Origin of the sequence: Planomicrobium sp. CPCC 101079, from assembly GCF_007859275.1 — a bacterium.
GTDB lineage: Bacteria > Bacillota > Bacilli > Bacillales_A > Planococcaceae > Planococcus.
In genome coordinates, this window is sequence record NZ_VOHC01000033.1 from 115,343 (window position 1) to 173,013 (window position 57,671).

Here is a 57,671-nt window from a genome sequence, read left to right on the forward strand (position 1 = left end):
AGTGGCAGTATAAGGGAACGATTCAATTGTGTGGCCTTCAGATTTACAGCACTCTGCCGATCAAGGCAGAGGGCTTTTTTTATTTGTCTTCTGCAAGCTAATGTTGATTACCCCCTCAAGGGCATCACCGGTCAAACTGTTGCTTCATCCCGACCCCTCATTGTTGAAGTTGCCTGAAGACCAGCCTTTCCGGCGCTTCTCCTTTCTATTTGTCTTTCCTTCCTCTATACTGACCATACAACTAAAAATCCCCAAAAGGAGTCTGAGAGATGACAAACGGCAAAACGGTCCAAACGGAGATTGAAGACTTCATCTCTTCTTTCCTGTCCCAGCAATTTGGCGAGCGTCCCCAATCTGTGCGTGTAGCCATTCGAAACCCTTTTATTGCCATCCAGCTTAGCGGCTTTTTACTTGCCAGTGAAAAAATGCTGTTGAAAAGACAGAAAGCGAAACAGGTGGGCGAAACAAGGGATCTCTTGCTGAACGCCGCCAAGCCTGAATTGTTCCGTGGGTTGACGAAAATCATAAAAAATGACGTCAAGGAAGTTTATGCCGATTGGAATTTTGAGCAAGAAAGCGGAATGCTGATTGGCGTGCTGGATGCGGAAGCAGATCCCGCGTCTTTCAACTTTCCAGAAGGTATAGATAAAGAATCTTTGCACGAAAAGGTCATTAGCATCAGTCAAAAAACGCAAAAAGTCCCCGATACCATCGAGAGCTATTGGCTTAATGACACGACGGTACTCATTGAACGGACCGGCATCATGGTGGATATCGAAAAAGAATTGATCAAAAACGGAGCGATTGAAGAACTGCGGTTGGCCAAGCGGCCGCTCGAACACCGCGTCATGGAATTTTTGAAGCTGGAACCTGTGCTGAAACAGGAAATCAGCGAATTGTTTGTCGACTGGAACTTCGAGGAGGACAAGTCGTATATGGTGTTCATTCTGGAAGCAAAACCGGACTAGGCAGTGCAAGAACTTCTCTTCCGATAGGACGAAAAAATTATGGAAGGACGTTAGGGATGTCAACAGAAAAAACGATTCAGACAGAGATCGGCAGCTATATTTCCACCGTGCTGCGGCAGCATTTTGGCAAAGGGCCAACCTCTGTGTACGTTACCCTCAACCGGCCGTTCATCACGGTCCATTTCCGGGGATTTTTATTGCCGATGGAAGCGAATCTACTAAAGCAAAACGAAACAAAACGGGTATTGGAAACAAGGGACCTCATGATGGAGGATTTGAAACCGGCAATTATTCAAGGACTTAAGAGAGTGGCGGCACTTGAGGTGAAGGAACTGTATGCCGACTGGAACCTCGAAAAGAAAACGGGAATGATCATCGCCGTGCTGGATGAGGAACTGGATGAAAACGTCTTAAAATGGCCAGACGGTCTGGATGAAAAGGCTTTTCGGGAACAGCTCGAGCAGGCAAGCAACAAAGCAGAAAAAATACCTGGCCGCACCGAAACGTACTGGCTAAGCGACCGGACGGTATTGGTCCGGCGTTCTGAGATTCTGATCCGGATTGAAAAAGCATTGATCCGCAATGGCTTTACGGAAGAACTGAAAATCGCCAAACGGCCATTGGAGCATGAAGTTCTGCAGGAGGTTCAGCTTGAGGCTGCCTTAAACCGCAGGATCAGCGAGACGTTCCTGGATTGGAACTTCGATACGGATGTGAGTTATATCGTATTTCTTTTGGAACCCAATCACCCCTAAAGGAAATCACCTGGACCGAACGTGAACAATCAGTTAAACTGTCCACTCAACACGCCGGCTTTTTTATAGAGGTCATTATATAATCGCTAAAAATAGCTTTGTCTTCTGGGAGTTGTCGAGATTGAAGGTCAACTTTATTGCAGATACACGATTGATAAAAAAGAATGAAAAAAAAGTCCCTCATACAGATTGCCGGTTTAGATAGATAGCGAGTATAGCCATTTCCTTTTGATGTAGATGCATTTAATCTACTGAAAGCCTATTTTTCATTTATCAAAATGCGAGTAGAAGTGATATGATACATTGAAATAAATTCATGGCAAGTTCATAACGAGAAGAGGTATGATACATGAAGTTCAAAATGCTTCTCCTTTTATTGATTTCTGCAATTGCCATCTCAGGCTGCGGAACCGATAAAGCGAGTGGATCTACTACTTTATTGAATCAAGATCAACAAGAAGTAACCTTCCCGCAGGAAAAACCGACTCTTTTTTTCTTTATCACGACATACACCTGAAGCCATTGCCAACAGCAACTGGTCCAGTTGCATGAAAATATAGAAGTCTTAAAAGGGTTGGATGTTAATACCTATATCGTTAGCGGCGATACGCCGGAGCAACAGCTTCAATTGTATACAGCATTGAAGGAAAAGTACGGAGAAAGCCTTCCTTTCGTCTCGGATCCGGATCTGAAAATTATTGACTTGCTCAATATGAAAAACGGAGATGTGGCGTACAGGGGATATGGAATGTTAGATACCGATGGCACCGTCGTATTCAATGAAGCCAACGACCTGTGGGGAGAGGAATTGCCTCAAACGATGGAAAAAATTAATGAGGAATACAATAAACTTTCTGGAAAATAACAGGAAAAACCAAAACTGCAGTTTCCTGCAGTTTTTTATTTTCTTTCATATGTTTTGATAATAATAATTTTTTATTTATAAAGTTCTAACATACAGGGCAAGGGATTAATAGTTTAACCAATATAAAAAAGCTGAACTTGTCTCATAGGTGAGTGACAGGCAAGTAGGAGCTCAGCTTTTTGGAGAAATTGCTTATGCAGTTTTCTTATTGTTTCGGCCGATGAGCAAGATTCCGCCCGTCAGCGCTATAAGCGTGCCAAGCATTGTGTAAAGAGGGCCATTTGTTGCTGTGGTTGGCATTTCGTCGCCTTCGCCCATTACTTGTCCACGAATTTCCCCGTCAGGATATTGTTCCGTATGGAGGTTTACGTAAATATCTCCTGCCACCATCGCTTCGGTAAATTCATCCCAGCTCATTTCTCCAGTTAAATCTTCTTCCGAAAATGTGCCTGATGCGACTTCGCCGTTATAATCCATCGGCTCATCGTTTTGAAAGATTGGTATTTCTACAGGGCCGTTCACTCCAGGAGGGCCGCTGTGGAAATGTCCAGCTAAAGTGTTCTCCAGGTTCTCGGCATTCACAGTGAATTCAAAAGATGTCCCGTCTTCATTAAACTGAACATGTGCATCTCCTGAAGCATTGCTTTCGACTTCCATTGGTTCTTGATCTGGGGTCAATTCGGCCATGAAAGTTTGTCCTTCATGCTCAGCAAAAACCGATCCAGCAAACCCTGCGACTGCCAACACTGAAGCTACCGGTAAAGCCATGTACTTTTTCATATATCAATCTCCCTCTTGCAAATTTCGCCGGTTGGCGATACCATATTATACAACAAATAATTCTCATAAATGTGAATTTTCTGATAAAATGATTAAAAAATACTGCGCTTAGACCTATTTCTTCCATTAAAAAATTATAAGGTAATGAACTTAGATAGAACCTTAGAAAAGATTTTCGACCGCAGCGTATCGAAAGCTTCAATAGGTGCATGAATTTAATCGGGCTAAGAGAAAAGAAACTTAATTTATTTAGTGATGGGAAGTGAATGGCATTGAGGAGAAAAATCGGGGTGATGCTCATCTTAGTGGGGGTGTTGTTCACAGGTTGGAACGGATACGTCTGGTTTTCTGAAATGTCTTCGGGCAGGGAACCTATCGGCGAAAATGATATTGCAGAAGCTGATGAGGTTGAACGCCTAGAAAGCGTCAGTATTGATGTCTCTGAGCCTGTTGAGGAAGCCTCACCCGCGAAAAACCTGGAAGATCCTCTGGATGAAGAAACCAAACTTTCCTCAAAAAAAGCTAAAAAACCGAAAGAACCCGAACAACCCAAACGGCGGGACTATAAAGAGTACAAAGCGGGAGAAAAAATAGGCTGGCTGCTGATTCCTTCCCTTGATATGAAATACCCTTTGTATTGGGGAACCGACGATGAAACGTTAACCCAAGGAGTCGGTTATCATGCCGGAAACTTCACCACACCTCCGGATGGGCAGCGGCACACAGTGCTATCCGGCCACCGGGACACGGTTTTCCGCGAGCTTGGCGACTTAAAAGAGGGCGATAAAATGTTCGTGCAGTTCGAGGGAGTGCAGTACGAGTATAAAATAAAAAAGACTTGGGTTACAGATGCTGAAGACCGCACTGTCATCGTCGCAAAGGATGAACCGACACTGACACTCACCACCTGTTACCCGTTTACGTTTATTGGCGCGGCACCTGATCGGTATATCATAGAAGCCCCGCTTGTGAACATCACAAAAATGGAATCCTAACATCTTATCTTGTGCATTAAAGCCTGCTTGATCGAGGAGGCTTTTCAGTTTGTTGAGAAGCTTAAGGTTAATTCAGGAGACGAAGAATTCTATTTAATTTGCTAGAGAAACCGGAAATGTTTAATTCAGCTGATAGGGCGTGGCATTATGGCGGATTTGATTCTGGTATATTTCCTTATCATTTTAGTATCACTTAATGTTCTTTTCTTAACGGATGGTTTTAGTCCCTGTCTTGACGGCACTTGCTCCGGTGGTTAATTTAAAATGGGGACATTGCTTGTTCACTTTTATGGCCGGAGTTCGGGCGACACAGGAGAAGGTGCTGGATACGGCGGAGCAGTGTTAGCACTACTAATGGCTGTTAATGGCGTCCTTCTTTTAGTGAGCGGATTTAACAGATGGCTTTTTGCATTTATTAAAAAAAGTAGACAGGAAAGAATTTTTCCGTTTAATATTCAGGCTCGTTAATAGAAGGGAAACTATTATATAGTAGAACGCCATTTACTAAAAATCCGCATGATGCATTGCTAAAGTAAGCTAAAACTTTTATAGGATTATACTTAACTACCGCCGTCTCCACAGTGAAATATCATAAAGTTTTATTGAACGTCGAAACTCTTAACATACTAAGGGAGTTGGCGTTTTTTTTTTTTGATTCCTGTTTTCAACTGTCACTTTGAAAAAATTGACTTTTTACATTCTGGTAAATGATAGTGAACGATGAGCAAACCCGTTCTTTCCGAAACTTTTTAGGGGGAAGAAAATAGAAAATCTATAGGAATAAATAGAGGGATATAAACGAATTGACTTCACTTTTGTATGATTATTTCTCCAAGAAATTATTCAAAGATTTAAGGGCGATAAAATTAAAAATGAAAACACTATACAGAAATGATCCAGTAGTAAGACCTGTGTAGTAATCTCCGTATGCGGCAATTTTGAATTTATGGAAGGCAAAACCAAAAAGAAATATTTATTTGTTTTTTTCTGGTTGTATTTTAAGAGAAATTTCATTTAAAGCAAATTATTATTTAAAAATTCAGAATATTTAGTAGTTATGAAGATTATTATGTAGTATTATACTAAAGAACTGGATGTGATTTGGAAGAAAGGAGATATGTTTATGAACATATTAGTTACAGGGGGATATGGATTTATCGGCTCACATATTGCTGAACGCTTTTTTAAAGAAAACCATCGTGTGTTTATCATCGATAATTTGTTTTCCGGAAAGAAAGAAAATGTTGATTTTAAACATAGATCATTTATTGGGGATGTTGCGGATGAAAAATGTGAAAGTTTCTTTAAAGCCCATTCGTTTGAAGTAGTTATTCATTGTGCAGCACAAACAAGTGAAGAACGGTCTATAGATAAACCGTTTGAAGATTCTTCGACAAACATACTGGGTCTGATCAACATGCTGAATTTATCTAAAAAATATGGGGTTAAAACATTTGCATTCTGCTCATCGGCTGCAGTATATAGTGAGAGCGTGTCGCTGCCGCTGAAAGAAGATGATAAATTAGATCCAGTTTCGCCATATGGCATCAATAAAATGAACGGGGAATTGTATTGCCGGAAGTGGGAAGAGATGTATGGCTTATCATCGCTTATATTCCGCTTTTCTCATGTATATGGACCGCGTCAGCATGTCAGTGCTGAAAGTGGTGTAGTTTCGGTATATACAAATAAGCTTTTAGAACAAGAGTCATTTTCTGTTTTGGGGACAGGCAAACAGACGCATGATTTCATATATATTGCAGATGTGGCAGAGGCTGTATACCGTGGTGTGATAAGCAGGCTTAATGGTACATACAATGTATCCACTAATACACAGACCAGTATTGAGGAGTTAATCGCAACGTTAACAAATTGGAAGCCGGATAGTTCAATTGAATTCCTTGAGCCTAAAGTGGGGGATATCGCATTTTCACAATTGGATAATACGAAATTAAAAAAAGACTTGGACTGGCTGCCAAAGAATTCACTGGAAGAAGGATTAAAAGCCACGTTAACTTATTATGAGAATATACCAGCTGCAGAACCAGCGGAGGAAAGAAAATCTAACGCTTCCTTTTGGAGCAGTCAATGGATTCATTTTGCGGAAAATATTGTACTCTTTCTTATATTTTATTCACTTTCTATTATTGCAGTGCCGGCTGTTGAAATATTAGTTTTTTGGATGATTTATGTGCTATTAGCAGCTTTATTGTTTGGCAAACCTCAGGCTGTCGTCTCTTCTGTTCTGTCAATCGCCGTCCATGCAAATCAGGAATCTGGTTCTGGAAGGGAACTTGTTTCTTTACTTATGGATAATGAACTGCTTACTACGCTTATCATTTATTTGCTAATGGGACTTATTGTCAGTTATGTGGTGGACCGACAGAAAATCGAACTGTTGTTTACAAAAGATGAGTTAGCCGCTTCAAGTGCTCAATATTCTTTTTTATCATCTATTTATGAAGAAACACTTGAAATTAAAAATGAGCTTCAAGAGCAGATTTTACGTTCTGAAAACAGCATTGGACAAATTTATCAAATAACTCGCTTGTTGGACAGCCTAGAGCCAGAAGCGCTGTTTTCAGGCTCGATTCATGTGCTTGAGCAAACATTAAAATCAAAACATTTTGCACTGTATTCTATTTCGACAAACGGATTTGCCCATCTTGCTTCTAAATCCGGTGATCCACTGTTTTTACCGGCTGCTTCTTTAGATATAAAAAATGACTTATTTCTTAACAAAGCAGTCAACGAGAAGCAAATCAGTTTTAACCATTCGCTTTCTAAGGATGAACCTTTCTTTGTAGCACCGATTGTCCAGCAGCATAATACGGTTGCTGTAATTATATGCTACGATGTGAATTTTCAAGAACTGACATTATCCTATCGAAATTTAGTCGATGTGGTAACTCGTCTTATAAATGAAGCATTTGAACGTTCATCTAGATATATTCAGGAAATTAGCCATGTACGATATGAAGAAGAAACAATTGCAATGAAATCGGCATACTTTAAGCAGATTTTGGAGCAAAAAAAGCAGGCAGCCGAAACATTTCATATTCCATATACACTTCTTCATGTTTATGGAGAGACGTATGATAAAGAAAAACTTCAGTCGATTGAAGCAACAATTAGGCCAATAGATTATTTGGGGTTTACTGAAGATGGAAAACTCTGCATTATTCTATCAAATGCAGAACCGAGCGATGTAGCATTAGTTCTAGAGCGCCTTAACAAGAAGGGCATTGAAGCGGCTAAGATAGAGGAGGAATTAACTTATGTTAGTTAAGGGACTGATTGTATATTATATCCTTGCACTTCTATATGGCATTGGTCTATATCTTCTCCGTCGAAAGGGAGCTGCGTTTCAAACGATGATTTTAATAAGTTGTCCATTTTTAGGCATCTTGATTATCTTGTTTATGTTTAAAAAACCAAAACAGAGTGGAGAATTGCCAGAGTGGCAGCTGCGTCATGAAGAGTACGAAGATATTTCCTTGCAAGCGCCAAACCCTGAAGTTGAGATGAATGTTATTCCATTTCTAGATGCACTGACGCTGAATGATAATACGATCAAACGTAAAACATTGATCAGCTTACTGAAGAAAGAGTTTTTACAACAATCGGAAGCCTTGGCACTGGCGTTAAAAAGTGAAGATACTGAAACTGCTCACTACGCAGCCACTGCTCTGCAACAAGCAAAAAGCCAGTTAATAAAAGAACTCAAGTTCTTAGAAAAAAAGCTGCTAGAAGATAACATAGGCCATGAAACGCTCAAGCAATATATAAATATATTGAAACAATCAGTTCAAATGGAATTTCTGGACCAAAGAACGCGAAAAAAATATATGTATCTATATTCTGAGGCCTTGAGCCAGCTGCTTGCGCTTAAGCCTTCAAATAGCTCGTACTATTATAATGAAAAAATTGCCATAGCACTGGAATTGATGGAATTTGAAGAGGCACAAAAGACAGCCGAAACTTTTTTAGAACAATTTCCGCACGCTGAAGATGCGTATTTTGCTGCAATGGATGTTCACTTTCACATGCAGAATAGAGAGGCTTTTTTTCAGCTAGTAAATACAATTCGTTCGTCAAGTATCCGCTTGTCGCCTGAACGATTAAATCAATTGCGCTATTGGCTGCAAGGTGGTTTGTATGAACAAAAAATTTAAAATTGAGTACAGTATTTATATAATGGGAGCCTTTATTGCTGTTGTCGGTATGTTGTTTTTAATCATCCGTTCAGACGCCGTATTAAAATTACAATATTTCAATCAATCAACCGAGCAGGCTGTGCTGCAGCAAGAGGTGAAAGCAAACCAAAAAGTACCATCGTATTTGCTTTTAACAGGACCGGACCAGCCGGCTCTTCAAGAGTCGTTAAAAAAGCGGCTGGAGCTGATGGGCAAAGAAGTTGTCAACCGCTCGATTTCCTCTATTAAATCCGAAGCTGACTTTAAGGAGTACACTAGTGTAATAATAGCAACCGAAAAATTAGATCTGTTTAAGGAAACCGATCTAATGCTGCAATATGTAGAAAATGGAGGTTCCTTATTTTTTGCAGTCCGCCCAGCACCAGGGTCGGCGCTGTCCACTCTTTATCAGTCGCTTGGTATGGTGGAAACCGGTCATTTTATAGAAACATCGGGAATTCAACTTGAGCAGCCGTTTTTTGGAGAAAATGGATATACTGCTTTTCCATCAAAAACCATCATCAACTCCTCACTATCTGTTCGGCTTTCAAGCGATGCGCAGCTCTTTGCTTCTTCCTCATCGGGCACTCCGTTGATGTGGAAAGCTTTATATGGAGAAGGCGCATTTATTGTTTTCAACGGTACGATGTTTACGGCAATGGCAGATCAAGCATTATTTGTGAAAGGAATCCAACAATCATCGGAGCATCTCATCATGCCTATTGTCAATGCACGTGTGACAGAGCTAAGTGGTTTCCCGTTTTTTGTACCCGATGGCAAGGATTTATCTCCATCATATACAAATCGTGATTACTACCGCACAGTTGTTTGGCCGGAATTACAGCGAATCGAATCAAAGTACGATTTGAATTATACAGCCTCCTACATAGCGCCGGAAGATGTTGTGATTTCAGCTGGAGAGGCGTCTCCGGTACTTGATGAATTACGTTTGTATAGCCGTGAATTGCTTCGGATGGGCGGAGAAATCGCAGTGCAGGAACCTGTCTTGACGACGGCTGAAAAGGCATCGGATTTTCAAAAAAACTCTGTTTTGCATATACGAGAAGCACTGCCAGGTTATCCAATCCGTTCTACAATAAATTCATCTTCAAAAGTGGATATGGCTTTGCCGGAAGATGTATCTACAATGCTTGCGCCAAATGCATATACAAAGCAAATGGGAGAAACCATTATACTTCCAAAAACAGTAGATGGATTTGATCTGAACGATAGTGAAAAGTGGAAACTGTTCAATGAAGTAGCTTTAAGTGGTTTTTACGCCCATTCCTTATATCCATACCGCTTTTTTGAAGAAGGTGCTGCAAAAGACCAATTGGCTGCTTTCGGTGATTTACAGCAGTTGATTGACAATCAAATTCCTTGGGTTCGTTCACTGACGCTTTCAGAAGCCGGAGAGGCAGCATTTGGGTACATAAACAGTGAGCTGTATGAAGAACAAGAGGATGATACGCTAATTTTCAATGCTACAGCGATGAAAGAAAACACACACTCATATTATTATTTCTCAACGCAAAGGACAATCTTAAAAACGGAAAACTGTATAGTGGAAAAAATTGGTGAAGACTTGTATTTAGTAGCGGCAACCGATCTAACATTTTCTATTGCTGTGGGGGGATTGTAGTGAAAATTTGTCTGATTTCAGAAGGTGCATATCCGTATGTAACAGGGGGCGTGTCAAGTTGGGTTCAATCGATGATTTTGAATATGCCGGAACATGAGTTTATTGTATATTCTATTTCCGCCAAAGAAAGAAATAGTGTCACGCTAAAATATGAGCGACCGATAAATTTGATGGAAATTAATACTATTTTTCTAGGCTCTTATATGGAAGAAAACATTCGAGCTGGCAAGCGCTACAATATAACTGAAGAAGAGAAAAAAGCTTTTTTGTCCCTCATTGGCGAAAAAGAAACGAATTGGGATGTGCTTTTTCAATTTTTTAAAAGCGGTCGGGTAGATTCGGTTTTCAATTTTTTATCAAGCAAGGATTTTTTTGATATTGTTCATGAACTTTGTAAAAAGCGATTCATTCAGGTTCCGTTTACTGATATGTTCTGGACGGTACGCTCTATGGTTCTGCCGCTGTTTTTATGTATTGAACAGAAAATTCCAGAAGCGGATTTGTATCATTGCATCTCGACTGGCTACGCTGGAGTACTAGGGGCACTGGCGAAGCATCAGTACAATAAGCCACTTTTCCTCACAGAGCATGGTATTTACACACGCGAACGGGAAGAGGAAATCATTAAAGCAAGTTGGATTAAAGGCTACTTCAAAGACATTTGGATTGATTATTTTTACAGTTTGTCGCAATGCGCCTATGAATACGCTGATGGGGTAACGGCATTGTTCGAAGGAAGCCGCCAAATCCAAATCGAGCTTGGCTGTCTGGCTGACAAAACGTCCACAATTGCTAACGGCATTGACATCAATAAATTTCATACACAAAACCGTAAACAAAAGGAGGCGGGAATTCACATCGGGGCAATTGTCCGGGTTGTGCCAATCAAAGATATCAAAACGATGATTCAAAGCTTTTCTATAGTGCAGCAGGAAATTGAAAATAGCTATTTTTACATTATAGGGCCATATGAAGAAGATGCAGAATATTATTATGAATGCGTCGAGATGGTTGAAAGTCTAGGTATACGAAACCTTGTATTTACAGGAGCCGTAAATGTCCAGGAGTATTTAGCCTTTTTGGATATTCTTGTGCTCTCGAGTATCAGCGAAGGGCAGCCGCTCGTCATTTTGGAAGGACTGGCAATGGAAATTCCTTTTGTGGCAACCGATGTCGGAAGCTGTGCGGAGCTCTTGCTCGGCAAGTACGATGAGTTTGGTCCAGCCGGAACAATTGTGCCAGTTATGCATTTTCCTTTGATGGCGAATGATATTATCGCTTTGGCAAGCAATTCGGAACGCCGGCAGGAATATGGACGCAATGGGCGAAAACGAGTGACATCGCTTTATACACTGCCAGGCATGATCGATAAGTATAACCAACTATATAAGGAGGTGAGCAGGAATGGCAGGCATAGGCTTTCAATTGAAGGAACTTTATAACCAATCCAATTTTTTCGCTCAACTTCGGGCATACGGCTTCTCAGCGATAATTGCTGTCGGGCCAATGTTTTTATGTATTTTGCTTATTACAGCAGCGAGGGAATGGCTTATGCATTTGGACACGCCAAGTTCAGAAATAGACCTTTTTATAGCCTCAGTACAATACGTATTTATTTTTTCTCAAATACTGACAGGAGGCTTTATGTTTGTCATTTCCCGTTTTTTAGCCGATCAGATGTACCTGAAAAAAGAAGAAAAAGTCTTATCTTCCATGTACGGTGCAATCAGTATTGTACTTTTAATCGGATTTATCGTTGCTGTGATTTTCTATTGGTCGTCACCTGTATCGCTTATGTTCAAATTTATTACGTATTTATTTTATGTGGAATTAAATATTATTTGGATATTATCGATATATATGTCTGCACTAAAGGATTATCGGAAAATTGTAAAAGGCTATTTACTAGGAGTCGCTGTAGCGGCATTAATCATTTGGGCAGCGACAGGGCTGTTTGGAATCGAAACAGCATCAGCGGTTTTCATTGGTCTTGATATAGGGTTTTTGCTTATTGCTATTATGTTGATGCGGGATATCCTGAATTTTTTTCAGCTGAACAACAAGCAATACTTTTACTTCTTGACGTATATGGAAAAATATCCATTTTTGTTTTTCATTGGTTTGTTTTATTATTTGGGATTGTATGGGCATAACTTTGCAATCTGGCTTGGCAATCGAAAAGTCTATGTCGCGGATACATTTTTAATGGCTCCTTATTACGACACACCGGTGTTTTACGCATATTTCAGTTTGCTGCCAGCCTTGATTCTATTTATGGTGACTCTTGAGACCACATTCTATACCGCGTATAAAAAATATTACAGATGTATTTTAAAAGGGTCTCCACTGCATGATATTGAAAAGGCTAAACATGACATGTATCGGACACTGCGCTTTGAAATTTTATTCTTAGCACAAGTCCAGCTTCTTGTCACCGTAGTGTTTTTGTTTATGGGCATCCATTTTTTGCCGTTTCTTGGTTTAATACAGGACCAAATTGATATTTTCATTGCTGTAGTTCTTGGCAGTTGGTTTTTAAGTTTACTGATCACGTTCCTGCTGATTTTGCTTTATTTTGATGAGCGAAAAGCAGCTTTTTCTTTAACTATTTTTTATGCCATATCTAGCTTTATCGCAACAATTTTATTCAGCGGGATTTTTGGTATGGACGGAGCAGGCATGTTCATAGGGGCAGTCTTTAGCTTGGGATATGGCTGTTGGCTGCTAAACCGTCAACTCAATGAAATTGACTATTCAACGTTTTGTTATCAGCCTATTGTCTACAAAGAAAAAATCACGAGGACAGAACGGTTTTTGCGCAAAGTTGGTAGCCTCGATTGAGAAAGAAGCAGTTTAAATGTGCTTTTCAAAGGCGTTTAAAAATGTTCCAATAGATAAAGATAATCTATTGGAACACTTTTAATATAGAAAAATTTTTATTTGAAATAGCATGAATTTACTGATAGGAATCTTCCGTTCTCATGAAAGCAGGAAACCCATCGCGGTTACTTTGCTGAAGACTTTCATCATCTGAAACAACTGTAAAAACCCGTACATGTCCGGCACTTTGCTCCTTTTTCCAATAGTTCCTCCATTTTTGGGCCCATTTGCTTTTTTTCAGCTCTTTTTTATCGAAATCTTCCCAAAGGATGCCATCTACTTTTCCGCGGGAAACAGCTTTATAGGAATCGAATCCTCGATTTTGAATAATCAACAAATCTGGGTATGCTGTTTTAACTTCCTCAAGAAGCTGCTTGTAACCGGCTCGCATCGCTTTTTCGGCAGCCGGATCATCTAGAAAATAATAATCAAGGTCGTCTACAGTATCAAAGAATACCCCATCCATTTGCTTTTCGGCAATTTCAGTAGTGATCTTATTCATCAGCACATCACGATAATGTTGTTTGCTGATGTCCATTACATATGTATCCCAATCCGCTACATGTAGCCGTTCACCCTCTACTAACCGATAGTCAGAAGGAAGAACATCCTTTTTCAGTTCTTTATTCCAGTTTTCCAGCTGTACTAAGCTGACATAGCCGAATAGCAGAACATCTTTTTCTTGCAAAAAAGAAATTTGCTTCTTCGTAAAAGCAGTTGGTTCGATGATAGCTGCGTCTTGATATGAAAGCTCTTGCAGTTTATCTTGATCTGGGTGTCCATAAAAAATGTGAAAAGACTCCACTTGGAAAAGCGATGCGCTTAAAAACACTGCTATCAATCCTCTCAAAAGAAAATAGCCGACAATGGCTGCTGCCAGACCAATAATCCATTTTTTCACACGATGCCCCCCTTAGGTGCTCTCAATTGTATCTTGTAAAATAGGGATTTTTGTAAAAATAAAAACAGGATATTTCTGGATTTCCTATTATGTAATCCGTATTCATTGCTTGTCCTGAACTTAATAAATCCTAAAGCTATTTCTTTCTATTGTATACATTTAAATTTTAAAGTACATATTTACAATACAAGCAAAATAACGGTAAAGCTGTTTTTAGCAATTGCCAATCCCTTCTATATAATAGGGTAGTTATCGGGCAGTTGTTTCTAATACAATGTTTGGAATTAAGCAACCGAGTTATTGCTGTATTCATCTTTATAAATCATGCTCCATAAAAAGTACAACTAAATAAATAGAGGTGCGAAATGAAAAAATTAGCAGTGGTTTTTTTGGCAGCAACAATCATTGCTTTAACCATCATGTCCTTAAACAGTAATGAAGAGAAGCAATCAAATATTTATGTAGCAATTAATGGGAATGATGAGGAAGCCGGAACATTATCAAAGCCGTTGCGAACATTACAACAAGCGGCCTTAGTGGCGAAAGCAGGGACTACTGTTCACGTGCGTGAAGGGATTTATAAGGAAAAGCTTGTCATTCAACATAGTGGTACGGAGGCTAAACCGATTATTTTCAAGTCCTATCAGAATGAAAAGGTGGTTCTTAGTGGCGAGAATATAAAAAGTGAAGAAGGGGATACCTCTATAATCACAATAGATGATAAAAACTATGTGACTGTCAGTGGTTTCACTATACAGGATTTATCGACAAATTTGGCGGATGAGACCGTTATGGGGATTTTTATTACAGGGGCCAGCAGTCACATACTAATGGACAGTAACCATATACAGCGAATTGAAACCCATTCAGCCCAAGGAAACGGCCATGGTATAGCTGTGTACGGAACTGGCTCCATGAAGAATATAAGAATTATAAATAATATGGTAGAAGACCTCAAACTTGGAGCAAGTGAAGCGCTTGTCCTAAATGGCAATATTGATAGATTTGAAATTACCGGTAATTTGGTGCGCCGAAATGACAACATTGGAATAGATCTGATTGGTTATGAAGGAGTTTCTTTAGACAAAAATGCGGATTATGTACGAAATGGCATCGTTAACCGGAATAAGGTTTATGACATTTCTTCGTATGGCAATCCGGCTTATGGTAAAGAATATAGTGCTGCAGGAATTTACGTTGATGGCGGAAGAGATATTATGATTGAAGAAAATACGGTTTATCACAATGATATAGGAATTGAAGCAGCTTCAGAACACAAAGGGAAATTTGCAGCAAATATCGAAATATTCGAGAATGTAATATACGAAAATTTTTATACAGGTATAGCAATAGGGGGGTATGACGAACAGCAAGGCGGCATAAAAAATTCTCGTATTTCGAAAAATATATTATATCGGAATGATACCAAAGGAATGGGAGGAGGACAGCTTATGCTCCAGCATGATATTAGAGCAAATAAGATTGAAAAAAACATCTTAACTGCAGGCCCTTCTCATATTTTCATCGCTAACTATTTTATAACGGGAGAGAACAACAAATTAAATCAAAATGTGTTTCACAAGGAAAGTGAGAGAAAAGGGATTTGGATATGGGGTGATGAAGAATTCACTTCTTTCTCTGCGTTTAAATCAGTTTCAGGCAGTGATAAAGGAACAATGTATATAGATCCTAAATACGTAGATTCAAGTGATTATAATTTTAGATTGGAGACAAATTCTCCGGTAAGAGGAATTTTCGAATCAGAAGAATAGCATTTCTATCCGTCCACCGGGACACGGTTTTCCGCGAGCTTGGAGGCTTAAAAGAGGGCGATAAAATGTTCGTGCAGTTCGAGGGAGTGCAGTACGAGTATAAAATAAAAAAGACTCGGGTTACAGATGCTGAAGACCGCACTGTCATCGTCGCAAAGGATGAACCGACACTGACACTCACCACCTGTTACCCGTTTACGTTTATTGGAGCGGGAGCGGTATATCATAGAAGCCCCGCTTGTGAACATTACAAAAATTGAATCTTAGGACCTTGTCAGGAAGATGAGATAAAACAACCAGCCAAAGGCATCTTTGGCTGGTTGTTTTATCTGGTTTGAAGTTCTTTTGTTAATACCGGTGTTTCACAACCCGATGCGGTTTTTGCGAGATCATGGATGATAAGATCAATTATATTCCTCTTAATTGTAACGAACTTTTTTGGAGAAAAGGGCAATCAGTAAAAAAACCACCCCGTTGATAAATATAATAACCGCAAAAGTCAATCCTGCGACACTCCCGCCGATTCCATCTCCGCTATAGCGTCCAATAACCTGAAGCGTAACTTCGAACACCAACGGAGCAATCAAAAGAATGGTAACTGCAGCAGAAATAAACCACTTTTTTCGATTGTTCGCAGCAAACTTGTTTACCAAATAATTTAACAGGATGATAAATATAGCCACGATTATTAGTGACATACGCACACCTCCTTAGACTATTTTCATTATACCCTAAATAACTGGTAATTAATTGGATTAAAATGGAGCAGTCAGATATAGTGGAAAATAAGAGATGTTCTTTTCTAATATAGAAAGGATTAAAAGACTTTCAAAAGCAAAACAACAAGGCAATCAATCTAAAAATCGGAGTTGAGGCAATGTTTATCGTAAATGTCGAAGCAGCAATTTATAAGGACGAAAAATGGCTGATTGTGTGTAGAAGCGAAAAAGAGGAACACGCGGCTGGCACATTGGCCTTAGTAGGCGGAAAAGTAGATATGGAAGGGAATTCATCGGATATTCTGGAGCGGACTTTGATAAGAGAAGTCGAGGAAGAAGTTGGCGTCACGGTATCGAATCTTAGGTATGTCAACAGTTCTTCATTTGTTGCCGAATCAGGCGTTCCAGTAGTAGATATTGTATTCCTGTGCTCTTACCAATCAGGGGAACCATCTGCTAAAGATCCGGATGAAGTTGCAAGCATCCATTGGATGGCTACCGAAGAAATTCTAAGCAGTGCCCAAATTCCCGACTACTTGAAGGAAAATATTCGGCTTGCTGAATATGCGGTGAAAACTGCCTCAGCTGCTCTAGATTAGGCTGATAAATAATAGGACGTCTAAAAGCTCAACAAAGATACAGTCGAAGAGAAAGTACGTTTGCATATAAAGTCTTAATGGAACCAGAAAATTTACAGAACCTAAAAAGAAGGGCAGTCGGAGATACTCCGATTGCCCTTCTTTTATAACAGCTATTTTATTCTTCCAGCGTTCTTCTTAAAAAAACCTGTCCTTCATAAGCGATCAAACTGACCATTCCCAACAAGAGACCCGATAAGACAAATACACTGCGGATACCAAAAATATCTGCAAGCATCCCCATTAAAAGGGAAGCAAGTCCGAATGTTCCGGTTCCAAGTGCCCCAAGCGTCGTGAATACAGTCGGCAAGCTGTCTTTCGAGACACTTGTCTGGATTACTGTCTGTTGCGGGATATTCTTGATCTGGCTGAAAACACCGACAAAGAAGGACAGAATCAGCGCCAGCGCCGAAAAGCTATTCAACCCAAAGAAAAGGGTTGCCAGGCTGCTGGAAACTGCTCCTATTAAAATAAACTGGCTAAGTCTCTTGTCAATCCAGTCTGAAAACCAGAGGCAAAAGAGGCTGCCGGCAATCAATCCGAGGAAGAAGGATCCATTGATGAATCCCCACCATTTTTCATCCGCCATTAATGCATCACTGACAAATACATAAAGAATTGCGGCTATCCATGCGGTTCCGGCAACCGTCTCCAATACGTCCATCCACGCGATGCGTTTCAGCACGGGGGTCGTAGAGACCGTCTGCCAGCCGTTGGTAATTTGCTCCCATGTTCCTTGTTGATTGCTTGCCTTGAAATCTACGGAATCCAAACTGCAAAGCAATAGGCTGGATATGAAAAACAAAGCAGCCGTCAGCCAGACCAAGTCACTCGCCGCCAACCAGACCAGCAGGGAACTGCCCACAAACCACATCGCGGTCTGAATCAGTTGTGTGACGGTTTCTGCAACCCCATTCGCTTTCAAAAGTTCTTCGTTCCGTACGTAATTCGGAAGGAGGGATTGAGTGACCGGATTAGCACAGCCATCCAGCAGCGCGACGAGGCCGATCATCAAAAACAGCCAAACGTAATTGGATAGAGAGAGCTCCTGCATAAAGAAAGCCACTACAGCCAGTAACAGGGTTTTACCAAGTTGAGAACCGGCCAACAGCCATTTCAAGTTGAAACGCTGCATCATCAAAGGTGTTAGCATGTTCGAAACGAACATTGAACTGGTTATTGTGAAAGGCACAAATGCGGCTGCGGCTGCGGAACCGGTCAATTCAAAAATGATGTAGATGATACTGACAATATATAGGACATCCCCGATATTGGCAAGAGATTGGCCAGTCAGCAGCAAATTGAAATTTCTATTCAGTTTCATAATGTATATCCCCCAAGAATTCAATTGGTAAATGATTCTGCTGCAGGGGATTTTTTAGATTGGACAAATCTTCAAGGCGGATGTTCCTTTCAGGTTAAGATAAATCTTGGAGGATATAGACTTATCAAGAATTTTGATTATTTCCATTATACGATAAAAGTTGGGGATTAAATGGAGAAAAAAGAAAAAGGGTGATGAAAGGACGCGTAAGCGTGATATAGGAGGAGCGGCCTTTTCCAAATTGCTTTCGCAACAAGGTGGAAATATAGCCGCTTATTTCTGTTTGGATGGTTCTTTCTTTGGGCATGTCGAGCACCTCCTTCCCGGCAGATTGATAACCGGTTTGTTGCAAAGATGTCCGGATCCTTTAATGGTGTTTTTAGGATTGTGGTTTTTCCAGCATGAGAACCATATAACTAAAATCCATGTGGAAATTCCAGTCGACAAAAAGATCCTGGACTCGTCCATTCAACAATGATTCCAGATTGAACAATTTGGTGATCCGGTGTTCCAAAGGCCGTTTGGCCAAACGCAGTTCTTCGATAATTCCGTTTTGAACCAAGTTTTTCTCGACTTCCACAAGTATGCCGATCCGTTCAATTAACAAGACCTGGTCGTTAAGCCAATAGAAATTCGTCTGATCCGGCTTCTTTTGGGTACGGATGCTATTCAGGAGAATAATTTCCTTCAAGGTTTCTTGATCTACTGCCTCTGGCCAAGGCCACTCGTCAAGATCTTCATCCTTTTCCATGGTGGCAATCATCAGCCCGCTCTTTTTTTCTAAATTCCAATCTACGTACAAATCTGTTAAGGGCTGGCCGATCCGTTCTTGAAGCCCAGTTAAAAGATCAGCCTTCAATGAGCAGATCATTAGATCCCGGGTCTCAAGAACACGGTTCCAATCCTGGCGTTGCACAAGCATTTTTTCAGCCGGCAATAAAAATCCTGTCAAGTGAATAAGAAGGAACGGGGGGTGGAGGATCACTGTCAATTTGTCCGGTTTTTCGCCAAAATGTTCTTCCAAGAAATGTTCAGCATACTGGGAAACGATGGTTCGTGTATCCTGTTTTTCCATCATTTGAGACACTCCTTTCATTGGTGCTGTGCAGTAAAAGAAATTTGCACAGCTACCACTTGATTCACTCCTTCTATAGAGATGAATCACAACTGCGTTAGCCATTTTCTTTGAATCTGTGTATAAAAAAACGCCAAAAAGAACAGTCCATTCTTTTTGGCGTTATTGCCAGCTCTATTGTCTGGAATACCCTGCCACAACTATTTCGTACAGCCAGTGGCTGCTTATACTGATATTACATTCGGTAGCTTGTTTTAAAGCTAACATACTGCTTATAAGTGTTGAAGTAAAGATAAACGGGCCCGCTTCTTTTACGTTTAAAGGCTGCAAATAATGGGTCTAGGAAGGATGTTTTAAAGGAAGGAAAAGAGAGGATTTTTTCCTTTAATTCCTGGACATTTTGAATTTCTCTTCTTCATTTGTAAAGCTTTGTATACCTGTTTTTTCATATAACAAAATGACATAATGTGTGGATCTGCAATATGAAAATTTTATTCTATTTTCCTATATAGTTATCGTCCATACCCATTTTCTGCGATTTTCAAAACCTGGTAGACGGAATACTATCGCGCTGAATGGAAGTAACGCCATAACTCTCTATTGAAAATAATCATATTAAGAAATCGTTGCCGCTCTCGAAGCTTTATGAATCAACTCAAAAATTGCAATCATCGATACCAATGAACTTCTAAAAAGCGCGAGTTCAATTTCTGCCAGCAGTCAATTCAACAAGCAAAAAGATCGAGCGGGAAACGGGAGGAAACTTCCTCTTTGCTTGCTCATTTTTTATTTCAATAGAAGATGTCCTTATCGACATTCGTTCTTTTCTAATCGAATTCATTATCATTTTAATAGTATTTTTCATTTGCGTAGTAATATTTTGTTTTCGATAAAAATCCTCTTTATTACTAAAAAAGGTGAACGAAACTTTAAATATAAGGGTTTAAGAGAAATGAATAGTATCCGCTTTCTCAATCAGATCAAATTTGTATTGACAAAAAGGTAGTGCATCATTATAGTTACGATAGTGACATTGAGAATCATTATCAACAGAATGGGATAAAGGGGAATGAAATAAAAATGCATAAATTCAAAAGTAAGAAGAGTATACTGCTTGCGTCCATTACATCGATTTTTCTCGTGTTAACGGGATGTACCAATAATGAAACTGCTTCTACATCCAATGAAAGCACAGAAGAAAGTGCGAATTCGATTACCTTGTCCTGGCCAAGAGACATTGGTTCCCTGAACCCGCATGTCTATAATCCATCGCAATTATTAACGCAATCCATGGTTTATGAACCGCTTGTCAGCTATGAGGATGGGGGAGAGATACAGCCGCATCTTGCAGAGTCTTGGTCAATCTCGGAAGATGGGCTTGAGTATACGTTCAAACTTCGTGAAGGTGTCAAGTTTACAGACGGTTCCCCGTTCAATGCTGAAATTGTAAAAAAGAACTTTGATGCTGTGTTGAAAAACAAAAGTTCCCATAGTTGGCTTGGCGTTATTAATGTCCTTGAAGAGATAAAGGTCGTTGACGAAATGACGTTCAAAATGATTTTATCGGAGCCTTATTACCCTGCAATTCAGGATCTGGCTTTAGTCCGTCCGGTTCGATTCTTAGGTGAGTCTGGTTTCCCGGAAGATGGAGACACTTCAAAAGGAATCACAGAACCTGTAGGGACTGGCCCTTGGGTATTGGAAGATTATAAAAAAGACGAATACGCCACATTCGCACGCAACCCGGATTACTGGGGAGAAAGCCCGGAATTAGAGAAAGTCACCATCAAAATCATTCCGGACGCAGAAACGCGGGTTCTGGCTTTTGAAAAAGGCGAACTGGATCTAATTTACGGAGAAGGCGCTATTAGTATGGATTCCTTTAATTACCTGAAAGAAACTGGAGACTACCAGACAGCTTCATCCAATCCAGTCGGAACAAGAACGTTGTTGTTGAATTCGACAAATGAAAAATTGGCTGATTTGAACGTGCGCCTGGCATTGCAGCATGGATTTGATAAAGCGGCAATGGTAGAAGGCATCACACTTGGGCTTGAAGAAAAAGCGGATAATATTCTATCCACTAACTTCCCTTATACCGACATTGAAGTAGAGCCAGTCGATTACAATACGGAAAAAGCAGCTGCCTACCTTGACGAGGCAGGATGGAAGCTTCCTTCCGGCAAAACAGTACGGGAAAAAGAAGGACAGCCATTAGAACTGGAAATAATGTATGACAAAACAGATCCGATTCAAAAAGCGATGTCGGAAACGCTTCAAGCTGAATGGTCTGCAATCGGCGTTAAATTGAACATCAAAGGCGAGGAATTGACAACACAAATCGAACGCCGAAAAGCCGGGAAATTTGACGTTGATTTTTGGTACAACTACGGTGCACCGTATGATCCGCATTCATTCATCAATGTGGTCGCAGAAAAAGGATGGGGTGTTTCGGAAGCTCATTCGAATTTGCCGATGAAAGCGGAATTGGACCAGCAAGTGCAAGAAGCACTCGCTTCTACAGATGAAACAAAGCGCAAAGAGCTTTATGGCTCGATTTTAACTACACTGCAGGAACAATCGGTTTTCGTGCCGATTTCTTATATCAAAAAGACCGTTGTTTATCAAAATGATGTGAAAGAATTTATCTTCCCAGCCAACCGGGACGAGCAGCCTTTCAATGAGATTGAAAAAGCCAGTAATTAACGGGGAGGACAAGACGTGGCTACCTATCTTATAAAACGTCTCCTTGCTATTATTCCCATTGTGCTTTTTGCGATTTTCTTGATGTTTATACTGATACGCCTCTCGCCGGTTGATCCGGCTGAAGCGTACCTTGCCGCAGCCAATATCCACCCAACCGAGGGGCTCTTGGCTGAGAAGAGGCAGGAGTTCGGTTTGGATCAATCCTTGATCGTGCAGTATTTCCAAACGGTCAAAAATATTGTTCAACTGGATTTCGGCAATTCTTATGTGACCAATACACCTGTCTGGCAAGAGGTTGCAGCTAGAATGCCTGCAACCATCCAACTTGCCCTTAGCAGTATTTTACTTGCAGTCATAGTTAGTGTGCCGCTTGGGTTTTTATCAGCCGTATATAAAAACAGCCTGATTGATCATTTTAGCAGGCTGCTTTCTTATTTAGGTGCATCCATTCCCCAGTTCTGGCTTGGCTATATCTTGATTTTCTTCTTTGCAGTCAAACTGGATTTGTTTCCCGTAGAAGGAAGAGGAACGTGGCAGCATTTTGTGCTGCCAAGCGTAACGTTGTCCATGGCCTTGATTGCAATCTACACCCGCTTATTGCGCGCCAGTGTACTGGAAGAACTGGAAGAAGTTTATGTGTTATACGCAAGAACACGTGGAATTAAAGAAAAAGCCATTATGGTAAAACATGTGTTAAGAATTGCCATATCACCTATGCTGACAGGCCTTGGCATGAATTTGGGGAAACTGCTCACCGGTACCATTATTGTTGAGCAAGTCTTTTCCTGGCCAGGGTTCGGGCGTTTTTTCATAGAAGCAATTTTTAACCGCGACATTCCCGTTATTCAAAGTTATGTCGTTCTAGCCGCTTGTCTGTTTATAGTATGCAACTTGATCGTCGATATTGTGCAATTGTACTTGGATCCACGCATTTCATGGAAAGGAAGGACCGAATATTGATTTCTAGCATACGAGTTGGCGCTAAAAGCAATTGGGCGATCGCAATCTGTGCAGTTGTGTTGCTTGTTTTTTTCCTTGTCAGTATTCTGGCTCCCTGGATTGCGCCACATGATCCCATTCAAGTAAATCTGGCACTGAAACTGTCTTCACCTTCATGGGAATACCCATTAGGCACCGACCATTTAGGCCGCTGCAATTTATCGCGCCTGTTATACGGGGCACGTGTTTCTTTAGGTTTTGCTTCGTTGATCTTTGTCGCTTCGCTAGGAGTTGGGCTGCTGGTCGGAACGATTGCAGGATATAGAGGCGGGTGGATCGACCTTTTCCTTATGCGGTTTTGCGATGGGGTAATGGCATTCCCGAATCTGGTTTTGGTCCTTGGCATCGTCGGTTTGTTGGGGCCCGGGCTTTGGCAGGTAGTGTTAGCGTTAATGATGGTCCAGTGGGTCTATTATGCGCGGATGATCCGCGGTATGGTCGTCAGCATGAAACAGCAGAACTTCATTACGGCAGCCAGGATCAGCGGATCGTCGACTGGGAAAATCATCAGGCGGCACTTGGTTCCAAATGTGCTTCCGCCGATTCTGGTCATGGGAACACTTGAAATGGGATGGGCCATCATGGACATTTCAGCTTTATCGTTTCTTGGGCTAGGCATACAGCCGCCTACTCCCGAATGGGGAGCCATGATTCAGGAAGGCAAGAACTTTATACGCAGCCAGCCCGAACTGATGCTTTATCCGGGCTTGATGATCTTGTTAGTCGTTATTTCTTTTAATGTATTGGGTGAATCGTTATCGGAACGATTTGGTGTGAAGAGACGTTATTGAAAGGGGATCGGTGCAGATGGAAAAACAACGCAATGTTTTGCAGATGAGCGGACTGAATGTCACTGTGAAATCTCAACAAGGGATGGTCCCTCTTGTTCAAAATCTCCAATTGGAATTAAAGCCGGGGAAGATTTTGGGGCTTGTTGGAGAAAGCGGCAGCGGAAAAACCATTACCAGCATGGCCATTCTTCAGCTGTTAAATCAGAAAGCCATGAGAGTAGAAGGAAGCATCCAATTGCATGGCCGGGAGCTGATTGGCTTAAAGGAGAAGGAGATGCGGAGCATTCGTGGAAAAGACATCGGCTTCATCATGCAAAACCCTATGAACGCCTTCACCCCTGTTTATACAATCGGAAGCCAGTTTGTTGAAACAATCCGTATCCATACAGGACTGACAAAAAAACAAGCGATCGCTTTGGCAGTTGATTCTTTAGAAAAAATGAACTTGCAGGAGCCTGCTGAAATTATGAATATGTATCCGTTTCAACTGAGCGGCGGAATGCTTCAACGGGTCATGATTGCGATATCGATGTGTCTGCGTCCTTCAATCGTGATTGCCGATGAGCCGACAACGGCTCTTGATGTGGCAACCCAGCTGCAAGTATTAAGGGAGCTGGACCGCCTGCGAACGGAATGCGGCACAGCCATTTTGCTGATTTCGCATGATCTGGGCGTGATTTCGGAACTTGCAGACGAAGTCGCTGTAATGCAAAAAGGCCGGATTGTAGAACAGGCGGATGTCTACCGGCTGTTCGATTACCCGCAACACGATTATACAAAAAAGCTGCTGCAGGCACGGCCTGTATTGCCAGCGCATGAAGAGCTGAGTAAACTTGTTATATAGACTCGACACATATAGAGCTGCAAACCGGACGGGAGGGAGAGAACCGATGAGTTTACTGGAAGTGAAAAAAGTATCACATTCATACGGCTCTTCCCGCTCTTTTTGGCGTCCGTCAAACGATGCGCAAGTTCTTTCCGATGTTTCGCTTTCTATTGATCAAGGAACGTGTATGGGACTGCTTGGGACTAGCGGAGCTGGAAAAAGCACGTTGGGAAAAGTAATTTTAGGTTTGGAGAAACCGCAACAAGGTGAAGTGATCTTCCAAGGACAAAACCTTTATAAAATGGATTCCAAAACCCGGAGAGGAATTCGAAGAGATCTTCAAGTCGTCTTTCAAGACAGCTATTCATCAGTGAATCCGCGGCTTACCGCGGAAAAGATTATCGGAGAACCACTTGAGAACTACGAGAAGCTGTCTCCTGCTGAACAACAAAGAACCGTCGCAAACCTGTTGGAGATGGTAGGGTTGACAGCAGCTGATATGAAAAAGGTTCCTCGGCAATTTAGCGGAGGGCAGTTGCAGCGCATTAGCATTGCAAGAGCCATCGCCCTGAAACCGAAGATGATTGTCTTGGACGAATCTGTAAGCAGCCTCGATATGGTGAACCAAATGAATATCTTGAATTTGTTAAATGAGTTGAAGTCAGTTTATGGCCTTTCCTATCTTTTTATCACGCATGACATTCGCGCCGCATATTCCGTTTCGGACTCCTTGGCAGTGTTGGAAAAGGGGAAGATCATAGAAGTTTGCAATGACAAAAACGACATCTTTACGTCGCAGCAACCGGTCGTTAAGAATTTAGTGGCTTCCATTCTTCCGGAGCATCCCCGAAACCGTACACTTTCCGCCGGCAAGAGTCGTGCATAGAAAACCTCATCAAGCAGGCCGTTTGAACGCGGCCAGAAGTAAAATAACCCCCAGAAGGACGCACAGATTGATATGTTATCTTCTAAAGGTTCTTTTTAATTTGGCTAAAATTTAATACACCTTATGAACTTGTCCTGATTGTGCGCCTTCAACACTTTTTAAGTAAGCATTCGAAACTTTATCTGCGGATACCGGATTAAACCCCTTACTCCGGAAATAAGTGTAAAACTGCCGCCATCGTTAATGTAATTCTGGCCAATCAACACCAAATTCACTTGGCCCTTAAGTTTACTATTTATAGCCACTTCGTTCAGTTCCGGTGTCAATTCGCTTAAATCCCCAAAATGGGATGCGCCCGTCGTGCTTATCGCAGCATCAATGTTCGGAATTTTTTTTACATTTGTTCAATGTTCTCAATAGACGTTATATCAACTTTTGAATCAATTCGTTTTAGAAATTTGAGTTGACTTATTATTTTATAAGTGATAAATTGAATTTAATTAAAGATAACTACAGTCTTTAATGTCTTTTAAGACTATAAATAGATAACTGAGAGCCCCTTTTAGAAGGAGAGGGCTTCGGATTATTGAATTGGGCTCTGATCGGCAAAGAACTAAGGGATCACTTCAAAGCTTCCAGCAAAACAGTTTCTTTTAATATAAGGAGGATCTATGTAAATGAATTCAGAACACGGCAAGTCTCATGGCACCAATCATCACAAAGGCAAAATCTCGTATCTGGACAGCCTTGAACGAAGAGGGGAATTTGCCCCGGAGCAGCTAATAAGCGTAAGCCCGATTAAAGAAACGGACACTATTTTGGATTTTGGTGCAGGCACCGGCTATTTTTCATTGCCTTTGGCCAAAGCAGTGAAGGGCACAGTTTATGCACTGGATATTGACGCCAGCATGTTGGAGTTGATAAATTCGAAAGCTTTAAAAGAGGAAATTACCAATATCGTTACGATTCAAGGAAGTGACGCAGAAGTTTCAGTGCCAGACGGGTCAATAGATGTCGTAATCGCCTCTTTGGTTTTGCATGAAATTCAACCGCTGGCTGCGGCCATAATACGGATCAAAGGAGCACTTAAAGAAGAGGGGTATTTAATCTGTGTTGAGCTTGAGCCTAAAAGGCATTCCGGTCATCAAGCACCACGAATTACATCGGCCGATATGGAAAGGGAATTAACGGCTGCCGGATTGCGGATAACCAAAAAATTCTTTCCAACAGAAAACTTGTATGTTTTGGTAGCACAAAAATAAATTTATAAAGTGGAAAAAATTTTACTTTAATTAAGGATAAAAGATATCTTTAAAGTATCTAATAAAACATTTTGAAGATCTTGCCATTAAAATACGAGGCAGGATAGCTGCCATTTTTAAAAAATCTAGTATTTCCATTCATTCTAAACTGAGAAAGTAGGGATCGATTTGTTCTTTTTCAAGAATCTCTTGCGGCATTACCATCCTGTATATGCTTCTGCCAATATTTCGTGCATGAAACAGTTGGAGAACTTTCTGCAGGCAAAACAATGCGATCGATGTTTTATCGATGTTAAAGGTTTTCCCGTCTATGTGATGAAATGTCCGGACGCTGTTTCAGGGTCAATCAAGCGATGGATTCATAGCGAAGGATTTGTATGCAAGAAGAATATTTAGTGCTTTTTAAGTTATGGAAACAAAGAAAAACAATCAGGAACCTTTCTTCCGTCCATCCGAGAAGCTACATTTTGTTATTGCTAATATCCTGTTTTATAGGAAGAGAGGAGCAGAGGTTCCTTTCTTCTTTTTGTTGGTAGAAATAGATTATTAAGTAAAACTGTAAAAAAACAGCAGGACGCACCAAATCGTACCGATTCAAGCCATCAAAAGCAGGAAATGAAGCGGAAGGCGGCGACACCAGCAGGAGCAGTGAAGGAGTGAAACAACGGAGCAACACGAGCCAAAGATACAGAGGGGAGCGAAGGGAGCGGCTGAGGCCGTGCGCGCGGAAAGCATCCGTCTGGAGCGAAATGAAAAAGCTGCCGAGTGTTTCTCGACAGCCTGGAGAATTGCTCTCATTCATAGGGCAACTCTCGGGAAGTTTTATTTTATACATCTGCGTTGAATGAAGACGTTCTTGATAAGCCAACTGGCCAGTGTGGAGGGACGAGCGTATCCGACAAGAGTAGCCAGGTCTTCCAAGACCAGACTTCTTTTTTGTGGAAACTTCGTTTGCCAAATCAATCCCTCCAACTATACGCGGTTATTTTTAGTATAAGAGGTGTTGCAGTGTAAACTGCAAGTTTTTTTATTTGAAAAATAAAAGAAAATTTTCAAAGCCTGAAACTGTGGTAGAAGCTACTGCAAGCCTATTACAGGAATGCTTTTGCAAGACAACTGCAGTTTAGATTTATAAAGAAAAGGAAATTGATATAATTAGTATTTTCGAAGCCACGGATTGATTCTTGCTGCTATCCACGCAATAGTACCGATGTCTCCCAATCACTTGTATAAACTTAAGAAAAAAAGCAGCAGACGCAATTCCGAAGTATCTCCCCTTAAAATGAATCGCTTCTTTCCCTGAATTAGGTAAAAGTCCCCTCATATTAAAAGTTAAAAAGAAGAAGGAAAGAGAGAATCGCAACAGCCCTATTTTATTGCTGTAGAAAGGAAGGTTGACAACTTTCTAAAACTCACGTAACGTTAAATATTGTGTTGAAAAAGTTTGGAGGGAAACTATATGAAGAAAGTAACCAATGTTTTCTGGATTTCGCTTGCCTTGGTCTTGCTGGCTGTCGGCTACGGAGCGTTTGCCCCAGAGAATTTCGCAGAAGTTACCGGGAATATAGAAGCGTTCCTGACATCGTCGTTCGGTTGGTACTACTTATTGATCGTATCGATCATGGTCTTATTCTGCCTATTTTTTCTTGTCAGTCCGATGGGGCAAATTAAATTGGGGAAAGACACCGATAAGCCGGAGTTTTCATTCGGCACTTGGATTGCTATGTTATTCTCGGCAGGAATGGGCATTGGGCTTGTATTCTGGGGAGCAGCTGAACCGCTGTCCCACTATGCAATTGATCCTGCTACAGCTGAGCCAGGTACAGCAGAAGCATTCCGCGAATCTATGCGTTTCACATTTTTCCATTGGGGAATCCATGCATGGGCAATTTATGCAGTCGTTGCTTTAGCTCTTGCGTATTTCCAATTCCGAAAAGGGGAACCAGGCCTGATTTCTGCCACTTTAAAGCCGATTTTCGGTAAGAAAATGAACGGGCCTTGGGGCACTTTAGTGGACGTTATTGCAATTTTTGCTACAGCAGTTGGGGTGGCGACCACACTTGGTTTCGGCACTATCCAAATCAATGAAGGTTTGGCGTTCTTGTTTGATGCGGTGCCCGGAAACAGCTTTACCGTCCAAATCATCATCATTGCCGTTGCTACTGTTTTGTTCTTGGCTTCAGCTTGGAGCGGACTGAGCAAAGGCATCAAGTATTTGTCGAATACCAATATGGTGTTGGCAATTTCATTGCTTGCCTTGGTGCTGATTTTTGGGCCGACCTTATTGATTCTGAACATGTTTACAGATTCTATAGGAAGTTATTTCCAAAACCTGTTGCGTATGAGTTTCCGCGCTGCACCGATTGATGCAGAAAACCGTGCTTGGATTGATGGCTGGACCATCTTCTATTGGGCATGGTGGATTTCCTGGTCTCCATTTGTCGGGATATTTATCGCCCGAGTTTCAAAAGGCCGGACAATTCGCCAATTTTTATTCGGAGTATTGATCATCCCTACAGTGCTCAGCTTTATCTGGTTTGCGGCATTTGGCTCAACAGCTATAGATGTCCAAAGTTCCGGAAACGATTTAACAGGCTTATTAACCTCCGAAACGTTGTTCGGCGTATTTGAACAGCTGCCGTTGGGGACATTTATGTCCATTATCGCGATCTTATTGGTCTCAACATTTTTCATTACATCTGCAGATTCTGCGACATTTGTTTTGGGGATGCAATCAACAAACGGCTCGCTTCATCCATCAAATGCGATCAAGGTAACATGGGGAGTCGCTCAATCGTCCATTGCTGTCATTCTGCTGTCAGCTGGCGGTCTTGATGCACTTCAAACCGCATTGATCATTTCAGCCTTCCCGTTCTCTTTTATCATGCTATTGATGATGGGGTCTTTCTACAAATCTCTGAGCCTCGAGTACAAAGCCATAAAACGCAAACGATAAAACCGCCGCCTCGGCGGTTTTTTTGTTCAATAACAGGTATAATGGATGGAGTGTTTTATGAAGGATGGAGGATATACGATGAATGAAAAACCACATGTATTATTGGTGGACGGAATGGCGCTCTTATTCCGTTCGTTTTTTGCGACTTCCGCTGTCGGCCAGTATTTCCGGACAACGGATGGATTGGCGACAAATGCGGTGCAGGGATTTGCACGGCATGTGCTCGCTGCAAAGACGATGATGAAGCCGACGCATCTAGCCGTTTGCTGGGATATGGGAGCCCATACGTTCCGGACCGATATGTTCGATGGCTACAAATCGAACCGGCCAGCGCCTCCCGATGATATGCTTCATCAATTTGACTTGGCCAAAAAAGTGTCTGAGCAGCTTGGCTGGCAGAATTACGGGGAAAAGGGGATTGAGGCGGATGATTTTATCGGCTCTTTCACCAAGCAATGGCAAGATAAGGCGAAATTCACCATCATCACGGGCGATAAGGACATGCTGCAATTGTTGAATCCTTCTGTCGAGATAGCCTTTATGAAAAAAGGCTTCCATGTTTACGACGTCTATACGGAAGACCGTTTTAGAGAAGAGTACGGCATCGAGCCAGCGCAATTTGCGGACGTTAAAGCATTTATGGGAGATGCGAGTGATGGCTACCCGGGAGTTAAAGGCATTGGACCGAAGACAGCGCTGCAGCTAATACAGCAGTATGGATCAACAGACGGCGTGTTAGCTGCCATCGGCGAACTGAAACCGGCCCAAAAGAAAAAGATAGAAGAGCATAAGGATATGCTGCTGCTATCTAAAGAGTTAGCGGTTATCAAATGCGACATTCCGCTCGATGTTTCACTCAGTGAAATCACTGTGCCAAACTATACAAGCGATATGGTCCAGCTGTTCGACGACCAGGAATTGAAATTGTTGGCGCGGCAATTGGAAAAAAGTATAGCGCCCGTCAATCCTTTTGAATAGGAACAACTTTGATAAACGTTAAGACATTTCGATTCTTTTTATACGAAACTGCCCGGATGTTACTCGGGCGGTTTTTTTGTCCATTGTCATGAATATAGAGGAGCAAATCGTCTGCTTTTTCTTCAAAGCCGATCAACGGCACCCAATGGTACTTATACGTTGGTTTTGAAAACCAGCGGAACGAAAAGTATCGGTCGAACTTCAACGCAAGCGGGCGTCCGGCAAGCAGCTCGCTTTTTACTTCGCCAATGTCCCTGGCCTTTTTGATGGTGTACCGCTGTCCGGCGAGCCTGCGCAGATTTTTTAACAGCCGCCATGTGAACAAGCCGATTGGCGTAGTGCCAAGCATTTTATAAAGTTCGTTGATGCCATAAACGGTTTTTTCGTGATGGCTGAGGATCGCAGCTGCGGTGACGGGGCCGCATGCGGATCCTTGCTTTTTACTGTCAATGCCAGGTGCATATTGGGACATGCCTTCAAACGGAATCAACGTTTTCATGGCAACCCTCTCCTTTAAGTGAATGGTTTCTATTTGATCTCAGCTAGCGCTTTTTCGTTTTCATTGAGCAATACCTTCAACGCAGTGCGGAAATTCGTATAAACTTCCAACTCTACTTGAATACCGGCATGAACGATTTCCCGTACAAAACGGGGATTGAACCCGACATAAATCGGGCGAAGCCCCATCAATTTCTGTGCGCTGTTCAGTTCGGCCAGTTCGCTTGCCAGTTCATTATAGTCGAACGCTTCAACGTCTTCTAATGTAACGCCAGTGAAATCGAAAACAACGCTTTCAGTTTCCCGGTGATCAGCCGCATACTGCAGCACTTTTGTCCGGATGGTTTCAAAGCGGTCCCGGTAAATAAATCCGGCAATCGGCACTAGAATAGTGCGAGGCACGATAGATGGGATGATAGGAGCGGACATATTTTTAATAACTTTTTCGTAATACTTGACCAACTTTTTTAGTTCTTTCAGTTCTTGTTGCTCATTCATATAAAGCACCTCAATTTTCATATTAAACACAGTGGAAAAGAAAAAGAATAGGCGTTTGCTATTCTTTTTGATCGGATAGGAATTGTGTTACCGATTCAGGAGATTTTGCATTAGCGCTATGAAGGTGGGCAGTTTTATCGCCGTTTTTGAAAATCAGCAAGCTAGGAATGCCCATTACTTCCCACTTTTCTGCAATTTCTGGCAGTTCATCGCGGTTAACGTCATACCATTGGTATTGATTGAATTCTTCAATGATCGGATCGATGAACATGTCCATCCGTGTGCAGTCCGGACACCATCCAGCTTGGAATTTCACAATGACGGGTTCATTTTTGTCGATCACATTTTTAAATTGTTCTGCAGTAGTAATTGATTTCATATTATATCGCCTCCATTTATTCTCTTGTTCAGTGTACCGTTCTATGGCGTTTTCGAAAAGAGATTAATCTTTCAAGCAAAGTAAATTTTCTGGCAATTAATATTGCGAAAAAAAAGAAAATACTTTACACTAGGAGACATAGAGAACGTTCTATTTTTTTACCATAAAAATGAATGAGTATTCATTCAAAAAAAGTAGGAGGGCTTGCGAGTGGCTTACCAAATACAAAAAGCAGCAGTGCTCGGTTCCGGCGTTATGGGTTCCGGAATTGCAGCGCACCTTGCAAACATTGGAATTCCAGTATTACTGCTTGATATCGTTCCGCGGGAATTGTCGAAAGAGGAGGAAGCAAAAGGCTTGTCGCTTGAAGATAAAGCAGTGCGAAACCGGATAGCGGCGTCATCCATTCAAAAGTTGTTGAAGCACAAACCTGCTCCGTTGACGGCAAAGAAGAATTTGGAATTATTAACTCCCGGAAACTTAGAGGACGATTTGGAGAAATTGAAAGATGTGGACTGGATCATAGAAGTGGTTGTCGAAAATCTGGGTATTAAAAAGTCTCTTTATGAAAAAATTGATGCAGTTCGAAAACCGGGTACGATTGTCTCTTCTAATACTTCAGGCATAAGCATAAATGCGATGGCGGAAGGACGTTCAGAAGATTTCCAGAAACATTTTCTTGGAACTCATTTCTTTAATCCACCGCGCTATTTGAAATTGCTCGAAGTGATTCCTGCGAACACAACAGCTCCTGAAGTGGTCGACTTTATGACCCGTTTCGGAGAAGATCGTTTAGGAAAAGGCGTGGTCCTTGCCAAAGATACACCGAACTTCATAGCGAACCGCATCGGTACATATGGCTTGTTAGTGACAATCCGCGAAATGCAAAACCGCGGCTATTCGGTTGGGGAAGTGGATTCGGTAACTGGGCCATTGATTGGACGCCCAAAATCGGCGACATTCCGCACGCTCGATGTAGTTGGCTTGGATACTTTCATGCATGTGGCAAAAAACGTGTACGATCAGACTTCTGGCGACGAACAAAAAGTTTTTGAAGCCCCTGAATTCTTAAAAAAAATGGTGGAAAACGGTTGGCTCGGATCGAAAACAGGCCAAGGGTTCTTCCTGAAACAAGACAAAGAAATACTGGAGCTTAACCCTGAGACATTGGAATACCAGCCAGCAGGAAAATTGAAAACGCCTTCACAGGAAATGGCGCAACAGCAGAAAGGCCTTTCCGCCAAAGTGAAAACGCTTGTCTACGCGGGTGACCGCACAGGTGAATTGCTATGGAGCATCTTTTCTCCGGTACTTCGCTATTCAGCACAATTGACTAGTGAAATTGCCGACGATATCGTTGCAATCGATAACGCCATGAAATGGGGCTTCGGTTGGCAGCAAGGGCCATTTGAAACGTGGGATGCTATCGGTGTTCAGCAATCCGTTGAAAAAATGAAACAAGAAGGACATGAAATTCCTGCATTTGTTCATAAATTGCTCGATTCTGGAAACGACAGCTTTTATAAGGAGATAGAAGGAGACCTCTATTTCTTTAATGGATCAGATTACCAGCCAGTGCCAATTAATGAAAAAGTAATTGATTTGAAACGCTACAAGAAAAAGCATGGCGTCATTAAATCCAATGCAGGTGCCAGTTTGATCGATCTAGGAGATGGCATTGCGCTGCTTGAGTTTCACTCGCAGTCAAATGCAATCGGCCTCGATATTATCCAGATGATCAATTTTGCAGTTGATGAAGCAGAGAAAAATTTCAAAGGGCTTGTAATTGGCAACCAGGGCAAAAATTTCTGTGTCGGCGCAAACTTGGGCATGATTTTAATGGAAGCACAGGATGACAATATATTTGAATTGGATTTCACCATAAAAGCTTTCCAAAACGCCATGATGAAAGTGAAGTATTGCACAAAACCGGTTGTAGCAGCGCCTTTTGGCATGTCGCTTGGCGGGGGAGCGGAAGTGGCGCTTCCGGCAGCGCATATCCAAGCTTCGATGGAGACCTATATGGGGCTAGTAGAAGCAGGTGTCGGGTTGATTCCAGGCGGGGGTGGCAACAAGGAGCTTTACATCAAGCATTTAAAAGGCATGCCAAAAGGGGTCTTGGTCGATTACCAGAACGTTGCCAGCAAAGTGTTTGAGTCGATTGCAACGGCAAAAGTTTCTACTTCGGCAGAAGAAGCCCGTGAAAATAACTTCCTTAACTTTGTAGATGGCATCAGCGTCAATAGCGACCACTTGATCTATGATGCGAGGCAGGCGGCCTTGGCCCTGCATGAAATGGGCTATCAAGCACCGAAACGGGAAAAAGTGCCGGTTACCGGTGAGCCGGGATATGCCACATTGCTGCTAGGGGCAGAAGGAATGCTGTTATCTGGCTATATCAGCGAATACGACCTGAAAATCGCGAAAAAACTGGCGTTTGTCTTAGCTGGAGGAAAAGTGCCGTATGGCACGTTGGTCGACGAACAATACTTGCTCGATTTAGAGCGCGAAGCATTTTTAAGTTTAGTGGCGGAACCGAAAACACAACAGCGGATGCAGCATATGCTCATTAAAGGAAAACCGCTGCGCAATTAATCCTGCAGCAAGAATCAAAGGAGGAAGAAACTCATGCGCGAAGCAGTAATCGTATCCGGTGCACGGACACCGGTCGGAAAAGCAAAAAAAGGCTCACTCGCAACTGTACGGCCAGATGATTTCGGCGCATTGGCTGTCAGAGAAGCATTAAACCGGGCTGACGGCTATGACGGGCCAATCGATGATTTGATCATGGGCTGTGCGATGCCGGAAGCCGAACAAGGCATGAACATTGCCCGCAATATCGGTGCACTTGCCGGTTTGCCGGAAACCGTATCCGCTGTAACGATCAACCGTTTCTGTTCTTCGGGTTTGCAGTCAATTGCCTATGCGGCTGAACGTATTATGGTTGGGTCAGCAGAAGCAATCATTGCTGGTGGCGTGGAATCGATGAGCATGGTGCCAATGATGGGCAATGTCATCCGGCCAAACGCAAAATTGGCAGAGACAGCTCCCCAATACTACATGAGCATGGGGCATACGGCTGAACAAGTGGCAACACAATATGGCATTAGCCGGGAAGACCAGGATGCATTTTCCGTCCGCTCACACGAAAAAGCGGCTGCCGCCATTGAAAAGGGACATTTCGTCGAAGAAATCGTGCCGGTTGAAGTGGTGAAGCGCTATGTGGATGAAAACAATAAATATCAGGAAAAAACATTCCTGTTCGAAATGGACGAAGGCGTCCGCCATGGCACGACAGTCCAAACCTTGAATAAATTGCGCGCAGTCTTTTCTGCACGCGGTACAGTAACGGCCGGAAACTCATCGCAGACATCTGACGGCGCTGGAGCGCTCCTGGTCATGGACCGGGAAAAAGCAGAATCGTTGGGCCTTAAACCAATTGCGAAATTCCGTTCGTTCGCAACAGGCGGCGTGCCTCCTGAAGTAATGGGAATCGGCCCAATTGTCGCAATTCCAAAAGCCTTGAAGCTGGCAGGCTTGTCTATCGAAGACATCGACGTCTGGGAACTGAACGAAGCATTCGCCTCACAATCGCTTGGCGTCATCCGCCATTTGAACATCGACATCGACAAAGTGAACTTGAACGGCGGCGCCATAGCACTTGGACATCCGCTAGGCGCCACAGGCTCCATTTTGACACTGAAAATGATGAGCGAGTTGAAGCGCCAAGGCAAGCAATTCGGTGTCGTTACGATGTGTATCGGAGGAGGCATGGGTGCAGCTGGCGTGTTTGAAATGTTGTAAATCTATTATAAATATAAAAGCTCATCAAATAATTTGAACTAAAGAATAAACTCTAATACATCGTTTTCGCCGCTTTTTCGGCTCCCGCTAGAAGCCGAAAAAGCACTCGTCTTCTAGCTCCGTCCAGTCCTTGGACGCGTCGAAGCTAAGAAATCTCTTGGTACGGAGCAAAAAACGGAGACTCCCGCAGGAAAGCGGAGTTGTTTGCGGAATATTATCAGCAGTTTAATGCAGCTAATAAAATATAGGAGGAATTCACAATGGAACAGCAAAAAACATTGATCAAAGGTGGAAGTTTCCTGATCGAAGACGCAGACCTTTCTCGTGTCTTCACGCCTGAAGACTTTACCGACGAACATAAGATGATTGCTAAAACGACTGAGGATTACGTCAACAACGAAGTCATGCCAGTCGTTGAGAAACTGGAGAACCATGAATTCGACCATTCTGTCCGGTTATTGAAATCGGCGGGAGAGCTTGGGCTGCTTGGGGCAGATGTTCCGGAACAATATGGCGGCTTAGGACTGGATAAAATTGCTTCTGCTTTGATTGCAGAAAAGATGTCAAAAGCAGGCGGATTTTCGATTACTCACGGCGCCCACGTCGGAATCGGATCCCTGCCAATCGTCCTTTTCGGCAATGAAGAGCAAAAACAGAAATACCTTCCGCGCCTTGCAACAGGCGAAATGATTGCCGCTTATGCATTGACAGAACCGAGCTCTGGCTCAGATGCACTTGGCGCAAAAACTACAGCTAAATTGAATGAAGCGGGCACGCATTATGTTTTGAACGGCGAGAAACAATGGATCACGAATGCAGGGTTTGCAGATGTATTTATCGTTTACGCAAAAATTGACGGCGAAAAATTCTCGGCTTTCATTGTAGAGCGTGCATACGACGGAGTTTCAGTTGGACCTGAAGAAAAGAAAATGGGTATTAAATCGTCCTCTACACGTACATTAATCTTGCAAGACGCACAAGTTCCTGTCGAAAATTTATTGGGTGAAGCAGGGCGTGGCCACATTATTGCATTCAATATTTTGAACATCGGACGCTATAAATTGGGAGTGGGCACAATCGGCGGTTCCAAGCATGCTTTGGAAATTACCATTCCGTACACCAATCAGCGCCAGCAATTCAAAACGCCGATTTCTTCATTCAACTTGACGCGCGAAAAATTGGCGACGATGGCGTCTCAATTGTATGCACTTGAAAGTTCGGTTTACCGGACTGTCGGTTTGTTTGAAGATCGCATGAGCGGTTTTACGGATGAAGAGCATGCCAACGGTAAATTAGTGGCTGATTCCATCGCTGAATTTGCGATTGAATGCTCGATGAATAAATTCTTTGGAACTGAAACACTCGATTATATTGTGGATGAAGGAGTACAACTGCATGGCGGCTACGGCTTTATGCAGGAGTATGAAATTGAAAAAGCGTACCGCGACTCGCGCATCAATCGCATTTTCGAAGGAACAAACGAAATCAACCGTTTGCTCGTTCCGGGCACCTTAATCCGCAAAGCGATGAAAGGCGAGCTTCCACTGTTCCAGCACGCGCAAAAATTGCAGGAAGAGCTGTTGATGTTAATGCCTGAAGAAGTTGGTACAGAGGCATTGGCACAGGAAAAGTACTTGGTGCGTAACGCGAAAAAAATCGCTTTGCTTGCAGCAGGCCTTGCGGCTCAAACATATGGAGCGAAGCTTGAGCAGGAACAAGAAGTGCTTGTAAACATTGCCGATATTGTCTCCAATGTTTTCGCTATGGAATCTGCTGTCCTTCGCACAGAAAAAGCGATTTTGGCTTCCGGAGAAGAAAAAGCACAGCAAAAACTTTTATACACCCAAATCTATTGCCAAGAAGCATTCGATAAAATCGAAAAAGATGCGAAAGAAACCTTGCTGGCAGCTGTTGAAGGAGATAACCAGCGTATGATGCTTTCAGCTCTTCGCAAACTGACTCGTTCCACTCCTTACAACGTCATCGCGAAAAAACGCGAAGCTGCTGTGAAATTGGTTGAAACAGAAAAATACGTGGTGTAAGGAAAAGCAAAAAGCATATAAATGATAGGAAAAAGACTCCGGAATCGAATCGTTCCGGAGTCTTTTTATTGGAATCGTCGGGATATTGCCGTCGCTAAAACCGATTATTATAGAAGTTTTAAGCATTATTTTGTATTTAATATGTCGTTGCTTGTTTTTATTGGCTTCAAGAAGCAAGCAGAAATCGGGAAAATTTCGAACATCCCTCATTCATATCTGAAAAGGGGTCGTAAAAGTGCATAGAAATCCGTGAACGTTCGTAAAGTGATTGGACACATTTACGAACGCTTTTTTTATCTTGTTTCAGCTATTTTTTTGCGTTCGTAAACGTGTACTTTTACGAACGGTTTAAAACTTATTTTATGTTTATGCTCGAATCTCGTAGAATATCTATATAATCTCATTGAAGTAATCGAGAGGGGGTAACTACTATCGAATTAGCTAGTGTTCTTCGCAAAACAGGAATAGTCGTCCATGAGTTTGAAAATGTTGGACGAGAATACAGAGAGAAATGGGTTCATGCTTTTTCTGATTCTAAATTTGATCAACATAAATATTTAACTGAGTTTCTATGGTATATGTTTTCTGCTGAAAAAACTGAGTGCTTGGTTAGGAAAGAAGCAGCTCTCTCCTTTGATAAGGTAAACAAGCGATATTGTTATATTTTCTTTCAAGAGTCCGACGATGTTTTACAAGTGGAATATGCATCTTCCATGAATGCTAAAGATTTGTTGAACGTAACAGGAGAACATTGTGATGTCTATGTCGTGGACAAAGGCTTTAATTGGACATATGTGATTCCTCATGAAGAAGACTGGGGTCCATACTTTTACAGAAAAAAGTTCAAAGGTGATTGAAAAGGTTGTAGTAGATTTATGTTGAGAAGAGACTTTTCCCATAAGAAGAATCACAGGAATTCTAGTTTACATATCACCACATTATCAGGGGCTATGCGAATATATAGGGAGAGAAAAGGCTAATCGAGCCCATCTTCTTTCTTTTTATCTGTAAAAGTATGCTTTTACGAACTTTACAGAACAAATGTTTAGCGAAGGGGCGTCAAGGTAGTAGGCGAAGCGGCCCGGCTTCTTTCGGGAGCCATCCACAGAGCGTCCGAAGCGTTGTAAACCACTCACGCATTCAAGAAAGAGAAGGAGGGAGAGGCTGTTAGCTGTTATCGCATCGACTAGCTGCCCTTCTTTTGCTAAGCTAAAGAAAAGGAGGATTCACCATGATGCAATTTTACGCATACCCCAAATGCTCGACGTGCCGAAACGCCAAGAAATGGCTGGATGCAAACGGAGCTGACTATGAAGCAATCAACATCGCAGAAACGCCGCCATCAGCAGAAGAACTGCGCAAAATCCAACAAGCAAGCGGCTTGGAGCTGAAAAAGTTTTTTAATACAAGCGGCATGAAATACCGGGAACTCGGACTTAAAGAGAAACTGCCGACAATGAGCGAAGAAGAGCAGTTTAATTTACTTGCTTCAGATGGCATGCTGATCAAGCGGCCTGTGGCTTGGGATGGCAAAAAAGTGACGCTTGGCTTCAAAGAAGCGGATTATGAAAATACGTGGCAGTGAGTTCAGTGGATTCTTGTATTTCACGAGCGAATATGTCAAACTGAAATTGAGCACAATACATATTTTGGAGGGGTCTGGATGAGCACACCACAAGAGCTTCGTTATTCAAAAGAACATGAATGGGTAAAACTTGAAGACGGTACTGCGCGCATTGGTATTACTCACTTTGCGCAAGCTGAACTTGGCGATATCGTATTCGTTGAACTGCCGCAAGTAGGCGACGAATTGAAGAAAGATCAGCCTTTTGGCAGCGTGGAATCCGTTAAGACGGTTTCTGAACTTTACGCGCCAATCAGCGGCCGTGTGGTTGAAGTGAACTCGGAGTTGGATGACAGCCCGGAGTTCGTCAATGAGTCCCCGTATGAGCAAGCTTGGATGGTGGTCATTGAAGCTATTGACGAATCCGAGGTCAATGAATTGATGACAGCGGAGCAATATGAGAAAATGATTAATGAATAAGACCCGAAAGCGCCTCTTGTTTGGCGCTTTTTTTCATCATAACTAGCGGGGTGTGGACTTATGAATAAAGTGATTGTTGTCGAAGGGCTTACCGATAAAACAAGAATTGCGCCTCTTATTGCTGAACCAGTCACAATACTCTGCACAAATGGCACCGTCAGTGCGACAAGACTGGAAGAACTGCTGTTGCCTTACGAAGGCTTGGATATTATTGTGCTTGTGGATGCCGACAAATCAGGAGAACAATTGAGAAAACTAGTTAAGCGTGAGTTTCCTGAAGCCAGGCATTTTTATATTAACCGCAGCTACAAGGAAGTTGCGACAACCCCGATACGGATCTTGCTAGATGTGCTCATCAGTGCCAATGTCCGGGTCAATCAGTTATTAGCCGAAGGATGATCGAAAATGAACGAATGGACACATAAAGAATGGCTCAAAGAAAAAAACACTCATCGAATGACGGCCTTTTACTTGTACACGCCGATGTGCGGCACCTGCCAAGTTACTTCGAAGATGCTTGAGGTTGTCCGGGAATTGTTGCCGGATTTGAATATTGGCAAAGCAAACTTGAATTACGTGCAGGAAATAGCCGGTTTATACGAAGTGGAAAGTGTTCCTTGCTTGATTATTACAGAAGATGGTTTGGTTAAGGAAAAGATTTATGCCTTCCAGTCTGTCCCTTTTATATACGAAAAGTTAAAAGTTGTTGACGCAGCACAACGTGCATGGTAAATTGGATTTCTGATTGTGAATTTCATAACGTACTCTTATTAAGAGAGGTGGAGGGAAGTGCCCTATGAAGCCCGGCAACCGTCATGAAAATGAAATGGTGCCAATTCACGCAAAGCCATGCTTTGGGAGATGAGAGATCGGTGTCCGTATATAACTGCGAATACCCTTCTGCTTATTTCTGCGCAGAAGGGTTTTTATTTTGAAGTAGGAGTGTTTAGAAATGATTGAATTGAAACAAGTGACGAAAACGTACGACACTGGAAAAGGTGCGTTAACAGCAGTGGATGGTGTCGATCTATCAATTGCCACTGGCGAAATTTTCGGCATTATCGGTTATAGCGGTGCAGGGAAAAGTACATTGATCCGTCTATTGAACGGACTAGAAAAACCGACAACCGGTACGGTCCAAATCAATGATCAAGTCATTACAGCGATCAAAGGGGCAGAACTTAGAAAAGCACGCCAAAAAGTCAGCATGATTTTCCAGCATTTTAATCTGCTTTGGTCAAGAACCGTAAAGGAAAATATCGCGTTTCCGCTTGAAATTGCAGGCGTGCCAAAAAATAAGCGGGATGCCCGCGTTATGGAACTGGTCGAATTAGTCGGATTGGCTGGCCGTGAAAATGCCTACCCTTCCCAGCTGTCCGGTGGCCAGAAGCAGCGTGTCGGCATCGCCCGTGCGCTCGCCAATGATCCCGAAGTGCTGTTATGCGATGAAGCAACATCTGCACTCGATCCTGAAACAACCGATGCTATCCTTGATTTATTGGTAGACATCAACAAGCGGCTCGGATTGACGATTGTCTTGATCACGCACGAAATGCACGTTATCCGGAAAATCTGCCATCGCGTTGCCGTTATGGAAGGCGGGAAAGTGGTGGAACTTGGCGATGTGCTAAGTGTATTCCAAGCGCCGAAAGCAGAAATTACGAAGCGGTTTGTGGCGCAAGTTACAGAAACAGAAGACTCGAATGAGACGATCAAACATTTGCGTGAACTGTACCCCACTGGTGATTTGGTGAAATTGTTATTTGTAGGAGACCAAACCGAGCAGCCGATTTTGACGAAACTGATTCGTACAAATCCGGTGGAAGTCAATATTGTTCAAGGGAATATTTCACATACACAACGCGGTGCTTATGGAACATTGATTTTACAGTTGAAAGGGACACGCGAAGAAATTGCGAATGCCATCGCATTTTTAAACAACGAAAATATCCAGACAGAGGTGATGGCAAATGATTGAATCTTTATTTCCAAACGTAGATTGGGGCAAAATGTGGGAAGCTACCCTTGAAACTCTATATATGACAGCCATGTCGACATTTTTTACTTTTGTTATAGGAATTGTTTTGGGCATTGTTTTATTCTTAACGGCACCTAGACAACTTTGGGCCAACAAAATAGTTAACTGGTTAACTGGAGCATTCGTCAATATCTTTCGTTCCATTCCTTTTATCATTTTGATCATCTTACTGATTCCCTTTACGAAATTCTTGATTGGTACAATACGCGGACCCAATGCGGCGTTGCCCGCACTTATTATCGGTGCAGCTCCATTTTATGCACGTATGGTGCTGATTGCACTTAAAGAAATTGACAAAGGCGTTATCGAAGCAGCCCGTTCAATGGGAGCGACAACTTGGACCATTATCCGAAAAGTATTGCTTCCCGAGTCTAAGCCGGCTTTGATTTCAGGAATTACCGTAACAGCCATCGCCCTAGTCGGCTATACAGCCATGGCGGGGATCATTGGTGCAGGCGGTCTTGGTACATTGGCCTTCTTGGACGGTTTCCAAAGAAGCCGTGAAGATGTGACCTTAATGGCCACCATCTTGATCTTGGTTATCGTATTTGCAATTCAATTTATTGGCGACTTTATCACAGTTCGTTCGGACAAACGGTAATAACAGTTTAACTGTTCTATAAAACAACTTAGAAAAAAGGGAGAAGATTCACATGAAGAAATTACTAGCGGGAACATTATTAACAGCATTGACACTAGCAGGATGCGGTTCAGGATCTGGCGGTTCTGGCGAAGAGTCAAGCACATTGAAAATTGGTGCATCTAACGTGCCTCATGCAGAAATCTTAGAGCAGGCAAAGCCGCTTCTTGAAGAGCAGGGCGTAACGTTGGAAATCGAAACTTATCAAGATTATATTTTGCCGAACCAAGATTTAGAGGGCGGGGAAATCGATGCGAATTACTTCCAGCACATCCCGTATTTAGAAGATCAGAAGCAAGAGTTTGGCTATGATTTTGTTAGCGCAGGCGGCATTCACATCGAGCCGATCGGCATTTACTCGAAGAAACATGCATCATTAGATGAATTGCCAGATGGCGCAACAATTCTAATGAGCAACTCGGTTGCCGACCATGGCCGTATCCTTTCAATGCTAGAAGCTGAAGGTTTGATCAAATTGGATGAAGGCGTTGAAAAAACAGCTGCGGAAGTTAGCGACGTTGTAGAAAATCCGAAAAACCTTGAATTCGATGCGAACTATGAAGCAGCATTGCTGGTTCAAATGTATGAATCAGGTGAAGGCGATGCGGTATTGATCAACTCAAACTACGCAATCGATGCGGGCTTGAACCCACTAGAAGATTCAATCGCTCTTGAAAGTTCAGATTCTCCTTACGCTAACATCATTGCAGTGCGTGCGGAAGACGAAGGAAATGAAAACGTAGCGAAATTGGTTGAGGTTCTACACTCAGAAGAAATCAAAGATTTCATGCTTGAAGAGTGGGGCGGGGCAATCGTACCGGCCGAATAATTTGCTTGGCACCCTTAGGGGTGCTTTTTTATTTAGGTTTAAATAATAAAAATATTCCGTGTAATTTAGAAGTACTTACAATTTGATGGACCATATGCTAATTTAGGATAATATTAAAAAATCAATTGTACACATGGGGAGGACGTTTTGTGAAGATCAAGTTTGGGTTGTTGCCGAGGATTGCTGTTGCCATTGTTTTAGGGATTGCTATTGGATCTATTGCTCCTGAATGGATGGTCCGCTTATTTACTACATTTACAACTGTTTTTGGAAGCTTTCTTAACTTTATAGTGCCTTTGATCATCCTTGGTTTTATCGCTCCGGGGATTGCCCAACTTGGCAAGGGTTCCGGGAAATTATTAGGTTTAGCTACAACCTTTGCATATCTTTCAACGATTATTGCAGGAACTCTAGCATTTTTTGCTGCAACTACTATTTTGCCTAATTTTATGGGCGGAAAATCTTTGGGGGAAATTGAAAATCCGGAAGAAGCTTTGGCCACAAGCTTTATCGCGCTCGACCTTCCTCCCGTCTTTGGAGTAATGTCCGCTTTAATTTTAGCGTTTTTGCTTGGAATCGGCATGGCTGCCACTGAAAGCAAAACAATGATCACCTTTTTTGAGGAATTCCAGGCAATTATCGAAAAAACGATCTCGCGCGTCATTATCCCGCTGCTGCCTTTCCACATTTTCGGTATATTTGCCAATATGGCTTACGGTGGCGCCGTTGCGAAAATTTTATCGCTATTCGCTATTGTGTTTGTCATGATCATCATTCTCCATTGGACAATGTTGGCAATTCAGTATACGGCAGCAGGTTCTTTGAATAAGAAAAACCCGCTTTATTTGTTAAAGACGATGATGCCCGCTTATTTCACTGCTCTTGGAACTCAGTCCTCGGCTGCTACTATCCCTGTGACATTGCGCCAAGCGCGCAAAACCGGAGCCAACGAACGTGTGACCGATTTTACAGTGCCGCTTTTTGCAACAATCCATTTATCCGGAAGCACCATTACACTTGTTTCATGCGCCATTGGCGTTTTGCTTTTGACAGGCGGCACGCCGGCTTTCGGTTCTTTCTTCCCGTTTATTTTGATGCTTGGGGTTACGATGATTGCAGCGCCTGGAGTACCTGGCGGTGCTGTAATGGCCGCAATTGGATTGCTTGAAACAATGCTCGGCTTTGACCAGACCATGGTTGCATTGATGATTGCACTTTACCTTGCTCAAGATAGTTTTGGCACGGCTACGAACGTAACTGGAGACGGGGCGCTCGCTATGATCGTTGACCGGTTTACACGTGAAGAAAAAGTTTTTGAAACTAGTTCTGACAAAGTTTTGAAAAGTACCAACATTTGATATATTATGGCTATTTCGCCAGCTCTATACGGTAGTTAAAAGCTATGATACGATATCTGAGAATTCAATTATCAGGAGGACTATCATGAAGAAACTACTATTGGTTGGCGCAACAGCTGCATTATTTTTAGGAGCTTGCAGCGAAGAGAATGCAGCTCAAGAAACAACTGCATCAAGCACAGAAACTACTGAAAAAGAATCAAACGTGAAACAAGAATTGATGAGATTTTACATGTCGATTCCTCAAGAAATCAACGCAGTTGATAAAGATTTGAATGCTTTTGAATCGGCGCAGGTGGAAGGCACACTTCCGGAAGGCGATGACCTTGAAAAAATGAAAGAAGCAGCTGCTGCTTCTGCTAATGAAGCTGGAACGGTAGTAGAAGGAATTGAGATTCCGGAATCACTGGCTGATCACCAAGCGGATATCGAAGGGGCATTAGCTTCTATTAAAGAATCTTATTCTATGAAAGCGGAAGAGCTTTCAAAAGATGCGTCTTTCGAAGCTGCAAACGAAAAGTTTGTTCAAGCTGATGAAACATTCAACAAACTTCTTGAAGAACAAGGCTTGGCTGCTTCAAGTATTTTGAATGAAGTATCCAACTAATTTGAAGCGAAACCCGGCAGAATCTTGCCGGGTTTTTTAATTGGCTTTTTGACAAGCTATTCTCAAAAAAATATTGGATAAGTATTTTTTTGTTTAAGTTCCATAAAATTGGGTAAACTAATAATAACTATACATTTGAAAGGAATGGTTACTATTAGTTTTCAAGAAATTAAAGTAACAGAAAATATGGAGCATGCATTTCGAGATGCTCACGGGTTTGGAATTCATGAATGCGAAAACAATCCTGAATTGCTTGTGAAAGTAGAACAGAAGAGGGAACAGGAATATCAGAAAAGCCAACAGATGGTAGCACGCTTGGATAACCAAGTGCACCGCAGTTTATAAAAACAGCCGATGCTTAACGCATTGGCTGTTTTTTATTTATACGGCATTTCAGTTACCGAATACATGGCGGGATGAACACAATTCTTAATCCGTTGACACCTCTTTTTCCAGCATTTTTTCGGTAAATTGTATAAGTGCGGTGGTTCTAAAAGACCAAACGCAACGTTAGAGTTAAATTAGAAAGTCGAGGACTTGTCCAAGGGATATTAATGATATGTATTCTCAATTAGTAATCTTTTATTGAAAATAAAAAAACACGCGGAATATACCTTGAAAACGCTTGTATACTGTAGAAATTCAGTGTTATAAATTGTTTAATTATCATTTGTGGATCCGGTTTAATGATTTGCTACTAAGGTGGTTTTCGGTTAAGATTAGAATGATACTAATTAAGAATGGTTTCCATTCAAAATTAACTTTATGGAGGTATTTACATGTCAACTTTGGTTATCCAAGATTTGCACGTTGAAATCGAAGGAAAAGAGATTTTAAAAGGTGTAAACTTAACAATTAAAACAGGTGAAATCCATGCGATCATGGGGCCGAACGGAACGGGGAAATCTACTCTAGCTTCTGCTATCATGGGGCATCCTAAATATACAGTAACTTCTGGAAGCATTACATTGGATGGCGAAGACGTATTAGAAATGGAAGTTGACGAACGCGCCCGCGCTGGCCTTTTCCTTGGCATGCAATACCCAAGCGAAATTTCTGGTGTAACGAACGCTGACTTCATGCGCTCTGCCATGAACGCACGCCGCGAAGAAGGCGATGAAATTTCTTTGATGAAGTTCATCCGTGAATTGGATAAGAAAATGGAAGTTTTAGATATGGACGAAGAAATGGCGCAGCGCTACTTGAACGAAGGGTTCTCAGGCGGAGAAAAGAAACGCAACGAAATCCTTCAAATGATGATGATCAAACCGTCATTTGCTATCTTGGATGAAATCGACTCCGGACTTGATATCGATGCATTGAAAGTTGTAGCAGAAGGCGTCAACCAAATGAGAGGCGAAGAGTTCGGCTGCCTGATCATCACTCACTACCAGCGCTTGTTGAACTACATCACTCCTGATTATGTTCACGTGATGATGCAAGGCCGTGTAGTTAAATCCGGTGGAGAAGAACTTTCTCACAAACTTGAAGCAGAAGGCTACGACTGGATCAAAGCGGAACTTGGCATTGAAGACGAGACCGTAGGAACAGAAGCATAATTGGAAGGGGAGACTAACGTGGCGGTTGAAACAAACATGAAAATCACCGAGCAGGAAGTGCGCTCCTTCTCGGCTTCTAAATCAGAACCTGAAGAGTTTACTGAACTGCGCGTACAAGCATTGGCTGCTGCAGCGGTTTTGCCGTTGCCGAAACCGGATAAAACAAAAATTGCGAACTGGAACTTCACGGATTTCCCAGTTCATACAAAAGAAAGCTCAACTTACACTTCATTGGATGAACTTCCAGAAGACGTTAAGTCGATTGTTGACTTAGAGAAAAAGAACTTATACATCCAGCACAATAATACGCCAGCATATCTGTCTCTTTCTGAAGAGTTGAAAGCAAAAGGCGTTATCTTGACAGATATTTTCACAGCAATCCGCGAACATAGCGATCTTGTTGGAAAATACTTTATGAAAGAAGCGGTTAAAGCGGAAGAACATAAACTGACTGCCCTTCACGCTGCACTTTTAAACGGAGGAGTATTCCTTTATGTTCCTAAAAATGTAGTAGTTGAAGAACCAGTTCAAGTTGTGTTTATCCACGACGACGAAGAAGTTTCGTTATTTAACCATGTAATCGTTGTTGCTGACACGAGCAGTAAAGTGACTTATGTGGAAAACTATTTGTCTACCGTGCCTCATGCAAAAGGTTTAGCGAATATCGTTTCTGAAGTTTTCGCTGAAGACAATGCCCAAATTACGTACGGAGCTGTTGATGTTCTTGCGGAAGGCTTTACAACTTATGTAAACCGCCGCGGAATTGCTGCCCGTGATGCTCGCATTGAATGGGCACTTGGTTTGATGAACGACAGCGATACGATTTCTGAAAACGTAACCCATCTTATTGGAGACAACTCGGCTGGCGATACGAAAACAGTAGTCGTTGGAAGAGGATCTCAAAAACAGAACTTCACGACAAAAGTGGTTCATTGGGGCAAAAATTCCGATGGCCAAATTCTGAAGCACGGCGTTATGAAAGATTCCGCTTCTTCCATTTTCAATGGAATCGGCAAAATCGAGCATGGTGCAACAAAATCGAACGCTGAACAAGAATCGCGCGTTTTGATGTTGAGCCCTCAAGCCCGCGGAGACGCAAACCCGATTTTGCTAATAGATGAAGATGACGTTACAGCAGGCCACGCAGCTTCTGTAGGGCGCGTGGATCCATTGCAATTGTTCTATTTGATGAGCCGCGGAATTACAAAACAAGAGGCTGAACGTCTTGTTATACACGGTTTCTTGGCACCGGTTGTTAACGTACTGCCAATAGAAGGCGTTAAAAAGCAATTGACGGAGGTTATCGAAAGGAAAGTCCGCTAATGATGAATCGAGAGATAAAAAGTTATTTTCCCATACTCGACCAAGAAGTGAATGGACATCCACTTGTCTATTTGGACAGTGCAGCGACATCTCAGAAGCCGGTTCAAGTTATTGAAGCATTAAAGCATTATTATGAGTTTGATAATGCCAATGTCCACCGCGGGGTTCACACTCTCGGTAACCGGGCAACTGATATGTATGAAGGAGCACGCGAAAAAGTCCGGAAATTCATCAACGCCAAATCGACCGAAGAAGTCATCTTTCTGCGCGGAACAACGACTGCGCTGAACTTAGTGGCGCAAAGCTACGGACGGGCGAATGTTGAAGAAGGGGACGAAATCGTCATTACGTATATGGAGCACCACTCAAACGTGATTCCATGGCAGCAATTGGCGAAAGAGCGTGGCGCTGTTCTTAAATACATCGAGTTAAACCCGGACGGGACTATTTCATTGGAACAAGTTCGAGCGGCTGTAACAGACCGGACGAAAATTGTATCGATGATGTATGTATCAAATGTTCTGGGAACTATGAACCCTATTAAAGAAGTGACGCAAATTGCGCACGAACATGGAGCGGTCATGGTAGTGGACGGAGCACAAGCGGCTCCTCACTTGAAAATTGATGTGCAAGACCTGGATTGCGATTTCTTCGCTTTTTCTGGCCACAAAATGTGTGGACCTACCGGAATCGGCGTATTATATGGCAAGAAGGATTTATTGAACAATATGGAACCGATTGAATTTGGCGGAGAAATGATCGACTTTGTCGGACTATACGATTCCACTTGGAAAGAGCTCCCGTGGAAATTCGAAGGCGGCACACCGATTATTGCCGGAGCAGTAGGTTTAGGTGCAGCGATTGATTTCTTGAACGAAATCGGCTTGCATGAAATCGAACAGCATGAGCATAAAATGGCGGCTTACGCTATGGACGTCATGAGTGAAATCGACGGACTCCAAATTTACGGGCCGACCGATCCTCAAAAACGTGCAGGCATTGTGACATTCAACTTGAATGATGTCCATCCGCATGACGTGGCAACGGTTCTTGATATGAGCGGCATCGCTGTCCGTGCAGGGCATCATTGTGCGCAGCCGCTCATGAAATGGCTGCAATGTACAGCCACAGCCCGCGCTAGCTTCTACGTTTACAATGATGAATCGGATATCGATCGTCTCGTAGAAGGCTTGCGTTCAGCAAAGGAGTATTTCAGCGATGTCTTCTAAAAATTTAGACCAGCTTTATCGCCAAGTTATTATGGATCATTATAAAACGCCGAGAAATAAGGGAACCCTTGATAACGATAGCGTAAACATTGAAATGAACAACCCGACTTGCGGGGACCGGATCCAATTGACGCTGCAAGTGGAAGAAGGCATTGTCAAAGATGCGAAATTTGACGGGGAAGGCTGTTCCATTTCGATGGCTTCAGCTTCAATGATGACGCAAGCGGTCAAAGGGAAAGACGTCGATACGGCGCTTCAACTTTCTCATATCTTTTCTGATATGATGCTTGGCAAAGATTATGATGATACAATTGATTTAGGGGATATTGAAGCCCTTCAAGGCGTCTCTCAGTTTCCGGCACGGATCAAATGCGCAACGCTTGCATGGAAAGCCATGGAAAAAGGCGTGCAAAGCGAAGGCAAATCGTAATACAAGAACGGAGGAACGACGATGGCAAAACAAATGCCAGAAATCGGTGATTATAAATATGGTTTCCACGACAAAGACGTATCGGTATTCCGATCAGCTCGTGGACTGACTGAAGATATCGTCAGAGAAATTTCGAATATCAAAAATGAGCCAGAGTGGATGCTTGAATCTCGTTTGAAAGCATTAAAATTGTTCTATTCTATGCCGATGCCACAATGGGGCGGCGATTTGAGTGCGCTAAACTTTGATGAAATTACGTATTACGTAAAACCATCTGAAGCAAGCCAGACTTCATGGGATGAAGTGCCTGATGAAATCAAAGCTACTTTTGATAAATTGGGTATTCCAGAAGCGGAACAAAAATACTTGGCTGGTGTTTCTGCCCAGTATGAGTCCGAAGTTGTTTACCATAATATGAAAGTTGAACTTGAAGATATGGGAATCGTCTTTAAAGATACAGACGCAGCGCTTCGTGAAAACGAAGACTTGTTCAGAGAATACTGGCAGACAGTTATTCCTGCTGCTGACAATAAATTTGCTGCACTTAACACGGCGGTATGGTCAGGTGGCTCATTCATCTACGTGCCAAAAGGCGTAAAAGTGGAATCACCGCTTCAAGCTTATTTCCGCATCAACTCGGAAAACATGGGGCAGTTCGAACGTACAATGATCATCGTAGATGAAGGCGCAAGCGTTCACTATGTAGAAGGCTGTACAGCTCCGGTTTACACAACAAATTCACTTCACTCAGCAGTAGTTGAGATCGTCGTGAAAAAAGATGCTTATTGCCGTTACACAACAATTCAGAACTGGGCAAACAACGTCTACAACCTTGTTACGAAACGCGCATTCGTTGACGCTAACGGAACAATGGAATGGATTGATGGCAACATCGGTTCTAAATTGACAATGAAATACCCAGCAGTTTACCTTCGCGGAGAAGGCGCTCGCGGTATGACTCTTTCGATTGCAATTGCAGGAAAAGGCCAACACCAAGACGCTGGAGCGAAAATGATTCACTTGGCACCAAATACTTCTTCTTCTATCGTTTCGAAATCCATTTCGAAACAAGGCGGGAAAGTATCTTACCGCGGAATCGTTCGTTTCGGACGCAAAGCGGATGGCGCTCGTTCGAATATCGAATGTGATACATTGATCATGGACAACCAATCTACATCTGATACAATTCCATACAACGAAATCTTAAACGATAACGTATCATTGGAACACGAAGCGAAAGTTTCGAAAGTATCAGAAGAGCAATTGTTCTACTTGATGAGCCGTGGTGTTTCTGAGCAAGAAGCGACAGAAATGATCGTTATGGGCTTTATCGAGCCATTCACAAAAGAACTTCCGATGGAGTACGCGGTAGAAATGAACCGTCTCATCAAGTTCGAAATGGAAGGTTCAATCGGTTAATCAATTAATAATCAACCCTTGGTATGACAGTGCTCATGCCAAGGGTTATTTTTATGGATTTTACTTTATACCGAAATGTCCTTAATGCAGAGCCATTCAGGTAGAATCATGATAATTCTTGCAGTTTTATAGCTTGCATAAGGGGTATACAACCTAAGAAGTTAAAATTCAAGGAGGTATATCGTAGATGAGTCAAGCATTTGATGCATTAAAAGAGAAGCTGAGCAACGCAGACATGGGACAAGCAAAAGAAGTAATGGAAGAAGCCAAACAGGCACATGCCGATGGAAAAATCGATGAAAATGAAAAGAATCAACTGATGGAATCTGCAAAATCTGTCATTGGCGGCAAAGGACTCGGTGGAATATTCTAAGAAGATGTTAAAAAGTTCATACGATAAGAGGCAATAGCCTTTGGTGTATTACGTATACGCTAAAGGCTATTTTTAATGGGAATAGGGTAAGAGGGCTTGAAGCAAATTCGAAGCCATGAGCAGGGGTTTAATGTTTTCTTATCGTATAGGGAATATAGTTAGATAACACACTAGAGCCGGGTGCAAAATAATGTGTTACCAAACACTTTAAACTTGCTGAGCGGGATTTTAATAAAGCTTACAGCCTTCCTCGAATATCTCTTTAGGTTTAGGGCAGTTGTATTTTGTAAATTGTTTTTTAAAAGCTGTTTTCGGTGCTGGTTCTTGAGGCCAAGAAACGGCGAAAGTTTTATGCAGGCGGCTATTGGCCATGTAAGCTCTTCTCTCGATGAACTTCAATTTTTGTTAATGCCAGGCTTTAGCCGTGCTGCGAGTCTGCCAGAAAGTGATGCTGAGAAAAGTCCGGCATAAATGGAGCAAGAAGAATAGGCAATTCATCTTTTTTCTTCCTGATCGTCTGGGCATTGATGCATGAAAAGAGGCAACAATATTGGCCAAACGACCTTTTGCCAATATTGTGCTATCATAAAATAATAAAGAAAAATCGGAGGCGAAACCGATGATTAATATTGGATTGACGGGATGGGGCGATCATCCGGATGTTTATAGCCCTGGTTCGAAAAAGACAGAGCGATTAATCGATTATAGTTCCCATTTTCCCATTGTGGAGCTGGATTCGTCATTTTACGCGGTACAGCCCGAACGCAATATCACCAAATGGATCAATGAGACCCCGGATGGTTTTCAGTTCATTGTCAAAGCATATCAAGGGATGACGGGGCATCAGCGAGGCGAAAATCCGTTTGAAAGTGAAGAGGCTATGTTTGAAGCGTATATTAAATCAGTCCGGCCAATGAAAGAAGCCGGAAAGCTCGCTATGGTGTTGCTTCAATTCCCGCCCTGGTTTGACTGCAAGAAAGAGCATGTTGAGCAAATCAGGGAAATTACAGAAAAGTTGAAGGAATTTGATCTGGCCATAGAGTTCCGCCATCAATCTTGGTATTCCCCGGAACTTCGCGAAAAAACGTTGGAGTTTTTAAGAGAGAATCATTTAATCCATTCGGTTTGTGATGAACCGCAAGCGGGAGAGGGGTCTATTCCGCTTGTGCCGATTTCAACGCGCAAAGACAAAGTTTTAATGCGTCTGCACGGCCGCAATGTCCACGGGTGGCAAAGCCCTGGGCACGGCCAAAAATGGCGTGAAGTGCGTTATTTGTACGATTACAACAAAGAAGAATTAGCGGAAATCAGCCGAGCGGTTAATAGCCTGAATGAAACAACTGAGCAAGTGTATGTTATTTTCAACAATAATTCCGGTGGCCATGCGGCAGGAAATGCGAAAGCATTTAAAGAGCTGAATGGTTTGGAGTATGAAAATTTGGCACCGAAGCAAATGGATTTGTTTGAGGGAGGATTTTAAGTGATATTTGTCTTGATGGCGGTTGTCGGTTTGTTTTCGGGAATCGTCGGTGCATTAATCGGCCTTGGCGGAGGTGTCATTCTTGTTCCGTCGCTGCTGTTCCTCGGAACGGCTTTTGCGTTTTTCCCGGACTTGTCGCCGCAGAAAATCGTTGGGTTGTCTGTAATCATGATGATTTTCACAGGCCTGTCTTCGACGCTATCCTATATGAAAGTGAAGACGGTCGACTACAGGAGCGGCTTTATCTTTTTTATCGGCAGTGCGCCGGGAACGGTTATTGGCGCGTTCGTAAATAAAAATTTGGACTTGCCTACCTTCAATCTCTATTTTGGTATCTTGCTCGTGTTGCTTGCCCTGCTCCTTTTGGTCCGTGACCGTTTAAAAACGGTCCATTGGTTTGTCGAACATGGCAGAACCTATACTTTCACCGATAAACAAAACAAGGAATATGTCTATGGCTATCCAATCTGGTTTGCTTTGCTATTGACCTTCTTTATCGGATTCGCTTCCGGGCTGTTCGGTATTGGGGGCGGTTCGATAATTGTTCCAGCGATGATTTTGCTGTTCTTGTTTCCGCCGCATGTGGCGATCGGGACATCAATGTTTATGGTGTTTTTGTCGGCCATTGTCAATTCGATAACACACATTTCCCTTGGCAATGTGCCATGGATTTATACATTGGCGGTGGTGCCAGGAGCCTACATTGGCGCCAAAGTTGGTGCATCACTGAACAAAAAACTCAATTCCGATACACTGATTGTTATTTTGCGGATTGCGCTCTTAGTTTTGGGGCTGCGTTCGATATACGAAGGGTTATTCAGTTCTTAAAGAGGTGTTTTCATGAGCGAGACCATACACATATACCATACAAACGATTTGCATAGCCATTTTGCCAACTGGCCAAGCATTAAAGCTTTGCTTACAGAGCGGAAGCGCTGGCATGAAGAAGAAGGAGACACCTGTCTAATTCTTGATATTGGGGATCACGTGGACCGTTCCCATCCGTTTACTGAAGGCTCGGCAGGCAGAGGCAATATCGCCTTGCTCAATGAAGCAGGGTATGACGTAGTGACGATAGGCAATAATGAAGGCATTACGTTGACGAAGCAAGAATTGAACGATTTGTATGTGCAAGCGGATTTTGAAGTGGTAGTCGGCAATTTAAAAGATGCTTCAGGCTTTCGTCCGAAGTGGGCAAAACCATATCATATTATAAAGACCAGAGGCGGCACGAAAATCGGCTTGGTCGGCGCGACAGCCGAATTTACGCCTTTTTACAAACGGCTTGGCTGGACCATATCAGAAGGCAAAGACGCCATTATGGAAGCTGTTGAGGAAATAAAGGGGCAGACCGATTTAATCGTTTGCTTGTCGCATCTCGGTATAAAGGATGATGAACTTTTAGCCGAAATGTGCCCGGACATCGATGTTATTCTGGGGGCCCATACGCATCATGTGTTCCATGAGGGAAAAGTTATCGGGGATACACTGCTCGGTGCAGCAGGAAAATTTGGCATGTACGTCGGCCATGTGACAATCGAGAATGGGTTGGAAAACAAAAAAGCTTATTTGATTGAAACTGACAGCTTGCGCAATCCTGACGAATCTTTTGATGATTGTTTAATGGAAGAAGGAAAAAATCAGTTGAATGAACCGATTTTTTTCAATTCGGAAATGCTGAAAGCCGAGTGGTTCAAAGCATCGAGGCTCTCAGATTTGTTTGGCGAAGCGATGCTTGAATTTTCACAGGCCGACTGTGCCATATTCAACGCGGGTATTTTTATGGATAATCTTCCGGAAGGGCAAACAACCCGCTACAATTTTCACAAAATGCTGCCGCATCCCATCAATCCGTGCCTGATTGAATTGACAGGCGCGGAACTAAAAGAAATTTACCTGCAGTCATTGAACACAGAATGGCCGCATATCGAACTAAAAGGATTAGGGTTCAGGGGAGCGATTTTCGGAAATATCATTCACGTGAATATGAAAATGGAAGGCCATAAATTGTATATAAATGATGAACTCGCTGTACACGATCAGGTTTACCGGCTTATTACATTGGATATGTTCACTTTTGGCTACTTTTTTCCGACATTAAAACGTGCACAAAAAACATATTTCATGCCGGAATTTATACGCGATGTTTTTAGTCAGTTTTTCCGGAGCAAAGCGTTGAAGTAATAAGAACATTCGGATTTAATACACATTTGATTTTAACTTTAGTAGTTGTTATGCTATTTAAGAATTATATATTGATGGATAGAGGCCGCGGAGCTGATCAGTACGATACGGGAGTTTAACAGCGTTGAACGTATCGGAAAGGGAGTTTCGCCGAAACTTGTTTAGCGATTGTTATAGATAAACAAGTTGGGGGCATTTTTAATAAGGATGCCACTGTCATTTGTGTTCGCGCATAAATGGAGAGCTATAGGATTGTTTGATGTTTTGTGCACAGACGAATTTTAAGGGGCTGACTGTATCCGTTCATGGAGAGGTCAGCCTTTTTTCTTTTCTCTTTTCTCTTCCATCTAAAAATAGGAGGAAAACTTTTATGGAAAACACGATTTTTTCAATTTTGCCGCCGATTATAGCGATTGTCATGGTGTTATTAACGCGCCGTGTCTTGCTTTCCTTAGGCGCAGGAATTGTAGCTGCAGCGTTAATTTTGACGTCTTTTTCACCGGTTGCCGCATTTCGGGAACTGTTTAATTCATTCGCCATCACATTTTGGGATGAAGGGTTCAATACTTATAACGTCTTTATAATTCTGTTTTTGCTATTGCTTGGCATCATTACGGCGTTTGTCAGCTTGTCAGGAGGCAGCCGTGCATTTGCGGATTGGGCATCCCGACACATTAAGTCACGGAGAAGTGCAAAGGTTCTTACCGTGTTCCTGGGCATCCTGATCTTTATCGACGATTATTTCAATGCTCTGGCCGTTGGGCAAGTGGCGCGGCCCATTACGGACCGCTATAAAGTGTCACGGGCGAAACTGGCATACTTTATTGATTCGACAGCTGCGCCTATCTGTGTAGTATCCCCTGTATCAAGCTGGGGAGCGGCCATCATCGGAATCGTTGCAACAATTCTTGCAGGCCAGACTTTCAACACGATGTCTGCAATAGAAGCTTTCCTTTGGATGGCGCCGATGAATTTCTATGTTGTTTCAGCCATGGCTATTGTAATCTTTGTCGCAGTAAGCGATGTGGATTTCGGGGCGATGAAAAAGCACGAAACACGGGCAATGACAACCGGGGAATTGTTTGATGCATCGAAAACAATTCCAGGTGAAATGAAAGAAGAATTTCCTTCGCATAAGCATGGGCGAGTGCTGGATCTTTTATTGCCGATTTTGTTGCTTGTGGCAGGAACGGTAAGTGCGATGATTTGGACCGGTTATCAAAATGCAGGACAAGTCTTTGACATATGGCTCATATTCGAAAACACGGATGTTCCAGTTTCATTGATCACTGGAGGAGTGTTAGGGGCCGTTACTTCAGTAGTTTTATATGCTATGCAGATAAGATACAACGAAAAGGCTAGCGTCGGCTGGGTGGGCAAAGGAGTTTGGGCCGGGATCCGATCAATGATGGGTGCTGTTTTGATTTTAATTTTCGCCTGGTCTTTGACCTATTTGATTGACGCTCTTCAGACAGGGCAATATCTTGCTGATGTGGTGGCGGAAGGGAATATTCCAACTGCAATTTTACCGGTGCTGTTATTCATTTTGGCAGGCGTAATGGCATTTGCCACCGGAACTTCTTGGGGATCGTTCGGCATTCTATTGCCGATAGCAGGAAAAATCATGTCACAAGCTGAACCGGAATTACTGTTGCCGGCTTTAGCAGCTGTTTTAGCGGGTGCTGTATTTGGGGACCATTGCTCACCGATTTCCGATACGACGATTCTGTCATCAACCGGTGCGGGAAGCAATCATATGGATCATGTTATCACGCAACTTCCATATGCCATCACGGCTGCGGTTATTGCTGCTATCGGATATATAGTCATAGGTATTACTGGCTCCCTATTGATGGCACTTGGAACAGTGCTAATTGTTTTAGCAGTATTATTCTTAATTTGGTCTAAACAAAAACCAACCACAGTAAAACAGTAAAATAACAGGTGTTATTAAAAGCAGAAATCTATGATTTCTGCTTTTTTATTATTGAATGAATAGTTTTTTGTAAAAATTCTTTGAAAT

The 57,671-nt window shown here is 42.4% G+C and carries 52 protein-coding genes, 2 pseudogenes and 2 riboswitches; of the genes and pseudogenes, 45 read left to right on the forward strand and 9 right to left on the reverse strand.

Annotated features, from left to right (window positions below):
• Positions 1-269: 269 nt before the first annotated feature.
• The 4 genes and pseudogenes from FQV28_RS18735 to FQV28_RS18745 all read left to right on the forward strand — a co-directional run.
• Positions 270-968, forward strand: coding sequence for a Na-translocating system protein MpsC family protein (locus FQV28_RS18735; protein WP_146498043.1), 699 nt, complete (start codon positions 270-272; stop codon positions 966-968).
• A 56-nt stretch (positions 969-1,024) separates the two neighbouring features.
• The gene (locus FQV28_RS18740; RefSeq protein WP_146498044.1) at positions 1,025-1,723 is read left to right on the forward strand and encodes a Na-translocating system protein MpsC family protein; all 699 of its coding nucleotides are present in this window, start codon (positions 1,025-1,027) and stop codon (positions 1,721-1,723) included.
• Positions 1,724-2,072: 349 nt separating this feature from the next.
• A complete protein-coding gene (locus tag FQV28_RS19350; RefSeq protein WP_186763942.1) occupies positions 2,073-2,240 on the forward strand; it encodes a hypothetical protein in 168 nt (55 codons plus the stop codon).
• Between the two features lie 15 nt (positions 2,241-2,255).
• Positions 2,256-2,588, forward strand: a pseudogene (locus FQV28_RS18745) (hypothetical protein); the annotation flags it as partial.
• A gap of 192 nt (positions 2,589-2,780) precedes the next feature.
• Here the strand turns inward: FQV28_RS18745 and FQV28_RS18750 are convergent.
• On the reverse strand, positions 2,781-3,368 hold the full coding sequence (locus FQV28_RS18750; RefSeq protein ID WP_146498046.1) for a CHRD domain-containing protein: 588 nt from the start codon (positions 3,366-3,368) through the stop codon (positions 2,781-2,783).
• 293 nt (positions 3,369-3,661) lie between these two features.
• Between FQV28_RS18750 and FQV28_RS18755 the strand changes: the two genes are divergently transcribed.
• The 6 genes from FQV28_RS18755 (at position 3,662) to pelG (ending at position 13,042) form a co-directional block, all read left to right on the forward strand.
• Positions 3,662-4,363, forward strand: a complete 702-nt coding sequence (locus FQV28_RS18755) for a class D sortase (protein WP_255473012.1) — start codon at positions 3,662-3,664, stop codon at positions 4,361-4,363.
• Positions 4,364-5,486: 1,123 nt separating this feature from the next.
• Positions 5,487-7,652 carry an NAD-dependent epimerase/dehydratase family protein gene (locus FQV28_RS18760; protein ID WP_186763943.1) on the forward strand — a complete coding sequence of 722 codons (2,166 nt, stop codon included), beginning with the start codon at positions 5,487-5,489 and terminating at the stop codon, positions 7,650-7,652.
• Positions 7,642-8,538, forward strand: coding sequence for a tetratricopeptide repeat protein (locus FQV28_RS18765; protein ID WP_146498049.1), 897 nt, complete (start codon positions 7,642-7,644; stop codon positions 8,536-8,538). Before FQV28_RS18760 ends, FQV28_RS18765 begins: the two co-directional genes overlap by 11 nt.
• Complete coding sequence (locus FQV28_RS18770; protein WP_146498050.1) at positions 8,522-10,201, forward strand: DUF2194 domain-containing protein; 1,680 nt, start codon at positions 8,522-8,524, stop codon at positions 10,199-10,201. Before FQV28_RS18765 ends, FQV28_RS18770 begins: the two co-directional genes overlap by 17 nt.
• On the forward strand, positions 10,201-11,643 hold the full coding sequence (gene pelF, locus FQV28_RS18775; protein WP_146498051.1) for a GT4 family glycosyltransferase PelF: 1,443 nt from the start codon (positions 10,201-10,203) through the stop codon (positions 11,641-11,643). The genes FQV28_RS18770 and pelF overlap by 1 nt, the downstream gene beginning before the upstream one ends.
• Positions 11,606-13,042 carry an exopolysaccharide Pel transporter PelG gene (gene pelG, locus FQV28_RS18780; protein WP_146498052.1) on the forward strand — a complete coding sequence of 479 codons (1,437 nt, stop codon included), beginning with the start codon at positions 11,606-11,608 and terminating at the stop codon, positions 13,040-13,042. The genes pelF and pelG overlap by 38 nt, the downstream gene beginning before the upstream one ends.
• Positions 13,043-13,157: 115 nt before the next feature.
• Here the strand turns inward: pelG and FQV28_RS18785 are convergent, their stop codons facing one another.
• Positions 13,158-13,982, reverse strand: coding sequence for an endo alpha-1,4 polygalactosaminidase (locus FQV28_RS18785; RefSeq protein ID WP_146498053.1), 825 nt, complete (start codon positions 13,980-13,982; stop codon positions 13,158-13,160).
• 365 nt (positions 13,983-14,347) lie between these two features.
• Here FQV28_RS18785 and FQV28_RS18790 point away from each other — a divergent pair, with 365 nt between their 5' ends.
• Entirely contained in the window at positions 14,348-15,754 is a 1,407-nt protein-coding gene (locus FQV28_RS18790; protein ID WP_146498054.1) for a DUF1565 domain-containing protein, read from the forward strand.
• A gap of 5 nt (positions 15,755-15,759) precedes the next feature.
• Positions 15,760-16,021: pseudogene (locus FQV28_RS18795) on the forward strand (sortase); the annotation flags it as partial.
• A gap of 152 nt (positions 16,022-16,173) precedes the next feature.
• Here the strand turns inward: FQV28_RS18795 and FQV28_RS18800 are convergent.
• The gene (locus FQV28_RS18800; protein WP_146498055.1) at positions 16,174-16,452 is read right to left on the reverse strand and encodes a hypothetical protein; all 279 of its coding nucleotides are present in this window, start codon (positions 16,450-16,452) and stop codon (positions 16,174-16,176) included.
• A gap of 179 nt (positions 16,453-16,631) precedes the next feature.
• Between FQV28_RS18800 and FQV28_RS18805 the strand changes: the two genes are divergently transcribed.
• Positions 16,632-17,072 (forward strand): NUDIX domain-containing protein, encoded by a 441-nt coding sequence (locus FQV28_RS18805; RefSeq protein WP_146498056.1) that lies wholly within the window; start codon positions 16,632-16,634, stop codon positions 17,070-17,072.
• Positions 17,073-17,229: 157 nt separating this feature from the next.
• Here the strand turns inward: FQV28_RS18805 and FQV28_RS18810 are convergent, their stop codons facing one another.
• Entirely contained in the window at positions 17,230-18,435 is a 1,206-nt protein-coding gene (locus FQV28_RS18810; RefSeq protein ID WP_146498057.1) for an MFS transporter, read from the reverse strand.
• A gap of 379 nt (positions 18,436-18,814) precedes the next feature.
• The gene (locus FQV28_RS18815; RefSeq protein ID WP_186763944.1) at positions 18,815-19,513 is read right to left on the reverse strand and encodes a Na-translocating system protein MpsC family protein; all 699 of its coding nucleotides are present in this window, start codon (positions 19,511-19,513) and stop codon (positions 18,815-18,817) included.
• Between the two features lie 1,077 nt (positions 19,514-20,590).
• Between FQV28_RS18815 and nikA the strand changes: the two genes are divergently transcribed.
• From nikA to FQV28_RS18845, 6 genes are all read left to right on the forward strand, one after another.
• The gene (gene nikA / locus FQV28_RS18820; RefSeq protein ID WP_146498059.1) at positions 20,591-22,216 is read left to right on the forward strand and encodes a nickel ABC transporter substrate-binding protein; all 1,626 of its coding nucleotides are present in this window, start codon (positions 20,591-20,593) and stop codon (positions 22,214-22,216) included.
• 15 nt (positions 22,217-22,231) lie between these two features.
• Positions 22,232-23,176, forward strand: a complete 945-nt coding sequence (nikB, locus tag FQV28_RS18825) for a nickel ABC transporter permease subunit NikB (RefSeq protein ID WP_146498060.1) — start codon at positions 22,232-22,234, stop codon at positions 23,174-23,176.
• The gene (gene nikC / locus FQV28_RS18830; RefSeq protein ID WP_146498061.1) at positions 23,173-24,006 is read left to right on the forward strand and encodes a nickel ABC transporter permease subunit NikC; all 834 of its coding nucleotides are present in this window, start codon (positions 23,173-23,175) and stop codon (positions 24,004-24,006) included. The genes nikB and nikC overlap by 4 nt, the downstream gene beginning before the upstream one ends.
• Before the next feature lie 16 nt (positions 24,007-24,022).
• Entirely contained in the window at positions 24,023-24,850 is an 828-nt protein-coding gene (locus tag FQV28_RS18835) for an ABC transporter ATP-binding protein (protein ID WP_146498062.1), read from the forward strand.
• 46 nt (positions 24,851-24,896) lie between these two features.
• Positions 24,897-25,718, forward strand: a complete 822-nt coding sequence (gene nikE / locus FQV28_RS18840; RefSeq protein WP_146498063.1) for a nickel import ATP-binding protein NikE — start codon at positions 24,897-24,899, stop codon at positions 25,716-25,718.
• Between the two features lie 677 nt (positions 25,719-26,395).
• On the forward strand, positions 26,396-26,980 hold the full coding sequence (locus tag FQV28_RS18845; RefSeq protein ID WP_146498064.1) for a class I SAM-dependent methyltransferase: 585 nt from the start codon (positions 26,396-26,398) through the stop codon (positions 26,978-26,980).
• A 460-nt stretch (positions 26,981-27,440) separates the two neighbouring features.
• Here FQV28_RS18845 and FQV28_RS18850 read toward each other — a convergent pair whose 3' ends face one another.
• Positions 27,441-27,938, reverse strand: a complete 498-nt coding sequence (locus tag FQV28_RS18850; protein ID WP_146498065.1) for a hypothetical protein — start codon at positions 27,936-27,938, stop codon at positions 27,441-27,443.
• Between the two features lie 501 nt (positions 27,939-28,439).
• Here FQV28_RS18850 and FQV28_RS18855 point away from each other — a divergent pair.
• Positions 28,440-29,936: a glycine betaine uptake BCCT transporter gene (locus tag FQV28_RS18855; protein ID WP_146498066.1), complete on the forward strand. Its 1,497-nt coding sequence runs from the start codon at positions 28,440-28,442 to the stop codon at positions 29,934-29,936.
• A 78-nt stretch (positions 29,937-30,014) separates the two neighbouring features.
• Positions 30,015-30,914 carry a 5'-3' exonuclease gene (locus FQV28_RS18860; RefSeq protein ID WP_146498067.1) on the forward strand — a complete coding sequence of 300 codons (900 nt, stop codon included), beginning with the start codon at positions 30,015-30,017 and terminating at the stop codon, positions 30,912-30,914.
• Here the strand turns inward: FQV28_RS18860 and FQV28_RS18865 are convergent.
• From FQV28_RS18865 to FQV28_RS18875, 3 genes are read right to left on the reverse strand one after another with little or no spacing between them, the layout of a single operon-like run.
• Entirely contained in the window at positions 30,898-31,413 is a 516-nt protein-coding gene (locus FQV28_RS18865) for a cysteine peptidase family C39 domain-containing protein (RefSeq protein WP_146498068.1), read from the reverse strand. The two genes, FQV28_RS18860 and FQV28_RS18865, sit on opposite strands and share 17 nt — an antisense overlap.
• A gap of 29 nt (positions 31,414-31,442) precedes the next feature.
• Positions 31,443-31,910, reverse strand: coding sequence for an STAS domain-containing protein (locus FQV28_RS18870; protein ID WP_146498069.1), 468 nt, complete (start codon positions 31,908-31,910; stop codon positions 31,443-31,445).
• Between the two features lie 58 nt (positions 31,911-31,968).
• Positions 31,969-32,289 carry a thioredoxin family protein gene (locus FQV28_RS18875; protein ID WP_146498070.1) on the reverse strand — a complete coding sequence of 107 codons (321 nt, stop codon included), beginning with the start codon at positions 32,287-32,289 and terminating at the stop codon, positions 31,969-31,971.
• Positions 32,290-32,499: 210 nt separating this feature from the next.
• Between FQV28_RS18875 and FQV28_RS18880 the strand changes: the two genes are divergently transcribed.
• The 24 genes from FQV28_RS18880 to FQV28_RS18995 all read left to right on the forward strand — a co-directional run bounded on the left by FQV28_RS18880 (position 32,500) and on the right by FQV28_RS18995 (position 57,584).
• Positions 32,500-34,884 (forward strand): 3-hydroxyacyl-CoA dehydrogenase/enoyl-CoA hydratase family protein, encoded by a 2,385-nt coding sequence (locus FQV28_RS18880; RefSeq protein WP_146498071.1) that lies wholly within the window; start codon positions 32,500-32,502, stop codon positions 34,882-34,884.
• Between the two features lie 33 nt (positions 34,885-34,917).
• Entirely contained in the window at positions 34,918-36,093 is a 1,176-nt protein-coding gene (locus FQV28_RS18885; RefSeq protein ID WP_146498072.1) for an acetyl-CoA C-acetyltransferase, read from the forward strand.
• A 260-nt stretch (positions 36,094-36,353) separates the two neighbouring features.
• Positions 36,354-38,135: an acyl-CoA dehydrogenase family protein gene (locus FQV28_RS18890; protein WP_146498073.1), complete on the forward strand. Its 1,782-nt coding sequence runs from the start codon at positions 36,354-36,356 to the stop codon at positions 38,133-38,135.
• Positions 38,136-38,566: 431 nt separating this feature from the next.
• Entirely contained in the window at positions 38,567-38,992 is a 426-nt protein-coding gene (locus FQV28_RS18895; protein ID WP_146498074.1) for a DUF4275 family protein, read from the forward strand.
• Positions 38,993-39,366: 374 nt separating this feature from the next.
• Complete coding sequence (locus tag FQV28_RS18900) at positions 39,367-39,720, forward strand: arsenate reductase family protein (protein WP_146498075.1); 354 nt, start codon at positions 39,367-39,369, stop codon at positions 39,718-39,720.
• 78 nt (positions 39,721-39,798) lie between these two features.
• Positions 39,799-40,179 (forward strand): glycine cleavage system protein GcvH, encoded by a 381-nt coding sequence (gcvH, locus tag FQV28_RS18905; protein ID WP_146498076.1) that lies wholly within the window; start codon positions 39,799-39,801, stop codon positions 40,177-40,179.
• 60 nt (positions 40,180-40,239) lie between these two features.
• Complete coding sequence (locus tag FQV28_RS18910) at positions 40,240-40,578, forward strand: hypothetical protein (protein ID WP_146498077.1); 339 nt, start codon at positions 40,240-40,242, stop codon at positions 40,576-40,578.
• Between the two features lie 6 nt (positions 40,579-40,584).
• Positions 40,585-40,911, forward strand: coding sequence for a thioredoxin family protein (locus FQV28_RS18915; protein WP_146498078.1), 327 nt, complete (start codon positions 40,585-40,587; stop codon positions 40,909-40,911).
• 32 nt (positions 40,912-40,943) lie between these two features.
• Positions 40,944-41,047: riboswitch (SAM riboswitch) on the forward strand.
• 84 nt (positions 41,048-41,131) lie between these two features.
• Positions 41,132-42,157, forward strand: coding sequence for a methionine ABC transporter ATP-binding protein (locus FQV28_RS18920; RefSeq protein WP_146498079.1), 1,026 nt, complete (start codon positions 41,132-41,134; stop codon positions 42,155-42,157).
• Positions 42,150-42,818: a methionine ABC transporter permease gene (locus FQV28_RS18925; protein ID WP_146498080.1), complete on the forward strand. Its 669-nt coding sequence runs from the start codon at positions 42,150-42,152 to the stop codon at positions 42,816-42,818. The genes FQV28_RS18920 and FQV28_RS18925 overlap by 8 nt, the downstream gene beginning before the upstream one ends.
• Before the next feature lie 52 nt (positions 42,819-42,870).
• Entirely contained in the window at positions 42,871-43,686 is an 816-nt protein-coding gene (locus FQV28_RS18930; RefSeq protein WP_146498081.1) for a MetQ/NlpA family ABC transporter substrate-binding protein, read from the forward strand.
• A gap of 149 nt (positions 43,687-43,835) precedes the next feature.
• The gene (locus FQV28_RS18935; RefSeq protein ID WP_146498082.1) at positions 43,836-45,044 is read left to right on the forward strand and encodes a dicarboxylate/amino acid:cation symporter; all 1,209 of its coding nucleotides are present in this window, start codon (positions 43,836-43,838) and stop codon (positions 45,042-45,044) included.
• 85 nt (positions 45,045-45,129) lie between these two features.
• Positions 45,130-45,651, forward strand: coding sequence for a hypothetical protein (locus tag FQV28_RS18940; protein ID WP_146498083.1), 522 nt, complete (start codon positions 45,130-45,132; stop codon positions 45,649-45,651).
• A 186-nt stretch (positions 45,652-45,837) separates the two neighbouring features.
• Entirely contained in the window at positions 45,838-45,996 is a 159-nt protein-coding gene (locus FQV28_RS19705) for a YuzK family famiily protein (RefSeq protein WP_483312999.1), read from the forward strand.
• Positions 45,997-46,424: 428 nt separating this feature from the next.
• Entirely contained in the window at positions 46,425-47,210 is a 786-nt protein-coding gene (gene sufC, locus FQV28_RS18950) for a Fe-S cluster assembly ATPase SufC (RefSeq protein WP_304608790.1), read from the forward strand.
• Positions 47,211-47,228: 18 nt separating this feature from the next.
• Positions 47,229-48,533 carry a Fe-S cluster assembly protein SufD gene (sufD, locus tag FQV28_RS18955; protein ID WP_146498086.1) on the forward strand — a complete coding sequence of 435 codons (1,305 nt, stop codon included), beginning with the start codon at positions 47,229-47,231 and terminating at the stop codon, positions 48,531-48,533.
• Complete coding sequence (locus FQV28_RS18960; RefSeq protein ID WP_146498087.1) at positions 48,533-49,762, forward strand: cysteine desulfurase; 1,230 nt, start codon at positions 48,533-48,535, stop codon at positions 49,760-49,762. The genes sufD and FQV28_RS18960 overlap by 1 nt, the downstream gene beginning before the upstream one ends.
• Positions 49,752-50,192 (forward strand): Fe-S cluster assembly sulfur transfer protein SufU, encoded by a 441-nt coding sequence (sufU, locus tag FQV28_RS18965; protein WP_106534124.1) that lies wholly within the window; start codon positions 49,752-49,754, stop codon positions 50,190-50,192. The genes FQV28_RS18960 and sufU overlap by 11 nt, the downstream gene beginning before the upstream one ends.
• 21 nt (positions 50,193-50,213) lie before the next feature.
• Complete coding sequence (gene sufB, locus FQV28_RS18970) at positions 50,214-51,611, forward strand: Fe-S cluster assembly protein SufB (RefSeq protein WP_146498088.1); 1,398 nt, start codon at positions 50,214-50,216, stop codon at positions 51,609-51,611.
• A 187-nt stretch (positions 51,612-51,798) separates the two neighbouring features.
• Positions 51,799-51,984: a hypothetical protein gene (locus FQV28_RS18975; protein ID WP_146498089.1), complete on the forward strand. Its 186-nt coding sequence runs from the start codon at positions 51,799-51,801 to the stop codon at positions 51,982-51,984.
• 619 nt (positions 51,985-52,603) lie between these two features.
• Positions 52,604-53,464 carry a DUF72 domain-containing protein gene (locus FQV28_RS18980; RefSeq protein WP_146498090.1) on the forward strand — a complete coding sequence of 287 codons (861 nt, stop codon included), beginning with the start codon at positions 52,604-52,606 and terminating at the stop codon, positions 53,462-53,464.
• The gene (locus tag FQV28_RS18985) at positions 53,465-54,292 is read left to right on the forward strand and encodes a sulfite exporter TauE/SafE family protein (protein WP_146498091.1); all 828 of its coding nucleotides are present in this window, start codon (positions 53,465-53,467) and stop codon (positions 54,290-54,292) included. It abuts the gene before it with no gap.
• Between the two features lie 12 nt (positions 54,293-54,304).
• Positions 54,305-55,648 carry a bifunctional metallophosphatase/5'-nucleotidase gene (locus tag FQV28_RS18990; RefSeq protein ID WP_146498092.1) on the forward strand — a complete coding sequence of 448 codons (1,344 nt, stop codon included), beginning with the start codon at positions 54,305-54,307 and terminating at the stop codon, positions 55,646-55,648.
• Between the two features lie 71 nt (positions 55,649-55,719).
• Positions 55,720-55,903, forward strand: a riboswitch (Lysine riboswitch).
• Between the two features lie 115 nt (positions 55,904-56,018).
• Positions 56,019-57,584, forward strand: coding sequence for a Na+/H+ antiporter NhaC family protein (locus FQV28_RS18995; RefSeq protein ID WP_146498093.1), 1,566 nt, complete (start codon positions 56,019-56,021; stop codon positions 57,582-57,584).
• Positions 57,585-57,671 lie beyond the last annotated feature (87 nt).

Excerpts from the sequence above, each read along its gene's own strand:
- FQV28_RS18770 (WP_146498050.1), top strand. The coding sequence starts at position 8,522 with ATGAACAAAAAATTTAAAATTGAGTACAGTATTTATATAATGGGAGCC.
- pelG (WP_146498052.1), top strand. The coding sequence starts at position 11,606 with ATGGCAGGCATAGGCTTTCAATTGAAGGAACTTTATAACCAATCCAAT.
- FQV28_RS18735 (WP_146498043.1), top strand. The coding sequence starts at position 270 with ATGACAAACGGCAAAACGGTCCAAACGGAGATTGAAGACTTCATCTCT.
- FQV28_RS18805 (WP_146498056.1), top strand. The coding sequence starts at position 16,632 with ATGTTTATCGTAAATGTCGAAGCAGCAATTTATAAGGACGAAAAATGG.
- FQV28_RS18995 (WP_146498093.1), top strand. The coding sequence starts at position 56,019 with ATGGAAAACACGATTTTTTCAATTTTGCCGCCGATTATAGCGATTGTC.
- FQV28_RS18755 (WP_255473012.1), top strand. The coding sequence starts at position 3,662 with ATGCTCATCTTAGTGGGGGTGTTGTTCACAGGTTGGAACGGATACGTC.
- FQV28_RS18930 (WP_146498081.1), top strand. The coding sequence starts at position 42,871 with ATGAAGAAATTACTAGCGGGAACATTATTAACAGCATTGACACTAGCA.
- FQV28_RS18790 (WP_146498054.1), top strand. The coding sequence starts at position 14,348 with ATGAAAAAATTAGCAGTGGTTTTTTTGGCAGCAACAATCATTGCTTTA.
- FQV28_RS18740 (WP_146498044.1), top strand. The coding sequence starts at position 1,025 with ATGTCAACAGAAAAAACGATTCAGACAGAGATCGGCAGCTATATTTCC.
- FQV28_RS18990 (WP_146498092.1), top strand. The coding sequence starts at position 54,305 with ATGAGCGAGACCATACACATATACCATACAAACGATTTGCATAGCCAT.
- sufU (WP_106534124.1), top strand. The coding sequence starts at position 49,752 with ATGTCTTCTAAAAATTTAGACCAGCTTTATCGCCAAGTTATTATGGAT.
- FQV28_RS18835 (WP_146498062.1), top strand. The coding sequence starts at position 24,023 with ATGGAAAAACAACGCAATGTTTTGCAGATGAGCGGACTGAATGTCACT.
- FQV28_RS18975 (WP_146498089.1), top strand. The coding sequence starts at position 51,799 with ATGAGTCAAGCATTTGATGCATTAAAAGAGAAGCTGAGCAACGCAGAC.
- gcvH (WP_146498076.1), top strand. The coding sequence starts at position 39,799 with ATGAGCACACCACAAGAGCTTCGTTATTCAAAAGAACATGAATGGGTA.
- FQV28_RS18865 (WP_146498068.1), bottom strand. The coding sequence starts at position 31,413 with ATGAAAACGTTGATTCCGTTTGAAGGCATGTCCCAATATGCACCTGGC.
- FQV28_RS18815 (WP_186763944.1), bottom strand. The coding sequence starts at position 19,513 with ATGATGGAAAAACAGGATACACGAACCATCGTTTCCCAGTATGCTGAA.
- FQV28_RS18870 (WP_146498069.1), bottom strand. The coding sequence starts at position 31,910 with ATGAATGAGCAACAAGAACTGAAAGAACTAAAAAAGTTGGTCAAGTAT.
- FQV28_RS18885 (WP_146498072.1), top strand. The coding sequence starts at position 34,918 with ATGCGCGAAGCAGTAATCGTATCCGGTGCACGGACACCGGTCGGAAAA.
- FQV28_RS18980 (WP_146498090.1), top strand. The coding sequence starts at position 52,604 with ATGATTAATATTGGATTGACGGGATGGGGCGATCATCCGGATGTTTAT.
- FQV28_RS18800 (WP_146498055.1), bottom strand. The coding sequence starts at position 16,452 with ATGTCACTAATAATCGTGGCTATATTTATCATCCTGTTAAATTATTTG.
- FQV28_RS18765 (WP_146498049.1), top strand. The coding sequence starts at position 7,642 with ATGTTAGTTAAGGGACTGATTGTATATTATATCCTTGCACTTCTATAT.
- FQV28_RS18810 (WP_146498057.1), bottom strand. The coding sequence starts at position 18,435 with ATGAAACTGAATAGAAATTTCAATTTGCTGCTGACTGGCCAATCTCTT.
- FQV28_RS18940 (WP_146498083.1), top strand. The coding sequence starts at position 45,130 with ATGAAGAAACTACTATTGGTTGGCGCAACAGCTGCATTATTTTTAGGA.
- nikA (WP_146498059.1), top strand. The coding sequence starts at position 20,591 with ATGCATAAATTCAAAAGTAAGAAGAGTATACTGCTTGCGTCCATTACA.
- FQV28_RS18915 (WP_146498078.1), top strand. The coding sequence starts at position 40,585 with ATGAACGAATGGACACATAAAGAATGGCTCAAAGAAAAAAACACTCAT.
- FQV28_RS18860 (WP_146498067.1), top strand. The coding sequence starts at position 30,015 with ATGAATGAAAAACCACATGTATTATTGGTGGACGGAATGGCGCTCTTA.
- nikE (WP_146498063.1), top strand. The coding sequence starts at position 24,897 with ATGAGTTTACTGGAAGTGAAAAAAGTATCACATTCATACGGCTCTTCC.
- FQV28_RS19350 (WP_186763942.1), top strand. The coding sequence starts at position 2,073 with ATGAAGTTCAAAATGCTTCTCCTTTTATTGATTTCTGCAATTGCCATC.
- FQV28_RS18890 (WP_146498073.1), top strand. The coding sequence starts at position 36,354 with ATGGAACAGCAAAAAACATTGATCAAAGGTGGAAGTTTCCTGATCGAA.
- FQV28_RS18760 (WP_186763943.1), top strand. The coding sequence starts at position 5,487 with ATGAACATATTAGTTACAGGGGGATATGGATTTATCGGCTCACATATT.
- FQV28_RS18875 (WP_146498070.1), bottom strand. The coding sequence starts at position 32,289 with ATGAAATCAATTACTACTGCAGAACAATTTAAAAATGTGATCGACAAA.
- FQV28_RS18845 (WP_146498064.1), top strand. The coding sequence starts at position 26,396 with ATGAATTCAGAACACGGCAAGTCTCATGGCACCAATCATCACAAAGGC.
- FQV28_RS18900 (WP_146498075.1), top strand. The coding sequence starts at position 39,367 with ATGATGCAATTTTACGCATACCCCAAATGCTCGACGTGCCGAAACGCC.
- FQV28_RS18750 (WP_146498046.1), bottom strand. The coding sequence starts at position 3,368 with ATGAAAAAGTACATGGCTTTACCGGTAGCTTCAGTGTTGGCAGTCGCA.
- FQV28_RS18855 (WP_146498066.1), top strand. The coding sequence starts at position 28,440 with ATGAAGAAAGTAACCAATGTTTTCTGGATTTCGCTTGCCTTGGTCTTG.
- FQV28_RS18910 (WP_146498077.1), top strand. The coding sequence starts at position 40,240 with ATGAATAAAGTGATTGTTGTCGAAGGGCTTACCGATAAAACAAGAATT.
- FQV28_RS19705 (WP_483312999.1), top strand. The coding sequence starts at position 45,838 with ATGGAGCATGCATTTCGAGATGCTCACGGGTTTGGAATTCATGAATGC.
- sufB (WP_146498088.1), top strand. The coding sequence starts at position 50,214 with ATGGCAAAACAAATGCCAGAAATCGGTGATTATAAATATGGTTTCCAC.
- FQV28_RS18920 (WP_146498079.1), top strand. The coding sequence starts at position 41,132 with ATGATTGAATTGAAACAAGTGACGAAAACGTACGACACTGGAAAAGGT.
- FQV28_RS18960 (WP_146498087.1), top strand. The coding sequence starts at position 48,533 with ATGATGAATCGAGAGATAAAAAGTTATTTTCCCATACTCGACCAAGAA.
- FQV28_RS18925 (WP_146498080.1), top strand. The coding sequence starts at position 42,150 with ATGATTGAATCTTTATTTCCAAACGTAGATTGGGGCAAAATGTGGGAA.